The organism is Flavobacterium helocola (assembly GCF_038289885.1).
In the GTDB taxonomy this organism is placed as follows: Bacteria; Bacteroidota; Bacteroidia; order Flavobacteriales; family Flavobacteriaceae; genus Flavobacterium; species Flavobacterium cheniae.
Genome location: NZ_JBBYHT010000002.1, coordinates 173,015 through 230,685 on the forward strand (window position 1 = coordinate 173,015; position 57,671 = coordinate 230,685).

The 57,671-nt window shown below is 32.2% G+C and carries 59 protein-coding genes (2 of these 59 running past the window's edge); 45 read left to right on the forward strand and 14 right to left on the reverse strand.

Translation table 11 applies throughout. The annotated features are described in order from the left end of the window. On the forward strand, positions 1 to 502 hold the 3' portion of the coding sequence (locus AAEO58_RS05735; RefSeq protein ID WP_341682597.1) for a shikimate kinase. Its footprint begins 14 nt before the window's first position; only the last 502 of its 516 coding nucleotides appear in the window; its start codon lies beyond the left edge, outside the window; the stop codon is at positions 500 to 502. On the opposite strand, the gene AAEO58_RS05740 is transcribed toward AAEO58_RS05735, so the two are convergent. Genes AAEO58_RS05740 through AAEO58_RS05750 form a run of 3 tightly spaced genes read right to left on the reverse strand, consistent with a single transcriptional unit; the run spans position 494 to position 1,962 of the window. Continuing rightward, the gene (locus AAEO58_RS05740; RefSeq protein ID WP_341682598.1) at positions 494 to 988 is read right to left on the reverse strand and encodes a phosphoribosyltransferase family protein; all 495 of its coding nucleotides are present in this window, start codon (positions 986 to 988) and stop codon (positions 494 to 496) included. The two genes, AAEO58_RS05735 and AAEO58_RS05740, sit on opposite strands and share 9 nt — an antisense overlap. 9 nt (positions 989 to 997) lie before the next feature. Beyond that, on the reverse strand, positions 998 to 1,564 hold the full coding sequence (locus AAEO58_RS05745; RefSeq protein WP_341682599.1) for a methyltransferase domain-containing protein: 567 nt from the start codon (positions 1,562 to 1,564) through the stop codon (positions 998 to 1,000). Then, positions 1,564 to 1,962, reverse strand: coding sequence for an RNA-binding S4 domain-containing protein (locus AAEO58_RS05750; RefSeq protein ID WP_133607664.1), 399 nt, complete (start codon positions 1,960 to 1,962; stop codon positions 1,564 to 1,566). The genes AAEO58_RS05745 and AAEO58_RS05750 overlap by 1 nt, the downstream gene beginning before the upstream one ends. An 81-nt stretch (positions 1,963 to 2,043) precedes the next feature. On the opposite strand from AAEO58_RS05750, the gene bamM reads away from it, so the two are divergent. Then, on the forward strand, positions 2,044 to 3,069 hold the full coding sequence (bamM, locus tag AAEO58_RS05755; protein WP_341682600.1) for a BamM family beta-barrel-assembly machinery protein: 1,026 nt from the start codon (positions 2,044 to 2,046) through the stop codon (positions 3,067 to 3,069). A 369-nt stretch (positions 3,070 to 3,438) separates the two neighbouring features. Here bamM and AAEO58_RS05760 read toward each other — a convergent pair whose 3' ends face one another. Next, positions 3,439 to 4,149, reverse strand: coding sequence for a DUF4197 domain-containing protein (locus AAEO58_RS05760; protein WP_341682601.1), 711 nt, complete (start codon positions 4,147 to 4,149; stop codon positions 3,439 to 3,441). A gap of 128 nt (positions 4,150 to 4,277) precedes the next feature. On the opposite strand from AAEO58_RS05760, the gene AAEO58_RS05765 reads away from it, so the two are divergent. Further along, positions 4,278 to 7,703, forward strand: a complete 3,426-nt coding sequence (locus AAEO58_RS05765; protein WP_341682602.1) for a methylmalonyl-CoA mutase family protein — start codon at positions 4,278 to 4,280, stop codon at positions 7,701 to 7,703. 137 nt (positions 7,704 to 7,840) lie between these two features. Further along, entirely contained in the window at positions 7,841 to 8,380 is a 540-nt protein-coding gene (locus AAEO58_RS05770; RefSeq protein ID WP_341682603.1) for a transposase, read from the forward strand. Between the two features lie 14 nt (positions 8,381 to 8,394). Here the strand turns inward: AAEO58_RS05770 and AAEO58_RS05775 are convergent, their stop codons facing one another. Both AAEO58_RS05775 and AAEO58_RS05780 read right to left on the reverse strand, forming a co-directional pair. Further along, a complete protein-coding gene (locus AAEO58_RS05775; protein WP_341682604.1) occupies positions 8,395 to 8,769 on the reverse strand; it encodes a YchJ family protein in 375 nt (124 codons plus the stop codon). A 3-nt stretch (positions 8,770 to 8,772) separates the two neighbouring features. Continuing rightward, a complete protein-coding gene (locus AAEO58_RS05780) occupies positions 8,773 to 8,913 on the reverse strand; it encodes a hypothetical protein (protein WP_341682605.1) in 141 nt (46 codons plus the stop codon). Between the two features lie 107 nt (positions 8,914 to 9,020). On the opposite strand from AAEO58_RS05780, the gene AAEO58_RS05785 reads away from it, so the two are divergent. Beyond that, positions 9,021 to 9,539: a hypothetical protein gene (locus tag AAEO58_RS05785; protein WP_341682606.1), complete on the forward strand. Its 519-nt coding sequence runs from the start codon at positions 9,021 to 9,023 to the stop codon at positions 9,537 to 9,539. Between the two features lie 33 nt (positions 9,540 to 9,572). Here AAEO58_RS05785 and AAEO58_RS05790 read toward each other — a convergent pair whose 3' ends face one another. Next, entirely contained in the window at positions 9,573 to 10,142 is a 570-nt protein-coding gene (locus AAEO58_RS05790) for a DUF1543 domain-containing protein (protein ID WP_341682607.1), read from the reverse strand. A gap of 121 nt (positions 10,143 to 10,263) precedes the next feature. Here AAEO58_RS05790 and AAEO58_RS05795 point away from each other — a divergent pair, with 121 nt between their 5' ends. Continuing rightward, positions 10,264 to 12,450 carry a glutamine synthetase III family protein gene (locus tag AAEO58_RS05795; protein ID WP_341682608.1) on the forward strand — a complete coding sequence of 729 codons (2,187 nt, stop codon included), beginning with the start codon at positions 10,264 to 10,266 and terminating at the stop codon, positions 12,448 to 12,450. An 86-nt stretch (positions 12,451 to 12,536) separates the two neighbouring features. On the opposite strand, the gene AAEO58_RS05800 is transcribed toward AAEO58_RS05795, so the two are convergent. Then, positions 12,537 to 12,938 (reverse strand): hypothetical protein, encoded by a 402-nt coding sequence (locus tag AAEO58_RS05800; RefSeq protein WP_341682609.1) that lies wholly within the window; start codon positions 12,936 to 12,938, stop codon positions 12,537 to 12,539. A gap of 38 nt (positions 12,939 to 12,976) precedes the next feature. Continuing rightward, positions 12,977 to 13,468 (reverse strand): hypothetical protein, encoded by a 492-nt coding sequence (locus tag AAEO58_RS05805; protein WP_341682610.1) that lies wholly within the window; start codon positions 13,466 to 13,468, stop codon positions 12,977 to 12,979. A 187-nt stretch (positions 13,469 to 13,655) separates the two neighbouring features. On the opposite strand from AAEO58_RS05805, the gene AAEO58_RS05810 reads away from it, so the two are divergent. From AAEO58_RS05810 to proC, 13 genes are all read left to right on the forward strand, one after another. After that, complete coding sequence (locus AAEO58_RS05810) at positions 13,656 to 14,429, forward strand: OmpA family protein (RefSeq protein WP_341682611.1); 774 nt, start codon at positions 13,656 to 13,658, stop codon at positions 14,427 to 14,429. A 127-nt stretch (positions 14,430 to 14,556) separates the two neighbouring features. Next, a complete protein-coding gene (locus AAEO58_RS05815) occupies positions 14,557 to 15,447 on the forward strand; it encodes an OmpA family protein (protein ID WP_341682612.1) in 891 nt (296 codons plus the stop codon). Between the two features lie 45 nt (positions 15,448 to 15,492). Further along, positions 15,493 to 16,317 (forward strand): OmpA family protein, encoded by an 825-nt coding sequence (locus tag AAEO58_RS05820; RefSeq protein WP_341682613.1) that lies wholly within the window; start codon positions 15,493 to 15,495, stop codon positions 16,315 to 16,317. Next, entirely contained in the window at positions 16,314 to 16,760 is a 447-nt protein-coding gene (locus AAEO58_RS05825; RefSeq protein WP_341682614.1) for a hypothetical protein, read from the forward strand. The genes AAEO58_RS05820 and AAEO58_RS05825 overlap by 4 nt, the downstream gene beginning before the upstream one ends. A gap of 92 nt (positions 16,761 to 16,852) precedes the next feature. Next, positions 16,853 to 18,031 carry an AIR synthase related protein gene (locus AAEO58_RS05830; protein ID WP_341682615.1) on the forward strand — a complete coding sequence of 393 codons (1,179 nt, stop codon included), beginning with the start codon at positions 16,853 to 16,855 and terminating at the stop codon, positions 18,029 to 18,031. Between the two features lie 97 nt (positions 18,032 to 18,128). Next, complete coding sequence (gene guaA / locus AAEO58_RS05835) at positions 18,129 to 19,661, forward strand: glutamine-hydrolyzing GMP synthase (RefSeq protein ID WP_133607626.1); 1,533 nt, start codon at positions 18,129 to 18,131, stop codon at positions 19,659 to 19,661. A 113-nt stretch (positions 19,662 to 19,774) separates the two neighbouring features. Beyond that, a complete protein-coding gene (locus AAEO58_RS05840) occupies positions 19,775 to 21,658 on the forward strand; it encodes a LysM peptidoglycan-binding domain-containing protein (protein ID WP_341682616.1) in 1,884 nt (627 codons plus the stop codon). Further along, positions 21,658 to 22,062 (forward strand): OsmC family protein, encoded by a 405-nt coding sequence (locus AAEO58_RS05845; protein WP_341682617.1) that lies wholly within the window; start codon positions 21,658 to 21,660, stop codon positions 22,060 to 22,062. The genes AAEO58_RS05840 and AAEO58_RS05845 overlap by 1 nt, the downstream gene beginning before the upstream one ends. A gap of 206 nt (positions 22,063 to 22,268) precedes the next feature. After that, positions 22,269 to 22,826, forward strand: a complete 558-nt coding sequence (locus AAEO58_RS05850) for a hypothetical protein (protein ID WP_341682618.1) — start codon at positions 22,269 to 22,271, stop codon at positions 22,824 to 22,826. Continuing rightward, positions 22,826 to 23,056 carry a DUF3820 family protein gene (locus tag AAEO58_RS05855; protein ID WP_133607617.1) on the forward strand — a complete coding sequence of 77 codons (231 nt, stop codon included), beginning with the start codon at positions 22,826 to 22,828 and terminating at the stop codon, positions 23,054 to 23,056. Before AAEO58_RS05850 ends, AAEO58_RS05855 begins: the two co-directional genes overlap by 1 nt. 125 nt (positions 23,057 to 23,181) lie before the next feature. Beyond that, a complete protein-coding gene (locus AAEO58_RS05860) occupies positions 23,182 to 24,795 on the forward strand; it encodes a CTP synthase (RefSeq protein ID WP_111565947.1) in 1,614 nt (537 codons plus the stop codon). A gap of 36 nt (positions 24,796 to 24,831) precedes the next feature. Beyond that, positions 24,832 to 26,718 carry a membrane protein insertase YidC gene (yidC, locus tag AAEO58_RS05865; protein WP_341682619.1) on the forward strand — a complete coding sequence of 629 codons (1,887 nt, stop codon included), beginning with the start codon at positions 24,832 to 24,834 and terminating at the stop codon, positions 26,716 to 26,718. 57 nt (positions 26,719 to 26,775) lie between these two features. Further along, positions 26,776 to 27,576 carry a pyrroline-5-carboxylate reductase gene (proC, locus tag AAEO58_RS05870; protein WP_341682620.1) on the forward strand — a complete coding sequence of 267 codons (801 nt, stop codon included), beginning with the start codon at positions 26,776 to 26,778 and terminating at the stop codon, positions 27,574 to 27,576. A gap of 65 nt (positions 27,577 to 27,641) precedes the next feature. Here the strand turns inward: proC and AAEO58_RS05875 are convergent, their stop codons facing one another. Next, entirely contained in the window at positions 27,642 to 28,574 is a 933-nt protein-coding gene (locus AAEO58_RS05875; RefSeq protein WP_341682621.1) for a fasciclin domain-containing protein, read from the reverse strand. Positions 28,575 to 28,759: 185 nt separating this feature from the next. On the opposite strand from AAEO58_RS05875, the gene AAEO58_RS05880 reads away from it, so the two are divergent. The 6 genes from AAEO58_RS05880 to pafA all read left to right on the forward strand — a co-directional run bounded on the left by AAEO58_RS05880 (position 28,760) and on the right by pafA (position 34,788). Further along, positions 28,760 to 29,524: a toxin-antitoxin system YwqK family antitoxin gene (locus AAEO58_RS05880; protein WP_341682622.1), complete on the forward strand. Its 765-nt coding sequence runs from the start codon at positions 28,760 to 28,762 to the stop codon at positions 29,522 to 29,524. Further along, positions 29,525 to 30,712: a tRNA 2-thiouridine(34) synthase MnmA gene (gene mnmA, locus AAEO58_RS05885; protein ID WP_341682623.1), complete on the forward strand. Its 1,188-nt coding sequence runs from the start codon at positions 29,525 to 29,527 to the stop codon at positions 30,710 to 30,712. 13 nt (positions 30,713 to 30,725) lie between these two features. Then, on the forward strand, positions 30,726 to 31,661 hold the full coding sequence (locus AAEO58_RS05890; RefSeq protein WP_341682624.1) for a calcium/sodium antiporter: 936 nt from the start codon (positions 30,726 to 30,728) through the stop codon (positions 31,659 to 31,661). A 15-nt stretch (positions 31,662 to 31,676) separates the two neighbouring features. Next, the gene (locus AAEO58_RS05895; protein ID WP_341682625.1) at positions 31,677 to 32,621 is read left to right on the forward strand and encodes an NAD(P)H-dependent flavin oxidoreductase; all 945 of its coding nucleotides are present in this window, start codon (positions 31,677 to 31,679) and stop codon (positions 32,619 to 32,621) included. A 12-nt stretch (positions 32,622 to 32,633) separates the two neighbouring features. Then, positions 32,634 to 33,062: a hypothetical protein gene (locus tag AAEO58_RS05900; RefSeq protein WP_341682626.1), complete on the forward strand. Its 429-nt coding sequence runs from the start codon at positions 32,634 to 32,636 to the stop codon at positions 33,060 to 33,062. 112 nt (positions 33,063 to 33,174) lie between these two features. Beyond that, positions 33,175 to 34,788, forward strand: coding sequence for an alkaline phosphatase PafA (gene pafA / locus AAEO58_RS05905; RefSeq protein WP_341682627.1), 1,614 nt, complete (start codon positions 33,175 to 33,177; stop codon positions 34,786 to 34,788). A 54-nt stretch (positions 34,789 to 34,842) separates the two neighbouring features. Here pafA and lysA read toward each other — a convergent pair whose 3' ends face one another. Continuing rightward, positions 34,843 to 36,048, reverse strand: a complete 1,206-nt coding sequence (lysA, locus tag AAEO58_RS05910; RefSeq protein ID WP_341682628.1) for a diaminopimelate decarboxylase — start codon at positions 36,046 to 36,048, stop codon at positions 34,843 to 34,845. Between the two features lie 237 nt (positions 36,049 to 36,285). On the opposite strand from lysA, the gene sucC reads away from it, so the two are divergent. From sucC to priA, 5 genes are all read left to right on the forward strand, one after another. Next, entirely contained in the window at positions 36,286 to 37,479 is a 1,194-nt protein-coding gene (gene sucC / locus AAEO58_RS05915; RefSeq protein ID WP_341682629.1) for an ADP-forming succinate--CoA ligase subunit beta, read from the forward strand. A 122-nt stretch (positions 37,480 to 37,601) separates the two neighbouring features. Further along, the gene (gene nadC, locus AAEO58_RS05920) at positions 37,602 to 38,459 is read left to right on the forward strand and encodes a carboxylating nicotinate-nucleotide diphosphorylase (RefSeq protein ID WP_341682630.1); all 858 of its coding nucleotides are present in this window, start codon (positions 37,602 to 37,604) and stop codon (positions 38,457 to 38,459) included. 3 nt (positions 38,460 to 38,462) lie between these two features. Further along, the gene (locus AAEO58_RS05925; protein ID WP_133607582.1) at positions 38,463 to 39,386 is read left to right on the forward strand and encodes a YihY/virulence factor BrkB family protein; all 924 of its coding nucleotides are present in this window, start codon (positions 38,463 to 38,465) and stop codon (positions 39,384 to 39,386) included. A 20-nt stretch (positions 39,387 to 39,406) separates the two neighbouring features. Then, the gene (locus AAEO58_RS05930; protein WP_341682631.1) at positions 39,407 to 39,970 is read left to right on the forward strand and encodes a chalcone isomerase family protein; all 564 of its coding nucleotides are present in this window, start codon (positions 39,407 to 39,409) and stop codon (positions 39,968 to 39,970) included. Positions 39,971 to 40,086: 116 nt separating this feature from the next. Further along, on the forward strand, positions 40,087 to 42,537 hold the full coding sequence (priA, locus tag AAEO58_RS05935) for a replication restart helicase PriA (protein WP_341682632.1): 2,451 nt from the start codon (positions 40,087 to 40,089) through the stop codon (positions 42,535 to 42,537). Here the strand turns inward: priA and AAEO58_RS05940 are convergent. Further along, positions 42,534 to 43,229: a LytR/AlgR family response regulator transcription factor gene (locus AAEO58_RS05940; protein ID WP_341682633.1), complete on the reverse strand. Its 696-nt coding sequence runs from the start codon at positions 43,227 to 43,229 to the stop codon at positions 42,534 to 42,536. The two genes, priA and AAEO58_RS05940, sit on opposite strands and share 4 nt — an antisense overlap. Positions 43,230 to 43,380: 151 nt before the next feature. On the opposite strand from AAEO58_RS05940, the gene rpsF reads away from it, so the two are divergent. The 7 genes from rpsF to AAEO58_RS05975 all read left to right on the forward strand — a co-directional run bounded on the left by rpsF (position 43,381) and on the right by AAEO58_RS05975 (position 48,457). Next, the gene (gene rpsF, locus AAEO58_RS05945; RefSeq protein ID WP_008253663.1) at positions 43,381 to 43,722 is read left to right on the forward strand and encodes a 30S ribosomal protein S6; all 342 of its coding nucleotides are present in this window, start codon (positions 43,381 to 43,383) and stop codon (positions 43,720 to 43,722) included. 2 nt (positions 43,723 to 43,724) lie between these two features. Next, entirely contained in the window at positions 43,725 to 44,021 is a 297-nt protein-coding gene (gene rpsR, locus AAEO58_RS05950; RefSeq protein ID WP_008253655.1) for a 30S ribosomal protein S18, read from the forward strand. Positions 44,022 to 44,081: 60 nt separating this feature from the next. Further along, positions 44,082 to 44,525 carry a 50S ribosomal protein L9 gene (rplI, locus tag AAEO58_RS05955; protein WP_341682634.1) on the forward strand — a complete coding sequence of 148 codons (444 nt, stop codon included), beginning with the start codon at positions 44,082 to 44,084 and terminating at the stop codon, positions 44,523 to 44,525. Positions 44,526 to 44,598: 73 nt separating this feature from the next. Beyond that, complete coding sequence (locus AAEO58_RS05960) at positions 44,599 to 45,072, forward strand: DUF6495 family protein (RefSeq protein ID WP_341682635.1); 474 nt, start codon at positions 44,599 to 44,601, stop codon at positions 45,070 to 45,072. A gap of 2 nt (positions 45,073 to 45,074) precedes the next feature. Continuing rightward, positions 45,075 to 47,066 (forward strand): NAD-dependent DNA ligase LigA, encoded by a 1,992-nt coding sequence (ligA, locus tag AAEO58_RS05965; RefSeq protein WP_341682636.1) that lies wholly within the window; start codon positions 45,075 to 45,077, stop codon positions 47,064 to 47,066. Then, positions 47,059 to 47,769, forward strand: coding sequence for a hypothetical protein (locus AAEO58_RS05970; protein WP_341682637.1), 711 nt, complete (start codon positions 47,059 to 47,061; stop codon positions 47,767 to 47,769). The genes ligA and AAEO58_RS05970 overlap by 8 nt, the downstream gene beginning before the upstream one ends. After that, on the forward strand, positions 47,744 to 48,457 hold the full coding sequence (locus tag AAEO58_RS05975) for a hypothetical protein (RefSeq protein ID WP_341682638.1): 714 nt from the start codon (positions 47,744 to 47,746) through the stop codon (positions 48,455 to 48,457). The genes AAEO58_RS05970 and AAEO58_RS05975 overlap by 26 nt, the downstream gene beginning before the upstream one ends. Here AAEO58_RS05975 and AAEO58_RS05980 read toward each other — a convergent pair whose 3' ends face one another. Continuing rightward, on the reverse strand, positions 48,458 to 49,372 hold the full coding sequence (locus AAEO58_RS05980; RefSeq protein ID WP_341682639.1) for a bifunctional metallophosphatase/5'-nucleotidase: 915 nt from the start codon (positions 49,370 to 49,372) through the stop codon (positions 48,458 to 48,460). A 9-nt stretch (positions 49,373 to 49,381) separates the two neighbouring features. Beyond that, positions 49,382 to 50,170 (reverse strand): 5'-nucleotidase C-terminal domain-containing protein, encoded by a 789-nt coding sequence (locus AAEO58_RS05985; protein ID WP_341682640.1) that lies wholly within the window; start codon positions 50,168 to 50,170, stop codon positions 49,382 to 49,384. A gap of 45 nt (positions 50,171 to 50,215) precedes the next feature. On the opposite strand from AAEO58_RS05985, the gene AAEO58_RS05990 reads away from it, so the two are divergent. From AAEO58_RS05990 to fabV, 8 genes are all read left to right on the forward strand, one after another. Continuing rightward, positions 50,216 to 50,734, forward strand: coding sequence for a DUF6913 domain-containing protein (locus tag AAEO58_RS05990; RefSeq protein ID WP_341682641.1), 519 nt, complete (start codon positions 50,216 to 50,218; stop codon positions 50,732 to 50,734). A gap of 3 nt (positions 50,735 to 50,737) precedes the next feature. Next, positions 50,738 to 51,616, forward strand: coding sequence for a 4-hydroxy-tetrahydrodipicolinate synthase (gene dapA, locus AAEO58_RS05995; protein ID WP_341682642.1), 879 nt, complete (start codon positions 50,738 to 50,740; stop codon positions 51,614 to 51,616). 97 nt (positions 51,617 to 51,713) lie between these two features. Then, the gene (locus AAEO58_RS06000; protein WP_341682643.1) at positions 51,714 to 52,508 is read left to right on the forward strand and encodes an outer membrane protein assembly factor BamD; all 795 of its coding nucleotides are present in this window, start codon (positions 51,714 to 51,716) and stop codon (positions 52,506 to 52,508) included. A gap of 10 nt (positions 52,509 to 52,518) precedes the next feature. Further along, a complete protein-coding gene (locus AAEO58_RS06005) occupies positions 52,519 to 52,833 on the forward strand; it encodes a DNA-directed RNA polymerase subunit omega (protein ID WP_026726592.1) in 315 nt (104 codons plus the stop codon). A gap of 6 nt (positions 52,834 to 52,839) precedes the next feature. Next, a complete protein-coding gene (gene coaBC, locus AAEO58_RS06010) occupies positions 52,840 to 54,051 on the forward strand; it encodes a bifunctional phosphopantothenoylcysteine decarboxylase/phosphopantothenate--cysteine ligase CoaBC (RefSeq protein ID WP_341682644.1) in 1,212 nt (403 codons plus the stop codon). After that, complete coding sequence (porD, locus tag AAEO58_RS06015) at positions 54,041 to 54,934, forward strand: type IX secretion system protein PorD (RefSeq protein WP_341682645.1); 894 nt, start codon at positions 54,041 to 54,043, stop codon at positions 54,932 to 54,934. The genes coaBC and porD overlap by 11 nt, the downstream gene beginning before the upstream one ends. Before the next feature lie 22 nt (positions 54,935 to 54,956). Then, positions 54,957 to 56,609: a DNA repair protein RecN gene (gene recN, locus AAEO58_RS06020; protein WP_341682646.1), complete on the forward strand. Its 1,653-nt coding sequence runs from the start codon at positions 54,957 to 54,959 to the stop codon at positions 56,607 to 56,609. A 63-nt stretch (positions 56,610 to 56,672) separates the two neighbouring features. Next, positions 56,673 to 57,671, forward strand: partial view of an enoyl-ACP reductase FabV gene (fabV, locus tag AAEO58_RS06025; RefSeq protein WP_341682647.1) — the 5' portion only. The gene runs 192 nt beyond the window's last position; the window shows 999 of its 1,191 coding nt (coding positions 1–999); its start codon is at positions 56,673 to 56,675; its stop codon lies off the right edge, out of view.

A 57,671-nucleotide genomic window follows, 5' to 3' on the forward strand; every position in this document is an offset into this window, starting at 1 on the left:
ATTAGGTTACATGGGTTGTGGTAAGTCGGTAATAGGAGCTTTTTTAGCTGAAAAGCTGCAAATTCCATTCTATGATTTGGACAATGAAATTGAAAAAGTAACTCAAATTTCCATCTCTGAATTGTTTCAAACAAAAGGTGAAATTTATTTTAGAAAAAAGGAAAATGAAGTCTTGAAGACTTTTCTAGATAAAAAAGAAAACTTTATTTTAAGTTTAGGTGGTGGAACACCTTGTTATTTTAATAATCATGAATTGTTGCAACAAGATGACGTTTTTTCAATTTACTTGAAGGCTTCTACGGATACTTTAGTAAATCGATTGATAAACGAAAAAGACAAGCGTCCGTTATTGCACAATCAAGATGAGGTTACTTTGAAAGATTTTATCAATAAGCATCTATTCGACCGAAATTTTTATTACCATCAAGCTACTAAAATAGTAACGGTTGATAATAAGTTGGTAGAGCAAATTGCAAATGAAATAGAAGCTTTATTAGCTTAAATAAGCGTACGAGTTGTTTTCTTCAAAAACGACTTGAATATGCTCTTGTAATGAAGTTGAAAGTGAAATTCCTTTAAAATCTGCTTTTACTGGATATTTTTTATGATTTCTGTCTACTAAAACAGCTGTTTTGAATTTACTTAATGGTACTTCTAAAAAGTGTTTTACTCCATAAATTAAAGTAGTTCCTGTGCTCAGTACATCATCAATTAAAACTAGTGCTTTGTTTTGATATTCGGCTGAAGGGATTGAGGTAGTTACAGGAGATTGTGGATTTTGTTTATTAATTTTAACTTCACAAAGTGTTACTTTTAAATCAGAAATCAAAGCTAATTCTGCCGCTATTTTTTGAGCAAACAGGTAGCCATTGTTGGCAATTCCAGCTAAAATAACTTCTTCTTCATTAACAAAAGTTTCGAAGATTTGGTAAGCAATTCGTTTGGTTTTGTGCGCAATTTCTTTGTGCGTTAAAATAATATTTTCCATGTGTTGTTGTTATTTGACCTCAAAGATAAAAAAGAGTTCTTTATTTTCTCGTGGCTTTATCGAATTATATGAGTGTTCTAGTTTTTTTATTTCAAACTTTGGAGCAAATCGGTTGATATATTCTTCTTTTGAACCTCCAAACGGCGGACCTTCGCTAGTTAATGGAAAATCAAAAAGCAATCCTGCTAATTTTCCTTTTGGATTTAAAATCGAAGCCATTTTTTCAACATATTGAGGTCTCATTTCGGGAGGTAAAGCACAGAAAAATGTTTGCTCTAAAATTAAATCAAATTTGGTTTCTAATGAAAAGAAGTCAGCATGCAATAAATGCGTTGCAAATTCTGGTTTTCTTTTTTTAATATTTTCTAAAGGCGTTTCTGCAATATCAATTACATACACATTTTTAAATCCTTTTTCTATCAAATAGTCAAATTCATAACCATTTCCGGCTCCGGGAATTAGAATTTTAAGATTCTTATTGGTTAATTGGTCAATGTATTCTTTTATTGGAGTAGTAATTTTACCTGCGTCCCAACCCGTTTCTCCTTTTTGATAACGTTCTTCCCAGTAATTCATTATTCAGTTTTATTGATGTCTTCGGTTTCATCACTTTCCCATAAGTAATCGTCGATTTCTCTTCGATCTTTTTTTGTAGGACGACCAGTTCCATTTGCTCTATAATGTTCTTTTGATAATTTTAGTAATTCTAAATGTTCAAAGGCTTCTTTTGGCGTTTCATCTTTTCGGTACATATCGACTAATTTTGCTCCCAACCGATTTTGAGGCATATCTAAAATGGTTAATTTGTAGTTGATTTGGTCTTTGCGAAGCGTGATTTTATCGGTGGGAAAAACCTCTCTTGAAGCCTTCGCCACCTGACCATTAACTGTTATATGTCCTTTTTTTACAGCTTCAGTAGCTATACTTCGGGTCTTATAATACCGTAAACACCATAAAAGTTTATCTATTCGCATAATATAATTCAAAAAACCATGTTAATATTTCTACAAAAATAAATGAAAATTGTATCTTGCGCCCACAAAAAAAGCATAAAAATGAAGAGTTTAATTAAAATAGTATTGATTTTAGGTTTGTTTATTGGTGTTTACTCTTGTCAACAAGATGATAGCTCAACGATTGCACCTCCAAGACCTTACAATGAAGTATATGAAGAGGATATTTTAAAAATAGAAGAATTCTTAGATACACACTATGTAACTATTGATGGTGATTTTAATACTGTTTTTACAAAAATTCCAGATGGCGGATCTCAGGTACCTGTATCGGATATGCCTGAATTAGAATTCAAAGAAGTAAACTTACATGATATAACTTATAAAGTTTATTATTTAAAATTGAGAGAAGGAACAGGGGAAAGTCCTACAAGAGTCGATTCTACACTTGTAGCCTATAAAGGTAATACTATTTTTAAAGGAACTGTGGATGGAAATACCGTTTACAATCAATCAGTTTTTGAAGAGAATGTTAATCCTATTTGGTTTAATTTGGATGGTGTTATCAGAGGATGGGCTGAAATTATTCCTCAATTCAAAATAGGAACTTATAGTTCAAATACTGATGGAACTATATCATTTCAAGATTTTGGAGTTGGGGTTATTTTTATTCCTTCTGGTTTAGCATATTTTAGTGCATCAAGACCCGGTATTATTCCATATTCAAATCTCGTATTTAATTTTAAATTATATAATTTAAAACGTATGGATCACGATAGAGATGGAATTTTATCAATGTATGAATATGGTGATCCTTTGGATGTTGAAAGATTTAAGAAAGACCCTATCGATACAGATGGTGATGGTAGACCTAACTATTTAGATGTTGATGATGATGGTGATGGATTTTTAACTAAAGTAGAAATTAAAAAGCCACTTCCATTATTACCTGGTCAAGGAATTACTTTAAATTATCCATTTGATCCAATTGTTGATAACCCATCTACCCCTTTAGTAGATGAAACAGAGCCAAAAGGTATACCTAGTGCATCTGGAGATGGTACAACTCCAACAAGATTAAGACGACATTTAGATAAAACATCAAAACCGCCTTTTACAACTTATTAAAATAAAAAACCCGATTTTACGAAATCGGGTTTTTTTATATTTGATGAAGAATTCTATTTAAGAGCTATAACTCGAATGGATATTTTTAAAATTGTTGAGTTTGTTTTAAGTTGTTAAGAATACTTTGTGAAAAATTTCATTTGCAATCAATAGTATAAGGAGAAATATTTTATAAATAAAAAAAACTCCGATTTACATCGGAGTGATTTATACTAAACTAACCCTAACTAAATGAGATTTTTATTCTTATTACGTTGCAAATATCCGATGAATTTTTGAATTGTAATGTTAAGGTTATGTTATTCTTATGTTATTGATTACTAAAATTTTACGAAAACGTTTTTTCTGTAAAAAATGAATTACAAAAGATTACTTTTTGTCTTGTAAAGCAAATACTTTCTTTAACAAATCAGAACTCCTCGCATTTAAATTTGTACGAATTTCTTTCTCTTCTACAGCTACCATTTTAAAAACACCTTCCATAGCTTTGTTTGTAGTATAATCGGTTAAATCAGGATTAACTTTTTTAACTAATGGAATGGAATTGTATTTCGTAATGATATTCGTCCATACTTTATCAGCGCCTACTTTTGCAAACGAATTTTTAATCACTGGATTAAATTTAGCATACAAAGCGTTTGAAGTTGTGTTTTGTAAATAAGTTGTTGCTGAACTTTCATTACCCATCAAAATGTTTTTGGCATCATTAAAAGTCATTTGTTTTACTGCATCTACAAAAATAGGTGTTGCTTCTTTTACAGCGTCTTCTGCAGCTCTGTTTAATACTTTTAAACCTTCATCTGCTAAGCTACTCATCCCTATTTGACGTAATTTTTTATCTACCACTTGCAGTTCTTCTGGTAATAAAATTTTTACCGCTTGATTTTTGAAAAAGCCATCAGTTACCGTTAATTTTGTAACTTGTTTGGTAATTCCATTATTTAAAGCTTCTTTCAATCCACTACCAATTTCTGCCTGACTCAAAATACCTGTTCCTTGTGGTAATTGATCAATAACTTGTTGCATTTCGGCACAACTAAACAAACTAAACGCTACTAAACTAAATACTATTTTTTTCATGTTTTTATATTTTGCTAACTAATTTACAAAGATAGTGCCAATTTTCAACACAATTTATTCTAAAATTTGAATGAAATAAAATTATTAAATTCGTAAATTGCACCCTTTAAAACGAATAAAAATTACATATGGAACTACAAACTCCTTATATTCCTAAAAATAAAGTAAGAATTGTGACCGCAGCGTCACTTTTTGATGGACACGATGCAGCCATTAATATCATGCGTAGAATTATTCAAGCTACGGGTGTTGAGGTAATTCACCTTGGACATGATAGAAGTGTGGAAGAAGTAGTAAATACAGCTATTCAGGAAGATGCTAATGCAATTGCAATGACGTCTTACCAAGGAGGCCATAACGAATATTTCAAATACATGTACGATTTGCTTAAAGAAAAAGGAGCAGGTCACATCAAAATATTTGGTGGAGGTGGAGGAGTAATCTTACCTTCTGAAATCTCAGAATTACACGAATATGGAATCGAAAGAATTTATTCACCAGACGACGGTCGTGCTATGGGATTACAAGGTATGATTAACGATTTAGTTCAACGTTCAGATTATCCAATTGGTGATAAATTAACGGGAGAATTATCGCATATTGAAGAGAAAAACCCAACTGCAATTGCACGATTAATTTCTGCAGCTGAGAATTTTCCAGAAATCGCAAAATCGGTTTTTGACGAAATTCATCAAAAGAATGAAACGTCAAAAATCCCAGTATTAGGAATCACAGGAACGGGTGGTGCTGGAAAATCATCGTTAGTCGATGAATTAGTGCGTCGTTTCTTAATCGATTTCCCAGAAAAAACTATCGGATTAATTTCGGTTGACCCATCAAAACGTAAAACAGGCGGTGCTTTGTTAGGTGATAGAATTCGTATGAATGCGATTAACAATTCACGCGTTTACATGCGTTCGTTAGCTACTCGTCAATCTAATTTGGCTTTATCAAAATATGTGGCTGAAGCGATTGAAGTATTGAAAGCAGCTAAATACGATATCATTATTTTAGAAACTTCAGGAATTGGTCAATCGGATACTGAAATTATGGACCATTCTGATGTTTCGTTATATGTAATGACACCAGAATTTGGAGCAGCAACTCAGTTAGAAAAAATCGATATGTTAGATTTTGCTGATTTAGTAGCATTAAACAAATTCGACAAACGTGGCGCTTTAGATGCGATTCGTGATGTGAAAAAACAATACCAACGCAATCATAATTTATGGGATGTAGATACCGATAAGATGCCTATTTTTGGAACTATCGCTTCGCAATTCAACGACCCAGGAATGAATACGCTTTACAAATCTATCATGGATAAGATTGTAGCGAAAACAGGAGCTGATTTAAAATCGACTTTTGAAATTACCCGTGAAATGAGTGAGAAGATTTTCGTAATTCCGCCTCACAGAACACGTTATTTATCTGAAATTGCAGAAAACAATAGAAAATACGACGAAACAGCACTTTCTCAAGTAGAAGTAGCTCAAAAATTATACGGAATTTTCAAAACTGTTGAATCGGTTAATGGGAATCTTCCGCAATTAGATAAAGCAGGAATTGTTGAAAGTTCTTTAAAAACTACTGCTGATAACAAAGATTTCGTTTCGTTATTAACTAAAGAATTCGACAGAGTAAAAATGAACCTTGACCCATACAATTGGGAAATCATTTTAACTTGGGATGAAAAAGTAAACAAATACAAAAATCCGGTTTATAGTTTTAAAGTTCGTGATAAAGAAATCAAAATTGCAACGCATACCGAATCGTTATCGCATTCTCAAATTCCAAAAGTAGCTTTACCAAAATACCAAGCTTGGGGCGATATCTTAAAATGGAATTTACAAGAAAACGTACCAGGAGAATTCCCATTCGCATCAGGATTATATCCATTCAAACGCGAAGGAGAAGACCCAAGTAGAATGTTTGCCGGTGAAGGTGGGCCAGAAAGAACGAACAAACGTTTTCATTATGTTTCTGCGGGATTACCTGCAAAACGTTTGTCAACCGCTTTTGACTCGGTAACTTTATATGGAAATGATCCACACGTTCGACCAGATATTTATGGAAAAATTGGAAATGCGGGAGTTTCAATTTGCTGTTTAGACGATGCGAAAAAATTATATTCAGGTTTCGATTTAAGTCATCCGTTAACTTCGGTTTCGATGACAATAAATGGTCCAGCTCCCATGTTGTTAGGATTTTTCATGAATGCGGCCATTGATCAAAACTGTGAAAAATACATCATTGAAAACGGTTTACAAGATGAAGTTGAAGCTAAAATCAATGAAATTTACAAGAAAAAAGGAGTAGAGCGTCCAAGATATCAAGGTGCTTTACCAGAAGGAAATAATGGCTTAGGTTTAATGCTTTTAGGAGTTACAGGTGACCAAGTTTTACCTTTAGATATATATCAAGATATTAAAGTTAAAACATTAGCTCAAGTTCGTGGAACGGTTCAAGCGGATATTTTAAAAGAAGATCAAGCGCAAAATACTTGTATTTTCTCTACGGAATTTGCTTTACGTTTGATGGGCGACGTTCAAGAATATTTTATCAAACAGAATGTTCGTAACTTTTATTCGGTTTCGATTTCAGGATATCATATTGCGGAAGCAGGAGCAAATCCAATTACGCAGTTAGCCTTCACGTTGGCAAATGGTTTCACTTATGTAGAATACTATTTAAGTAGAGGAATGAACATTAACGATTTCGGTCCGAATTTATCATTCTTCTTCTCAAACGGAATTGATCCAGAATATGCAGTAATCGGTCGTGTAGCACGTAAAATTTGGGCAAAAGCCTTGAAAAATAAATACGGAGCCAACGAAAGAGCACAAATGTTGAAATACCACATTCAAACATCGGGTCGTTCGTTACACGCGCAAGAGATTGATTTTAATGATATTCGTACGACTTTACAAGCGTTGTATGCGATTTACGATAACTGTAATTCATTGCATACGAATGCTTACGACGAAGCGATTACAACACCAACAGAAGAATCAGTGCGTAGAGCCATGGCAATTCAGTTGATTATTAATAAAGAATTAGGTTTAGCGAAAAACGAAAACCCAATTCAAGGTTCGTTCATTATTGAAGAATTAACTGATTTAGTAGAAGATGCGGTTTTACAAGAATTCGACAGAATCACAGAACGTGGTGGTGTTTTAGGAGCAATGGAAACCATGTACCAAAGAAGTAAAATCCAAGAAGAATCATTGTATTACGAAACCTTGAAACACACAGGAGAATTCCCAATTATTGGTGTAAATACGTTCTTGAGTTCAAAAGGTTCGCCAACAGTTATTCCTGCTGAGGTTATTCGTGCAACGGAAGAAGAAAAACAATATCAAATTGATATGTTAACCGATTTGCATAAAACAAGTGCAGAAAAAGTAGCCGAACACATCAATATTTTACAAGAAGCAGCGATTAAGAACCAAAACATTTTCGAAAAATTAATGGATGCAACCAAAGTTTGTTCGTTAGGGCAAATTACCAGCGCATTGTTTGAGGTTGGAGGACAATACCGAAGAAATATGTAATATTTCAAAAAAATATATTCTGTAGAGACAAGGCATTGCCTTGTCTCTTTTTTTTGAATTCATCCAAAAAAATAAAAATCATTTCCATTTCCAAAAATATTTTCATTATTTCGCATAACGATATAACATTCAACGCCATGCAAAATAAATTTAAAAACAAATACCGCATATCTTCTGCGCGTTTACAAACCTGGGATTACGCGAACAATGGAGCCTATTTTATCACCATCTGCACCCAAAACCGACACCATTTTTTTGGACATATTCAAAATCAAGAAATACAATTATCTGAAATAGGTAAATTTGCAGAACAATATTGGTACGAAATACCCAATCATTTTCCAATGGTTGAATTAGGGAATTTTGTGGTGATGCCAAATCATGTTCATGGGATTTTGATTATTGATAAAATGAATGATGAACCATTCGTAGAGACAAGGCAATGTCTTGTCTCTACCATCAAAACCAATACAATCATAGGTTCGTCACGATTTCAAAATCAGGGAAAAAATACCATTTCATCGATTGTAGGTTCGTATAAATCAATTGTAACCAAAATGTCACGACAAATAAACCCCAATTTCGGTTGGCAATCCCGATTCCATGATCATATCATTCGCAATTCGAAATCATTTGAAAATATTCAGAATTATATTGAACAAAATCCTTTAAAATGAGATGATGATAGATTTTATTCAAATGTACCATCCACATAAAACCATTGATCGTTTTCTATTTTAAAATTAGAATGTTCGTAGTGCACTTGAGCCTTTAAATTTTCGTCTAAAAAATACGCTTTGAAGGTAACTGTGTTTTCTGTTGAGGTTAAAACTTCTAATTTTAGCCATTTGTTAGCTTGACTCCATGTTAAAATATCACTTTTATTATGAAGTTTGCGTTTTGAAATATGTGTAGTGTTTACCAAATAATCGGCGGCGCCTGTTGCAAATGCACTGTAACGCGAGCGCATCAATGCTTCTGCATTGGGAGCATTTTTGATACCTTTTATATAAGGTTCACAACAATCTTGAAAGGAACCTGAATTCCCGCAGTAGCAGCCCGACATAAATTACGATTTAGTTTCGTTGAATTTTCGTTGAATTTCTTTTAATTTTTCGGCACGAGCATTCTTTTTAGCTTTTTCTTTCGCTTGCTCTTTATGTAATTTATCGTTGTGTGCTTTAATATTTTTTGGATTGTTTCTTCCCATTTTTATGGTCTTTTTAGAGGTTTCAAAGATACTAATTTAAATGGTATAAAAGTTTGGCACAACAATTGGTTATATTTACATAGTAAATAATTTAAAACTTAAAGATTATGAAGAAAATTACTTTATTGATAGCTTTTATCGGGATGATAACACTACAAAGTTGCACAGTTAATGAAGAACAAGATAATGTTGATAATGATACTATTGCTGAGGTTTTTGAATTGAGAAATGTCAATTTTAGTTATAATAGTTCAACAGGTGGATACTTTATTTACAGAAATTTAAATCCTCAAATTTACGCTTCTGATAATATTTTAATTTACAGGATGTCTGATGTAATAGATTCTAATACTCCAGTTTGGCAATTGATTCCTCGTACACTTTATTTAAGTGGTGGAGATGAACTAGATTATGATTATGATTTTAGTAGAGAGGATTTTACTATTTATGCAGATGGAACTTATAACTTATCAGAAACTCCAGAATTTATTTTTAATCAAACTTTTAGAATTGTGATTATTCCTGGATTTTTTTCAAACAGAAGTGGTGTGCAAGTCGATTTTAATGATTATAATGCGGTAATTCAAACTTACGGAATTAATCCTGCAAGTATAAAGAGAATATAAACGAAAAGAGCTATCCAATACGATAGCTCTTTTTTATTCTGAAATTTTATTAATCTTTAAATAACCAATGTGTTTTTCATCCTCTGAAATCTCATTGGTTTTTGTTATTTTCAAACGAAACTGCGATTTGAATTTATCTGAAAGAATATCTTCAATATTATGGATGTCATCTATATCAACCCCGTATTGATCATCAATATGAGATTCACCTCCTTTTTTTGCTATGCTGCAATGTTTGTAAAAAGTGGTTTGCTTGGCTTTTCTAATGGCTTTTCCTTTAGTCTTAGCTACAACTAAAGATTTATAATGATATTCTTCAAATTCGCCTTCTTTATAACCGCCCAAATTCAAAAAGAATAATTGCTCTTCTTGTTCTGGTTTTTCTTCTTTTGAAACCACTTCAATTGTAAAACCATCAACACAAGTTACTTTTTGCCAAGCATCAATGTGAATTTTTCCTTTCGCTTCTGGCCAGAAAGCTTTCATGTCGGCAACTAGTTCTTTCAAGCTGGTTCCGATTCCAAAAAAGATATCATGTTGTTCCGTAAAACGCCCTTTTGGTGTGCAACCCAACATAACCATATATAAATTTGCTGTTTTCATATCACAAATGTAATAAAAAATATTTTTACCCCTAAAAAAATAGGGGTATTTGCAAAATTATTTAAAAAAGTTATATATTTGCATAACTTTTCAAGGGTATAACTTTAAACACACACAACTTATGTCAACATTTCGTTTTCAAGCTTTAAGAAAGGCAACCGACAGAAAACCTGTTCATGTAGAAGAATTGGATAGAAAGTCAGCTATTTTTGGTAGTAATGTTTTTGGCGATAAAGCCATGCGACAATTTTTAACATCAGAAGCTTACAAAGCTGTTAAAGCAGCGGCTGATGGTGTAAAAATCGACCGAAAAATTGCCGATTATATTGCTTTGGGTATGAAAGAGTGGGCATTATCTAAAGGAGTAACTCATTATACGCATTGGTTCCAACCATTAACTGGAACCACTGCGGAAAAGCATGATGCTTTCTTCGAAACATTTCCCGATGGAAGTGATCCAGTAGAGCATTTTGGTGGAAGTCAATTAGTACAACAAGAACCAGATGCTTCTTCTTTTCCAAATGGAGGAATTCGTAATACATTTGAAGCAAGAGGTTATACGGCTTGGGATCCAACATCACCAGCGTTTATTTTCGGAACTACATTATGTATTCCAACGGTTTTCGTTTCGTATACGGGAGAAGCTTTAGATAACAAAACGCCTTTATTAAGAGCATTACATGCTATCGATTCAGCTGCAATCGACGTAGCAAAATATTTTGATAAAAACGTAAAAAGAGTAACACCAACTTTAGGTTGGGAACAAGAATATTTCTTAGTTGATACTGCTTTAGCCAATTCAAGACCGGATTTATTAGCAACAGGAAGAACGTTGTTAGGTCACACAGCGGCAAAAGGGCAACAATTAGACGACCATTATTTTGGTTCAATTCCTACACGAGTTTTAACGTATATGCGTGATTTGGAAAACCAATGTATGTTATTAGGAATTCCAGTTAAAACACGTCATAACGAAGTAGCGCCTAACCAATTTGAGTTAGCACCAATCTTCGAAGAAACGAATTTAGCGGTTGACCACAATTCATTATTAATGGATGTAATGCAAAAAGTGGCTGAACGTCACGATTTTAAAGTATTATTCCACGAAAAACCATTCAAAGGAGTTAATGGTTCTGGTAAACATAACAACTGGTCATTAGCTACTGATACTGGAATCAACTTATTATCTCCAGGAAAAACACCAATGAGCAACTTACAATTCTTGACTTTCTTTATCAATACGATTAAAGCGGTTCATGATTATGAAGAATTGTTAAGAGCGTCAATTGCATCGGCAAGTAACGACCACCGTTTAGGAGCTAATGAAGCACCACCAGCAATTATTTCGGTTTTCATCGGACAACAATTGACTAAAGTATTGGCTGAATTAGAAGGAGTTTCTCAAGGGAAATTATCGCCAGAAGAAAAAACAGATTTAAAATTAAACGTAGTAGGGAAATTACCAGACGTTTTATTAGATAATACCGATAGAAATAGAACTTCGCCATTTGCTTTCACAGGAAACAAATTTGAGTTTAGAGCCGTTGGTTCTTCTGCAAACTGCGCGGTTTCTATGACGACTTTAAATACAATTGTGGCAAAACAATTAAAAGATTTCAAAATTGAAGTAGATGCTTTAATCGAGAAAAAAGATTTAAAGAAAGACGAAGCGATTTTCAATGTATTGAGAGAATATATCAAGCAAACAAAAGCTATCCTTTTTGAAGGCGATGGTTATAGCGATGCATGGGAAAAAGAAGCTAAAAAACGTGGCTTAAGCAATCACAAAACAACACCAAAAGCGTTAAAAGCAAAAGTTTCTCAAAAAGCAATTGATTTGTTTGGTGAAATGGGTGTAATGAACCATGTTGAGGTTGAATCGCGTTACGAAATTGAATTGGAAGAATACGTGAAAAAAATCCAAATTGAAGGTCGTGTTTTAGGTGATATTGCTCGTAATCATGTGGTTCCAACGGCTATTCGTTACCAAAATGTGTTGATTGAAAACGTAAAAGGATTAAAAGAAATCTTCGGAAAAGACTTCGAAAAAATTGCAAAAGAGCAAATTTCGTTAATCAAAGAAATTTCAGAACACATCGAAGGCATCAATACGAAAGTAGAAAAAATGACCGAAGAACGTAAAAAAGCAAACGCCTTAACCAGCACAGAAAAAATGGCAGACGCGTATTGCGATAAAGTAAAACCATACTTCGAAGAAATTCGTTACCACGCTGACAAATTAGAATTGTTAGTAGACGACGAACTTTGGACATTAACAAAATACAGAGAATTGTTATTTACGAAGTAACTAAAAATAGAAATCCCAATCGAAAGATTGGGATTTTTTTATAGATTGTGTGTATGGATTATGATTTTATGCTGACTAGTTTGCTTTTAATCATCACAATTTTCAAAGTAATATGGAAGTGAATTATACGAGTGGATTCGTCTTTTATTTTTTCCAGGAATTCCTGATGATGTTAAGATTTTTTTATTTTCATTTCCGAATACCTTTGTAAAATATTCAAAAAAGATTTCCTCATCGTTATCTATTAACTTGTCTATTTTATTATTTGATTGATGAGAAAATTTTATTAAATTTTTTTCAATGCAATTTACGGTAATATTGTTTTTTGTTACTACCATTAACGTATCTACATTATTGCTATAACTTAATAATTTATGATTCGTTAATTTTTCTATTTTAATTAATTTATAGCTGTAGTTGTTATCAGTAAAACGACTTTTACAAGAAACTAAGAGAAATAGTATAATTAAAAAGAGATAATTTTTCATGAATTAGTTAAATTCTATATTAAAGTATATTGTAATTCCTAAAAATAATTTAAATATATAAAAGTCAATGCGAAATTTAGTACTGAGAATACGCTTAATGTAAACTCAGTTAATGGGTGATTTTTGTACACGTAACAAATTGTAACCAATAAAGTTAAAATTGAAAAAACCAAAACATATGAATCTAGTAAAAACGATAGATTAACTTTTTTTATTTTTCCATTTTCTTTGAACTCAAATAATTTTACTTTATTTAAAAATTTTGTTTCAGTAATTTTTATTATTTCACCTCTTTGAATATTTACCTGTGGGACAATTCCAATTTTGTATTTTTTACCACTTTTGCAAGATAAATAATTATGAATTTCATATCTGCTTCCTCCAGTAGAAGTTGTTCCATATTGATTTTTTACAATGTAAAATTTTTCTAATTCTTCTGATATTGGGTTCGAATTAGTTATTAAATCACCATAAAGTAAACCCAGGAAGATTAGATTTAGGAATGCTAAAATATAATGTGGTTTTTTCATAATGTTTGGTAAGAATCAAGTGTACATTGTATACATGTCAAAAGGAATCATACAAAGCTACCCAAATTTGGGTGTATATGTCTAACAAGTATCAGATTTATTCTTTTTCAAAAATATAAAAAAAAGTGTACAAAAACTACAGTAATTCTGCTATTTTTACTATTTTCGGTAAACTAAAACCTACCTAATGAAAAAAATACTTTTTCTGTTTTTATTGATGAGTTCCATTTCTTTTGGGCAATCTAAATTTACGGTGTATTTTGATACGGATTCGTACCAATTACAACTTTCTGAATTAAACAGATTAGATAATTTTTTAAAAAACAGAGATTTAAAATTTACTAAGCTTATTGGGTATTGCGATTATCGTGCATCAAATGGTTACAACGATACTTTGGCGTTCAATAGAGCTAAATTTGTATCGCATATTATCGAAAAAGTTACCAACCAAAAGCAAATCGAAATCGAAAGTAAAGGAGAAAATTTCGAGCAAAATTCCGATTTGAAATTAAATCGAAAAGTAGAGATTTTCTATGAAGAATTGGTAATAGAAAAAACACTTCCAAAAGACGATAAAAAGGATTTATCTCAACAAGTTTCAACGGCAAAAGTAGGCGATAAGTTGGTATTGAAAAACTTACATTTTTACAATCGTTCTGGAATTTTTGTGCCTGAATCGCGTCCCATTTTAGAGGAATTATTAAAAATCATGTTGGCTAATCCTAATTTGAAAATCGAAATTCAAGGTCATATTTGTTGTCAAATTGGAACTGATGTAGAAGATACGGCAAAAGTTAGAGCTTTAGCAGTTTATAATTATTTGATTAACAACGGAATTAATAAAAATCGATTGAGTTATAAAAGTTTTGGAAGTTCAAAACCCATTCACATTATTCCCGAAAATAACGAAGATGAACGAAATGAAAATAGAAGAGTAGAAATTCAAATTGTTGCCAATTAATAGATAAAATGATTTGTTTTTAAGTATTTGTAAATGAAATTGTTATGTGAATTTGAAAAGTTCTTTTTAATAATAAGTTTTTTTAATACGTTTTATTTTTTATATTCGTTACATTAAAATACCCCAAATGAAATACGTATTACTGCTGTTTGGATTCTTACTTTCAGCACAAGAAAAGGCGAGTTTTTATTTTGATTTTGATCAAGATACGTTTAACCCAAAGCAAAACGAATTGTTTATGACTTGGTTGAACAAAGACGAAAACCGCGAAATTCTAGTAATTAATGGGTATTGCGATTGGTACGGAACCTTTGATTATAACGATACTTTAGCTTACAAACGAATTCATACGGTTCAAGAGCAATTAAAAACAAAGGTAAATTCTTCCATTTTTTTTAGCGAAAATTTAAAAATTAAAGGTTTTGGAGAGCGAGTTCAAACCAGAAAAGAAAGACGCTACAATAGAAGAGTTGATGTTTTTTATACGGTTATCCCTAAAAAAGCAGTGCTGAAAGAAGTAGTTTATGATGATCCAGTTGTTTACACAGGACAAGTAATAAATAAAGACCCTGAAGTAATTGAAAAGAAAGAAATACTTCAAGTTCCTGATACAGATGATTTAATTGACCCTGTTGGACTTTACAAAAATCCGTATGCAACGGCAAAAGTAGGTGATAAGTTAGTCATGAATAATTTGTATTTTTATGATCGTTCTGGTATTTTCGTTCCCGAATCGTTGCCTGTAATGGAAGAATTATTAGAATTCATGATTACGCATCCAAAAGTAAAAATCGAAATTCAAGGTCATATTTGTTGTCAGCTAGGCGAAGATCCAGAAGATATTGCATTAGTTAGAGCTATTGCGGTTCATAACTTTTTAGTGGCTAATGATATTGATGATAGTAGATTGCTTTACAAAAGTTTTGGAAGCACTCAGCCTATCCATAAAATCCCTGAAAGAAACGAAAAGGAACGAAATGAAAATCGTCGCGTAGAAATTCTTATCTTAGAGAATTAATTTTGGCATAGTTTTTCGTCCTTGATCATTTAAAATTTACACTTCATGAAATTTCTATATTCTGTTATATTGTTCGTTCTGTTTCAACTAACCTTTGCTCAGGAACAAGTTGTTTTTTATTTCGACAATAATAAGTTCGAATTAAACAAAGTAGAAGCAGCTAAACTTCAGAAATGGATTTCAGAAAATACAACTTCAAAAATTTTATCCATTACAGGTTCAACTGATGAAGTAGGAAGTACTGGTTTTAACGATACTTTATCTCAAAAACGAGTAAGTCATGTTTTTAACCAAATTAAAGGAAAAGTAAACATCAGACCTGATTTTAAAAGTATTTCTCTTGGCGAAAAAGGAGCAACTTCTACAAGTAAAGCCGAAAACAGAAAAGCCATCATTCATTATTTATTGGAAAAAGATTTAGATAAAGAAGATGAAGTGTTGGGAATCAAAGAAGTTGAGCCAGAAGTAATAATTCCAGATGATGCGCCATTAGCTGAAAAAGTAAAGTTGGCAAAAGTGGGGACGAAAATCACATTGAAAAACATCAATTTCTACCAAAATACCTTCGCAACCATGCCCGAATCACAAGGAACGTTGTACGATTTGTTGTTTGTAATGCAAAATAATCCTGAGTTAATTATCGAAATTCAAGGTCACATTTGTTGTATTGATAAAGATTATCGAAATTTGTCTACCGATAGAGCAAAACAAATTAAACGTTTTCTCGTTTATAATGGTATTCAGGAATATCGTGTAAAAACAAAAGGGTTTGGAGTTTCACAACCCATACATCCTATTCCCGAAGCAACGCCTGAACAAGCAGCAGCAAATCGAAGAGTCGAAATTGAAATTTTAAGTAAAAAACGATGAAAAAAATAATAGGTTTATTTTTAATAATAATAACGGTTTCATTAGTTAGTTGTAATGATAAGTGTGATGAAGGAAATCAGCCTACGCCAGCTTCTTTTTTTGTTGAAATCATAGATGAAACTACTGGCGAAAATGTGTTTGAAAACGAAACCTATACAGCACAACAGATAATTATTCAAGATTTAGAGGAAGCAGCTATTCCGTATGAGTTTATTGAAAATTTAAATGTAATCCAGATATTTCCACCGGTTTCAAATGCAACAGGAAATTCGTTTGCTATCAAGTTGAACAACGAAACAACTTTACAAATGGATCAAATTGATGTAAATTATGATGTTTCATCTATTGTTGGAGAATGTTTTACCACTTTTAAAATTGAAAATATTTTGTTTCCAAACAACGATTCGGAATTAGTTGAAGCTGTTTTTGTGGTTAAAATTTAAAGGTTTTTTACAAGGAAATTTTCTAATTGTTAAATTTCTGAAATCTAAATTAAAAAACTATCTTTGCGCCACAACAACAACACACTACATTCATGAGTTCTGATACGAGCAAACGCTACAATTTAAGAGGAGTTTCGGCTTCTAAAGAAGATGTGCACCAAGCTATCAAAAACATCGACAAAGGCTTATTTCCACAAGCATTTTGTAAAATCATCCCAGATTATTTAACAAACGACGACCAATATTGCATCATTATGCATGCTGATGGCGCAGGAACAAAATCTTCCTTAGCCTATATGTATTGGAAAGAAACTGGAGATATTTCGGTATGGAAAGGAATTGCTCAAGATGCCTTAATCATGAATATTGATGATTTATTATGTGTCGGAGCAACCGATAATATTTTACTTTCATCAACTATCGGGAGAAACAAAAATCTAATTCCAGGTGAAGTTATTTCAGCTATCATCAACGGAACAGAAGAATTAATTTCAGATTTAAAAAGTCACGGAGTTACCATTCATTCAACCGGTGGAGAAACTGCAGATGTAGGCGATTTAGTTCGTACCATCATCGTAGATTCAACAGTTACAGCTCGAATGAAACGTACGGATGTAATTGATAACGCAAATATTCAAGCTGGAGATGTTATTGTAGGATTGGCTTCTTTCGGACAAGCTACTTACGAAAAGGAATATAACGGCGGAATGGGAAGCAATGGTTTAACTTCGGCTCGTCATGATGTTTTTGCAAAATATTTGGCAGAAAAATATCCAGAAAGTTTTGATGCTTCAGTTCCAAACGACTTAGTGTATTCAGGTCAAACCAAATTAACGGATGCAGTCGAAAATAGTCCAATTGACGCTGGTAAATTAGTGCTTTCTCCAACGAGAACATACGCTCCTGTGATCAAAAAGATTTTATCAAAATACAATTCAAATCAAATTCACGGAATGGTACATTGTAGTGGAGGAGCGCAAACAAAAGTGCTTCACTTTGTAGACAACGTTCACGTGATTAAAGATAATTTATTTCCAGTGCCACCATTATTTAAACTGATTCAAGAAAATTCTAAAACGGATTGGAAAGAAATGTACCAAGTATTCAACTGTGGTCACAGAATAGAAGTATACGTTCCTGCAGAATTAGCACAAGACATTATAGAAATTTCGAAATCCTTTAACATCGACGCACAAATCGTAGGAAGAGTGGAGAAATCAGATAGTAAGAAATTAACAATTACATCCGAATACGGAACGTTTGAATATTAAAATATTTGTTTCAAGTTTCAAGTTGTTTTTGTTTCAAGTTGAACAGAAATAACTTGAAACTTGGAACCTGAAACAAAAAACACACAACAACAATAAAATGCAACACAACGTATTAATTTTAGATTTCGGTTCGCAATACACCCAATTAATTGCCCGAAGAGTAAGAGAATTAAATATTTTCTGCGAGATTTTTCCATTCGATAAAATTCCAGCAGATTTATCATCATACAAAGCAGTAATCTTAGGAGGAAGCCCATGTTCGGTTCGTTCAGAAGAAGCCCTTCATCCTGATTTATCTCAAATTAGAGGTAAAATGCCATTGTTAGCAGTTTGTTACGGAGCACAATATTTAGCCCATTTTTCAGGTGGAGAAGTAGCTGCTTCAAACACAAGAGAATACGGAAGAGCGAATCTTTCGTACATTAAAGAAAATGAAGTGTTTTTAGAAGGTGTTTCTGAAAATAGTCAAGTTTGGATGAGTCATTCGGATTCTATCAAACAATTGCCAACAAACGGAGTTAAGATTGCCAGCACAAAAGATGTAGAAAACGCAGCTTATAAAATTGAAGGCGAAACTACTTATGCAATTCAATTTCACCCAGAAGTATACCATTCAACAGATGGAAAACAAATGTTGGAAAACTTCTTGGTAAAAATCGCTCAAGTACCTCAAAATTTCACACCTAACGCTTTCGTAGAAGAAGTGGTTGCTGAAATGAAAGCTAAAATCGGAAACGATAAAGTAGTTTTAGGACTTTCGGGTGGTGTAGATTCAACAGTAGCAGCGGTTTTATTAAATAAAGCAATTGGAGAAAATTTATATTGTATTTTCGTAAATAACGGATTATTACGTAAAAACGAATTCCAAAATGTACTAAATCAGTACAAAGGAATGGGCTTAAATGTAAAAGGAGTTGATGCTTCGGCACGCTTTTTGGATGCGTTAGCTGGGTTAGATGATCCAGAAGCAAAACGTAAAGCCATTGGAAAAGCGTTCATTGAAGTTTTTGATGATGAAGCACACCAATTAACCGATGTAAAATGGTTAGGTCAAGGTACGATTTATCCGGATGTTATTGAATCAGTTTCAGCAACGGGTGGACCTTCAGCAACGATTAAATCGCATCATAATGTAGGTGGATTGCCTGATTTTATGAAATTGCAAGTGGTTGAACCTTTACGAATGTTATTCAAAGATGAGGTTCGTAGAGTAGGAAGAAGTTTAGGAATCGACGAAGAATTATTAGGTCGTCATCCGTTCCCTGGACCAGGATTAGCGATTCGTATTTTAGGTGATATTACGCCAGAAAAAGTAGCTATTTTGCAAGAAGTAGATGCGGTTTTCATCAACGGATTAAAAGAACACGGATTGTACGATAAAGTATGGCAAGCAGGAGCAATCTTGTTACCAGTAAATAGCGTTGGAGTAATGGGCGATGAGCGTACATACGAAAAAGTTGTTGCTTTACGTGCAGTAGAATCGACAGACGGAATGACTGCGGATTGGGTACATTTACCGTATGAGTTTTTAATGAAAATTTCTAATGAAATTATAAATAACGTTAGAGGTGTAAACCGAGTGGTGTATGACATCAGTTCGAAACCACCAGCAACGATTGAATGGGAATAAAATAAATTTTTCAAATTCAACATATAAATTTCAATAGCAATTATTTTTATTCTATTTTTACGATACAAATTGCTATTGAAATTTTTGTTTAGTATTGTTTTTAAATTATGATTATGATAAAAAGAGTTGTTTTTCTTTTCAGTTTAATTTTTCTTTTTGCGTTACCACTTCAGTCTCAGATTAAACATGTGGTAGCCAAAGGAGAAACCGTTTTTCAAATCGCAAAAAAATATGAGGTTACGCCTTTTGATATTTACCGATTAAACCCAGATGCGAAAAATGGCGTTCAAGAAAATACTACTTTATTAATTCCAAAAGGAACCACGGGAAAAGCCATTACGCATTTGGTAGGAGAAAAAGAAACGCTTTTTGGAATCTCCAAAAAATATAATGTTTCCGTTTCTGACATCGAAACTTGGAACAAAGTTGCTTTGCAAAATGGTTTGAAAATTGGTCAAGAAATATTCGTTTCAAAACCATCAGCGGCAGATATTAATGCTAGTCAGGCGACTTTTTTTAAGCCAAAAGCAACAACAAATGCAACTACTCACTTAGTAGAGGCTAAAGAAACTAAGTATGGTATTGCTACAAGATACGGCTTAACTGTTACTGAATTAGAACAACTAAATCCACAAATTGTAGGCGGATTGAATGTTGGGCAAACCTTAATTTTAAAACCAGGAGTTCAGGTTAAAAAACCTTCTAATGTAACTTTGGTTGAATATGAAGTGCAACCTAAAGAAACACTTTACAGTCTTTCAAAAAAATTCGATATTGCTCAAGGTGATTTAATTACGCTAAATCCTGATTTACAAGATGGATTAAAAATCGGAATGCTTTTAAAAGTGCCTTCAAACGGAACTGTTATCACAAAAGCAAAAGATTCTGTTTTAGTAGCTAAAAACAAAGTGAATTTATTAGCTACGGTTGATAAATCGAAACAAAGAAACATGGTTTTGTTGTTACCATTCAATATCAATAAAATTGAAACAGATTCGGTTAAAACCAAAACGGAGCAGTTAAAAACGAATAAATTCTTAAACCTTACTTTAGATTTTTACGCAGGAGTGCTTATGGCTATTGATTCGGCTAAAGTGTTAGGATTGCCTGTGAATATTAAGGTTTATGACGTAGAAAGCACTAAGTATTCATCAAATGTAGCGTCTATCATTTCTAAAAATGATTTTGAAAATGTAGATGCTGTTGTTGGGCCATTTCAAAACTCAATTGTTGAAACAACGGCACAATTGCTAACAAAATATAATACTCCGGTAATTTCACCACTTTCTAAAGAGCGTGGATTGCCATTACCAAATTTATATTATACGGTTCCAGCAGAAGATCGTTTACGTGCTTCGATGTTTGATTATTTTAAATCGAAAAACGGAAATGTGGTAGCGATTATTAGTGCTAAAAAAACAACTTCGAAAGATTTTATAACAGCGAATCATCCAGAAGTTAAGCATGCTTTATTTAATGATAAAGGAGCTTTAGATGTGGCGCTTTTAAAAACACAATTGGTTAAAGGGCAAAAGAATTTTGTTCTTATGGAAATTGAAAAAGCAAGTACAATTATAAGTATTACCAATATTTTAAAAGGATTGCAAAAAGAATACGATATTCAATTGGCGGTTTTTGAATTGTATGATGCGTTGAATTTTGAGGAAATTCCAATGAAGAATTTAACGGATTTAAAAATGTTATTTCCATCAGCAACTAAAGTAGCTGAAACGCCAGAAGAAAAGATTTTTGAAAAACAATTTAAGAAAATTAACAATATTTATCCAAACGCTGCAGCTAAAAAAGGTTTTGATGTGACGTTTGATGCGATGTTGCGTATTTGCCAACCAGAAGGATTTGTAAAATCGGCAGCAACAACCAAAACAGAATACATTGAAAACGCATTTGATTACAATTCTAGTAACGGATTAATTTCAAATAATGCAACGTATTTATTGTACTACGACAACGATCTAACAATTAAACAAGCACAATAATGGCAACTTCAAAAGTGACTTACTTAGGTGATTTACGCACCTCTTCGATACATTTACAATCGGGTTCAGAAATTATTTCGGATGCTCCACTTGATAACAACGGAAAAGGAGAAGCATTCTCACCAACCGACACTGTTGCCAACGGATTAGCAAGTTGCATGTTCACCGTTATGGGAATCAAAGCTCGTGATTTAGAAGTAGATTTTTCAGGTTCTACCGCAGAAGTAACCAAAATTATGGGAACCGAACCAAGAAGAATCACTGAAATTCACGTAACTTTCCATTTCTCTATCCATCCCGACGAAAAAACAAAAACTATCCTAGAAAGAACGGCTATGACTTGCCCAGTTTTTTATAGTTTACATCCAGATATTAAAAAGGAAATTGTTTTTAATTGGAAGTAGTTTAATAGAATTTTATCCACAATCTTGTCATTCCGAAGGAATCTCTTTTAATTCAACCTTATTTCAATGAAGTTTTTGATTATTTCGTTTTTTTTCTTGCTTTTCTCATGTAAAAATGTAATTAGTAATGAAAATGATATTGATTCAAAAAAAATGATGAAAATTTAAAAACTCAATTAAAAGAAATTAAAAGTGATACTCTTATAGTGAATAACTTAAAATTTGTTATAAAGCAGTTTAAAGAGGAAAATTTTGATTTTTCTTTGATTATTTTAAATGGTAAGTTTGATACTATATATAAGCACAATGATTTTATTAATGAATATAAAATTTCTGACTTTAACAATGATGGATTTCAAGATATTGTATTAGATTATATTACCAATGTGCCAGGTATTGTTGATGTTTTACTTTTTGATTTGCCTAATGGAAAATTTCAAATAATTGAAGAATTGGGAAATTATGCTAGTCCAATAAAAATTAAGAATTCAGAATGTTATTATTCATATGAAAGAGCTGGATGCGCTGATTATAATTGGGAAAGCGATTTGTTTTACTTATCAGATTATAAATGTGTTAAAGTTGGAAATATATCTGGGAAAGGTTGTGGTTATGAAAAAAGAAATGGAATTTTTATAAGTAAAATAGTAAATAATGAAGAAGTCGAAATCAATTGGATAAAACGTGATTCAGGTTATTACGAAGATAAATGGGAATTCATTGAAAATTATTGGACTAAAAATCATTTGAAATTCACGAAGTAATGACCAACCAAGAACTTCTCGTAAAACTCGCTCATACCAAAATGCCATTTGGTAAATACGAAGGCTATTACTTAATCGACCTTCCGGAGTATTATGTGGTTTGGTATGCAAATAAAGGTTTTCCAAAGGGACAATTAGGCGAACAATTAAAATTGGTCCACGAACTCAAGCTAAACGGCTTAGAAGAACTCGTTCGAAACATCCGCAGAAACTTTCCAAAACAAAAATAAATTGTTTACAATTTAATTACAAAATTGATACATCGACTAATTGGCACATTGACTAATTAGTGTTATCTTTGCACGATTTTATTACAGATAAAAGATATTTATCGCAACAACACAACAACAATACAATGAACCAAACTAAGTACATTTTTGTTACCGGAGGTGTGACTTCTTCTTTAGGAAAAGGAATTATCGCAGCTTCGTTAGCCAAATTATTGCAAGCCAGAGGATATCGAACGACCATTCAAAAGTTTGATCCATACATCAACGTGGATCCAGGAACATTAAATCCTTACGAACACGGAGAATGTTATGTAACAGACGATGGAGCAGAAACGGATTTGGATTTAGGTCACTATGAGCGTTTTTTAAACGTTCCAACTTCTCAAGCGAACAACGTAACTACAGGAAGAGTCTATCTTTCAGTTATTGAAAAAGAGCGTAGAGGAGAATTTTTAGGAAAAACGGTTCAGGTAGTACCTCATATCACAAACGAAATCAAGGAACGAATGCAGTTGCTTGGAAAATCGGGTGATTTTGATATTGTAATTACTGAGATTGGTGGAACTGTTGGAGATATTGAATCATTACCTTATATCGAGTCAGTACGTCAATTGATTTGGGAATTAGGTGAAAATAATGGAATCGTAATTCATTTAACGCTAGTGCCTTATTTGGCTGCTGCCGGAGAATTAAAAACGAAACCAACACAACATTCGGTGAAAACTTTAATGGAAAGCGGAATCAAAGCTGATATTTTAGTTTGTAGAACGGAACATGAAATTTCGCAAGATTTACGTCAAAAATTAGCGTTGTTTTGTAATGTGAAAAAAGAAGCGGTAATTCAATCTATCGATGCATCAACTATTTATGAAGTTCCAAATTTAATGTTGGAAGAAGGATTGGATAGAGTAGCTTTGAAAAAATTAGATTTACCAGAAAAAAATACACCAGATTTAACCAACTGGAACGAGTTTTTATTTAGATTGAAAAATCCAAAGCACGAAGTAAACATTGGTTTGGTTGGAAAATATGTGGAATTGCAAGATTCGTACAAATCGATTTTAGAAGCGTTTATTCATGCTGGAGCAGCAAATGAGACAAAAGTAAATGTTATTTCTATTCATTCTGAGTATTTAGATGCCAATTCGGCAGAAAGTCAGTTGAAAGATTTAGATGGTATACTTGTTGCACCAGGTTTTGGCGGTCGTGGAATTGAAGGTAAAATAGATACCGTTCGTTATGCAAGAGAAAATAATATTCCGTTTTTCGGAATTTGTTTGGGAATGCAAATGGCTGTAATTGAATATTCGCGCAATGTTTTAGGTTACGCTGATGCGAATTCAACTGAAATGAATGAAAATACTACTCATCCAGTAATTAACTTAATGGAAGAGCAAAAAAATATTGAAAACAAAGGAGGAACTATGCGTTTAGGCGCATGGAAATGTAGCATAAAAGAAAATACGTTGGCACAAAAAATCTATGGTAAAACTGAGATTATGGAGCGCCACCGTCATCGTTACGAATTCAATGGTGCGTATTTAAACGAATTAGAGAAAGCAGGGTTAGTAGCTTCGGGAGTAAATCCAGATACGAAGTTGGTAGAAATTGTTGAAATTCCTACACATCCTTTCTTTATCGGCGTTCAATACCATCCTGAATATAAAAGTACAGTCGCAAATCCACACCCACTTTTTGTGAGTTTTGTAGCCGCAGCTGTACAACACAAGAATAAATAAACTGTTCAATTAAGAACACTGAACACTAATAAGTAGATGGAAGAAAAAAAATTAGACCTTAATTCGATTATCGGATTTGTATTGATTTCTGGAATTTTGATTTGGATGTTATATTCAAATGCTCCAACACCAGAAGAACAAAAGGAAAAAGAGAAAAAAGAGCAATTAGACAAACAAGCCAAAGAAGTTAAAACTGAAACTTCTACCGTTGCCGCAACTCCAGTAGCAGATTCTACTAAAAATGCTGCAGCTCAAGCACAATTAGGTTCGTTTGGATATTCTGCAACACTTCCATCGGCTACAGATGCTGTCACCGAAATCAAAAATGAAGTTTTATCGCTGAAAATTTCTAATAAAGGTGGATATATCGTTGATGCAACTGTTTTAGGATTTGATCAATTTGAGAAAAATTCAGAAAAAGCGGTTCAAATCATCAAAGATAAAAACGCTTCTTTAGATATTGCTTTAAATACAACAGATAACAGAACGTTGCATACAAAAGACATGTATTTTGAACCTAAGTTAACTACTGAAGGTAAAAATAAAGTTTTAACGTTGCAATTAAAAGCGGGTCCAGATCAGTTTTTAGAATACCGTTATGTGTTGAAACCTAACGAATATATGTTAGATTTTGCTATCCGTTCTCAAGGTTTGGAAAAAGTAGTAAATACTTCAAAACCATTAGATTTAGAATGGCAATTAAAATCTTATAGAAACGAGAAAAGTGTTTCGTATGAAAATCGTTATACTGAGTTGGTTTTCGAATATGAAGATGGAAAAGACGATTATTTAAACGCTGCCAAAGATTCAGAAGATGAAGCAAATGAAGTTTCTTATATCGCTTTCAAACAGCATTTATTTACTTCTATTTTATTAACAGATACGAAATTTAAAACAGCTAAATTTAAGTCAGATAATTTAGTTGATGATGAAAAAGTAGATACAGTTTTTACTAAAAACTTCACAGCTCAAGTTCCTTTAGAATTTAAAAATGGCGCTTTAAACTATAATATGAATTGGTATTATGGTCCGGCGAAATATGAAATTTTAAATGGTTACGAGAAAAATTTAGACGAAATTTTACCTTTAGGTTGGGGAATTTTCGGATGGATTAACCGTTATATTTTTATCCCAGTTTTCGGATTTATTTCAGCGTTAGGTGTTGGTTACGGAATTGCGATTGTTTTATTCACGATTTTAGTTCGTATTGTAATGTCGCCAGTAACATACAAGTCTTATTTGTCACAAGCAAAAATGAAGGTTTTACGTCCTGAAATTACAGAATTGAATGAAAAATTCAAGGACAATCCAATGAAGAAACAACAAGAAACAATGAAATTGTATTCTAAAGCAGGTGTAAATCCTATGGCAGGATGTTTACCAGCCTTGATGCAAATGCCTATTTTCTATGCGTTGTTTCAGTTCTTCCCATCGATGTTCGATTTAAGACAAAAATCTTTCCTTTGGGCTGACGATTTATCTTCATACGATAGCATTTATCAATTGCCTTTCCATATTCCATTTTATGGAAGTCATGTGAGTTTATTCCCAATTTTGGCGTCTATTGCTATTTTCTTCTATATGAAAATGACAACTGGAGACCAAGCTATGAGTACACCACCGCAAGAAGGTATGCCAGATATGGGTAAAATCATGAAAATCATGATTTATATTTCGCCTGTAATGATGTTATTCTTCTTTAACAATTATGCATCTGGATTGAGTTTGTATTACTTCATCTCTAACTTAATTACTATTGGAATTATGTTAGTAATCAAAAATTATATTGTAGATGAAGCTAAAATTCATGCTAAAATTCAAGATAATAAGACCAAAGAGAAAAAGGAAAGTAAATTCCAAAGAAAAATGCGCGAAATGATGGAGCAAGCAGAAGCTCAAAAAGCCGCACAAAAGAAAAAATAAGTTTATCTTAATACAAACCCTGTCTGCAAACGACAGGGTTTCTTTTTTATAATAGTAATGAAAATAGCGATTATCGGATTTGGTAATATGGGACAAACCTATGCCAATAGTTTTATGAGTTCTGGATTTGTAGGAGCTTCAGATATTTTAATTTTGAACAAAGTAGCAGTTGAAGAAAAGTATTCCTTCGGAATCGATTCTGCAAATTTTTACACTCAACCTAATCCCAATATATTCGAATCCGATATTTTGATTTTAGCGGTTAAGCCACAAGATTTCAAACAATTAGCTTCTGAAATAAAAGCTTTCTTAAATCCAGAACATGTCATTTTATCAGTAATGGCTGGGATTTCAATTGATGCTATGCAAAAGGAATTGGGTGTTTCTAAAATTGTACGATCAATGCCAAACATACCAACACAAATAGGCGAGGGAATGACCGTTTTTTGTGCTTCAAACGCAGTAGATAGAAAAGAACTTTTCATCGTTCAGAATTTAATTAACACTACAGGAAAATCAATTTTTATTGAAAGAGAAGAAATGCTAAATGCGGCTACAGCGGTTTCAGGTAGTGGACCAGCTTATGTGTTTTATTTTATGCAAGCCATGATTGAATCGGCAATTAGATTAGGTTTTTCACCATCTGAAGCAGAGTTTTTGGTGAGCCAAACATTTTCTGGTTCTGTTCAATTACAAAATAGAAGTAAACTATCAAACGAAGCTTGGATTCAACGAGTTGCTTCAAAAGGAGGAACAACCGAAGCGGCTTTGTTAGTGTTTAATAAAAATGAGCTTCAAGAAATTGTTATAGAAGGAATAGAAGCTGCAAATGCAAGAGCATTAGAATTAGGTTCATAAAAAAACGCTTTCCATTGGAAAGCGTTTTTTGTTCATAGCAATTTTATTAAAAACAAACTTATTTTTTATAAATTTGGTAATAATACTTGACTTACAGCATGTATTACTCCGTTTGAAGCTTGAACATCAGTAAGAACAATACTTGTGTTTCTCATTTGCTCATCTCTAATAGTAGTTCCAGTAATTGTGAATGTACCTGTTTCAAGTGTTGTAATTGATCCAGTAGGAATAGCATTTGATAATACATTAGCACCACCAACAACGTGATAAGTTAATACAGCAGTTCTTTGAGACGAAGATAAAGTACCATATAAATTCAAGGTTGCAGTATCAAAAGCGCTATCTAGTGGGGCAAAAACGGTAAATGGAGCAGGAGCGTCTGAGCTTGAAAGCGTTGAAACTAAATTTTGCTGACTTAACAAGCTAACTAAAGTAGAAAAGTTTGGGTTAGCAACTGCGTGAGTAACTACTGTTGGTAATCCAATTACATCATCAACAACATGTACAACTCCGTTATTGCAATTAATATCGAAAGCTGTAACGTTAGCTACACCATTAATTCTAACACCATCGTCTGTTACGTTTATAAACATACTTAAAGTGTTTGTTGCAGAAGCACTTCCTTTACCTAAAGTTTTAACATATCCAGTACTTACATCTGATGAAGGTACTCTGGCATTTAAAACATGATTTAATAACACTTCTTTCAAAAGTGGAGTTGGTACAGCTTCTAAATCAGCAAAACCATTCGCTGATAGGAACTCAGCAAAAGCTGTATTAGTTGGTGCAAAAACTGTAAAAGTTCCGCCTTGGTTTAAAGTTTCTACTAATTCAGCTTTTTCCAAAGCAGCATATAAATTAGTAAACTCAGGATTTTTTGAAAAGAATTCAGATAATGAACCATTCTGAATTGTAGAATCATCTTCTGAACAAGAAAACATTAACGTTGATGTTATAACAAGTAACGTTAATTTGATTAATTTTGCATAGTTTTTCATAGTATGTTTATTTTTGTTTAAACAAATGTATGAAAGATTAAACAAATAAAAAAAATATAACTAGTGATTAACCATCACATTTAACGGATATTTATTTTTTGTTTAATCAGTATTTGGTCTAATATTTGATTTTTCAATATTTAATGTATGATTACTAATTAATAAATTAAACAACACTTAATATAATGAAACAAATTTCTGTAATTTTTGTAATTTTAATCTCAATTTTAGGCTTTAGTCAAGATAAAATCAATCAATTAGACGATAAAGGTAACCGCCATGGTTTATGGAGAGGAACTCATAAAGAATCGAATCGTGTTAGATATGAAGGTACTTTTAGTCATGGTAAAGAAACGGGTGTTTTTAAATATTTTGATGATACAAAGGCAGGAACAGTTATAGCTACAAGAGATTTTTCAAAAGGAGATGGCTCTTGTTATGCTAATTTTTTTGATCAAAAAGGGAATAAAGTAAGTGAAGGTGCTTTAGTGAACAAGCTTCCTGAAGGAGAATGGAAATATTATCATTTTGAATCAAAACAATTAATGTCGCAAGAATTTTATAAAGGTGGTAAATTAGAAGGAATTCGAAAAGTATTCTACAAAGACGGAACTGTTGCTGAAGAAACTAATTACAAAGTAGGAATCAAAATTGGAAAATCAAAGACATATTCTGAAAAAGGGCAATTATTAGAGTCTCTTATATATAAGAATGGACAATATGACGGTGTTGCTTCTTATTACGATGGAATGGGAAATAAAATGTATGAAGGAAATTACGTAAACGGAAAACGTGTTGGAACTTGGAAGTTTTTCGAAAAAAACAAAGTTATAAAGGAAGTAAAAGCTTCTAAATTCGGACAAGAATTAATAAAATACGAGCAAAGAAATGCCAAAGAAGCATCTAAAACGCTAGAACAATTAAAACAAGAAAAAGGAGGACAAGAATAAATGAAAAGAGTTGTAGTAGGACTTTCGGGTGGAGTAGATTCGAGTGTTGCCGCATATTTATTAAAAGAACAAGGATATGAAGTTATTGGGCTATTCATGAAGAATTGGCACGATGATTCTGTAACTATTTCAAATGAATGTCCATGGTTAGAAGATAGTAATGATGCGTTGTTAGTAGCTGAAAAATTAGGAATTCCATTTCAAACCGTTGATTTATCCGAACAATACAAAGAGAAAATCGTTGATTATATGTTTAACGAATACGAAAAAGGAAGAACTCCAAATCCTGACGTATTGTGTAACCGAGAAATCAAATTTGATGTTTTTATGAAAATTGCTATGTCTTTAGGTGCCGATTATGTAGCAACTGGACATTATTGCCGTAAAGGGACGATTGAAAAAGACGGAAAAGAAATTTACCAATTATTAGCAGGTAAAGATGGCAATAAAGATCAATCGTATTTTCTTTGTCAATTATCACAAGAGCAACTTTCAAAAGCGTTATTTCCTATTGGCGAATTAACAAAACCAGAAGTTCGTGAAATTGCATCCAAATTAGATTTAATTACCGCCGAAAAGAAAGATTCGCAAGGACTTTGTTTTATAGGGAAAGTGCGCTTACCTGAATTTTTACAACAAAAATTACAGCCAAAAGAAGGAGTAATTATTGAAATTCCAGCAGAAGCCGAAATATATCATCAAGAAAAACCACAATTCAATTCAGAAGAAGAAGCTTTTGCTTTTGAATCGAGAAGAATTGATTATCTAAAAGTACCTGGCAAAGTTATGGGTAAGCATCAAGGCGCTCATTATTTTACAAAAGGCCAACGCAAAGGTTTAAATGTAGGTGGAACCAAAGAGCCTTTATTCATCATAGAAACTGATGTAGAGAAAAATATTGTGTATACTGGTCAAGGAAATCAACATCCTGGATTATTCAAAAAAGCATTGTTTATTGCAAATGAAGAGATTCATTGGATTAGAGAAGATTTAGCTTTAAAAGAAGGAGAAAAAATGGAAGTAGTGGCAAGAATTCGTTACCGTCAACCTTTACAAAAAGCAACTTTGAATCAATTTAAAGACGGAATGTATGTGGTTTTTGAAAGTCCGCAATCCGCAATCACTGAAGGACAATTTGTTGCTTGGCATTTGAATGATGAAATTTTAGGTAGCGGTGTAATAGCTTAAATTTTAATTATAGATGAATTTTTTATACATTATTGTTGGATTAGGATTATTAGTTTTTGGAGCTGATTGGCTTTTAAAGGCATCTGTAGGTTTTTCTTTAAAGTTAAAAATTTCTAAAATCATAATTGGATTAACAGTTGTATCTATTGCTACTTCGGCTCCTGAACTCATTGTAAGTGTAAAAGCTGCATTACAAGGGTTTTCAAATATAGCTGTAGGAAATGTTATAGGTTCAAACATTGGAAACGTAGGATTAATTCTTGGAATTGTTTTATTAATTAATTCTATTAAGGTGAGTCCTACATTTTATACCTTAGATTGGCCAGTTAAAATAATTGCATCTTTTTTATTAGCTTTCTTTCTATGGTTTGATAATAGTATAAGTAGAACTGAAGGATTTATCTTTTTAATTTTATTTATTTTGTTTCTGGTGTATCTTATAAAAATTAATAAAAATATTACAGTAGAATTACCAAATGAAACAACTAAAGAACAAACGTTATTAAAACTATTTTTATTTTTGTTTTTTGGAGGAGCTGCTCTCTGGTTGGGATCTGAATTATTAGTCAAAGGAGCCGTAAATGTAGCCAAAAATTTTGGAGTTAGTGATCGAATTATTGCAATTACAGTTGTTTCAATGGGAACAAGTATACCAGAATTAACATCTTCAGTTATAGCAGCATTAAAAAAAGAATCAGATATTGCAATTGGCAATGTAATAGGTTCGAATATTTTTAATATATTGGGTGTTTTAGGAATATCAGCCATTATAAGTCCAATTAACAATATTGATCAAAAAATGATATCTCACGATTTAATTTGGATGTTAGGATTTGCGGTTGCTTTAATGCCGTTAGTTCTGTTTACTCGACGTAGTAGCCTTTTTTTTAAAGAAGGTGTTTTGCTAATTTTAGCTTACTCCGTTTTTGTTTATACTTCTTTTTCTTAAAATATATTTTTACTCATGAATAAAATTACCCAACTCTTCAATATAAAATACCCAATTATCCAAGGCGGGATGATTTGGAATAGTGGTTATAAACTGGCAAGTGCAGTAAGTAACGCTGGTGGTTTAGGATTAATTGGTGCTGGTTCTATGTATCCAGAAGTGTTAAGAGAACACATTCAAAAATGTAAAAAGGCAACCGATAAACCTTTTGGAGTAAATGTTCCAATGTTATATCCAAACATTGAAGAAATTATGCAAATTCTGAAAGAAGAAGGCGTTAAAATCGTTTTTACTTCGGCAGGAAATCCAAAAACTTGGACACCATTTCTAAAAGAAAATGGCATAACAGTTGTGCATGTTGTAAGTAGTTCTAAATTCGCAATAAAAGCACAAGAAGCAGGAGTAGATGCTGTGGTTGCAGAAGGTTTTGAAGCCGGCGGACACAACGGAAGAGAGGAAACCACAACGTTAACCTTAATTCCAATGGTGCGTGAACAAATTTCAATTCCATTAATTGCTGCTGGAGGAATAGCAACAGGTAGAGGAATGTTAGCCGCTATGACTTTAGGTGCCGATGGCGTTCAAATGGGAAGCCGTTTTGCTGCTTCAACCGAAAGTTCTGCACATGATGAATTCAAAAGAACGATTGTGGAAACCGGAGAAGGCGATACACAATTAACTTTGAAAGAATTAGCTCCTGTTCGACTAATCAAAAATAAATTCTATAATGATGTTCAGGAATTATATGCTAAATGTCCATCAAAAGAAGATTTAGTAGAATTATTAGGAAAAAGAAGAGCAAAAAGAGGTATGTTTGAAGGCGATTTAGTCGAAGGTGAATTGGAAATTGGTCAAATTGCGGGATTGATTCATGATATTTTACCTGTTGAAACTATTGTTGATAATATCATTACCGAATTTAACATTGCTAAAAAAGAGGTAACTACCTTTGAATTTTAATATAACAACGAAATGAAGAGTTTAAAATACATACTATTGTTTTTGTTTTTTGCATCGGCTACATCTTATGCTCAAAAATTTAATTTCAAAACTTCTGGATATATGGTAAGCCAGAAAGACAAAAAAGGAAATTGGGGAGAATGGTCAAAATTACAAAAATCAGAAATGACGGTGCTTTTGGACATGGAAAGTCACAGAATTGTGGTTTATTCAGAAATACTTCAGTTGTTTTCTATTATGAAATATGGTAATCAAGAAACAATTGGAGATGATGATGTAGTAAAATTTAATTGTGTGGATAACAATGGAGTAGAATGCGTTTTGGCTATTTACACTAGAAAAAAACAAGGAGGCAGAAATCAATTGTATATCACTTATGAAGATATGATTATTGCTTACAATATGACAGTTCTTGAAGATAAGCCTACAAAGAAGAAATAATTATAAACTATATTTAAAATGACTTTTTATTGAACACAATAGAAAGTCATTTTTTTATTTATTAACATTCCATTTACATCAAAAACGTACTTTTGTATAAAATAGTTTTAAAATGAAAAAAGCTTTAGCCGTATCTGCATTAATTGTTTCTTCGCTACTTTCAGCACAAGAAAAACCTAAGTTAGTAGTAGGAATTGTAGTAGACCAAATGAAAATGGAATACTTATATCGTTTTTCAAACGACTTTTCCGAAAATGGTTTCAAGCGATTAATGAAAGAAGGTTACACGTTTCATAACACGCATTACAATTACATGCCAACTTACACTGCTCCTGGACACGCTTCTATCTATACAGGAACAACGCCAGCGGTTCACGGAATTGTAGGTAACGAGTGGTTCAATAAAGCTACTGGAAAAGAAATGTATTGTACCGATGATGAAACGGTTTCAACTATTGGAGATGATTCCAAAAAAGAAGGGAAAATGTCGCCTAAAAACTTACAAAGCTCTACCATTACAGATGAATTGAAATTATCAACCAATTTCAAAGGAAAAGTTATCGGAATCAGTATCAAAGATAGAGGTGCTATTTTGCCTGCGGGACATTTTGCGGATTGGGCTTTTTGGTACAGTAAAACCGGAGCGTTTATTTCGAGTACGTATTACGGAGAAAAACTTCCAGATTGGGCAACGCAATTCAATTCAGAAAAACATTATTTGAAATACGTAAATAAAGGTTGGGATTTATTAAAACCAAAAGAAACCTACAACGAAAGCTTAACCGATAACAATCCATACGAAGGAAAATTGTATAAAAAAGCGCCGTTTATGCCATACAATTTGCAAGATATGTATGATGCTAATGATGCTGGAATTCTACGTTCAACACCTTTTGGAAATAATTTATTAGCCGATTTTGCTAAAAAAGCCATCGAAAGCGAGAATTTAGGAAAAGACAACATCACTGATTTCTTAGCTGTAAGTTTCTCTTCAACAGATTATATCGGACACGTTTTAGGTCCGCGATCGATTGAATTACAGGACACGTATTTGCGTTTGGACGAAACGATTGCCGATTTTTTAACTTACCTAGACAAAACGGTTGGGAAAGGAAATTACTTGGTTTTCTTAACGGCTGATCATGCTGGAGCTGAGAATGTAACGTATTTAAAAGACAATAAATACAAAGTGGATAACATCAATTATAAAAACATTCAAAAAGAGTTGAAGGAATTTTCAGAAACTACTTTTGGAGAAAATTTAGTATCGGATTATTCCAATTATAATGTGTTTTTCGATAAAGTAAAAGTAAAAGCAAAAGGCTTGAATTTACAAGAAGTAAAGCAAACTTTCAAAGATTATTTACACAAACAAGATTACATCAAGCGTGTTTACACCGAAGAAGAAATTACCAACGGAAATCCAAGTGATTACTATTTAGACTTCATCACAAAAGGCTACGACCCAACACAAAACGGGGAACTTATCATGATTTTTAAACCAGGTTATGTAGAATATTCTTCAACCGGAACAACACATGGTTCGCCTTATTCTTATGACACTCATGTTCCCTTAATTTTCTTTGGTTGGAACATAAAAAAAGGACAAACGCACGATAGAAAAGAAATCACACAAATTGCTCCAACTGTTACCCAAATGTTAAAAATTACCATGCCAAATAGTTCTGATGGTAAGGTGTTGTTGGAGGTTTTAAACTCAAAATAAATCAAAAAGCCCGAATTAATTACTAATCCGGGCTTTTCTTTTTTAACCAAAAAACTAAATTTCAATCATCACTTGATTTCTCAAAATATCATCAAACGTTTCACGTTCTCTGATTAAGTGACCTTTTCCGTCTTTCCATAGTACTTCGGCTGGTTTTAGTCGTGAGTTGTAGTTAGATGCCATTGAAAAGCAATATGCGCCTGCGTTTCGGAAACACAAAATATCACCTTCGTGAATTTCTGTAATTCTTCGGTTGCTAGCAAAAGTGTCGGTTTCACAGATATAACCTACTACCGAATAGTAACGTTCTTTTCCTTTAGGATTAGAAATATTTTCAATATGATGTTGTGCTCCATATAACATCGGACGAATCAAATGGTTGAATCCTGAGTCAATTCCTGCAAAAACAGTTGAGGTAGTTTGTTTTACTACGTTTACTTTCGCTAAGAAATAACCGGCTTCACTTACCAAGAATTTTCCAGGCTCAAAAGCTAAAGTCAATGGACGACCATATTCTTTTTCGAAAGCTAAAAAGCGTTTCGTTAATTTTCTTCCAAATTCTTCTACATTCGTTTCAATATCTCCTTTTTTATAAGGCACTTTAAATCCACTTCCAAAATCGATAAAATCTAATGCTGGGAAATTTTTAGCGGTTTCAAATAAGATTTCAGCCGCATATAAAAATACTTCTACATCCAAAATATCCGAACCCGTATGCATGTGAATTCCGTTGATGTGCATTTTCGTATTTTCAATAATTCTCAAAATATGAGGCAATTGATGAATCGAAATTCCAAACTTACTATCAATATGCCCTACCGAAATATTTGCATTTCCGCCTGCCATAACATGTGGGTTTATTCGAATACAAACAGGAACATTTGGATGTTTTGTGCCAAATTGCTCTAATATCGATAAATTATCAATGTTGATTTGAACACCAAGTTGCGCTACTTCTTCGATTTCTTCCATCGAAACGCCATTTGGAGTGTAAATAATGTCTTTTAGTTCAACACCTGCATGTAATCCCAATTGCACTTCTTGTAAAGAAACAGTATCCAATCCAGAACCCAAACTTTTTAAGTATTTCAAAACAGAAACATTCGATAAAGCTTTAACTGCATAGTGCACCTTAAAACGTTCTACTTTACTAAATGCATTTTGTAATCGGTTGTATTGAAAGGCAATTTTTTCAGCATCATAAACGTATAACGGACTTCCAAATTCTGCTGCTAATTGTTGTAATACTTCAGGTTTCATTTTTGATTTAATTTGATGCAAAAGTAATTCAATAATTAAAATACGCAATTTTTAAAACAATTATTAACAAAATATAACAAAATGTTTAATTTGTAACATTTGCATTTTTTTGAAGTTGCAGTTTTAATAGGATTATGTATATCAAATTCCCAAATTAAACGAAAAAAAGTTAGTCCATTAAAAATTACTTTGCTATTTTTGTGGCACTTTTTTAAACAAGATAAACGCATAACAATTATGAACATACACGAATATCAGGGTAAAGAAATCCTAGCTAGTTATGGAGTACGTGTTCAACGTGGTATTGTTGCTAACAATCCAGTTGAGGCGGTAGCTGCAGCAAAACAATTAACTGCTGAAACAGGTACAAGTTGGTACGTAGTAAAAGCACAAATCCATGCTGGAGGTAGAGGAAAAGGTGGAGGAGTTAAGTTAGCTAAAAACTTAGACCAAGTAACTGAAATTTCTGAACAAATCATCGGAATGCAGTTAATTACACCACAAACTCCACCAGAAGGTAAAACGGTTCACAAAGTATTAATTGCTGAGGACGTTTATTATCCTGGTGAAAGCGAAACATCTGAATTCTATGTTTCTGTATTATTAAACAGAGCTACTGGTCGTAACATGATTATGTATTCTACTGAAGGTGGAATGGATATCGAAGAAGTTGCTGAGCACACACCACATTTAATTTTCACAGAAGAAATTGATCCTGCTTACGGATTGCAAGGTTTCCAAGCTAGAAAAATTGCTTTCAATTTAGGTTTATCTGGTGATGCTTTTAAAGAAATGGTGAAATTTATCGATGCTTTATACAAAGCGTATATCGGTTCTGATTCTTCAATGTTTGAAATCAATCCGGTATTAAAAACATCTGATAACAAAATCTTAGCAGTTGATGCTAAAGTAAATATCGACGATAACGCTTTATTCAGACAAGCAAAATATGCTGAAATGAGAGACGTTAGAGAAGAAAACCCAATCGAAGTAGAAGCTAAAGAAGTAGGATTAAACTACGTTGATTTAGATGGAACTGTTGGTTGTATGGTAAACGGAGCTGGTTTAGCAATGGCTACTATGGACTTAATTAAGTATGCAGGTTTTGAGCCAGCTAACTTCTTAGACGTAGGTGGTACTGCTGATGCAAAACGTGTTGAAACGGCTTTCCGTATCATCTTAAAAGATCCAAACGTAAAAGCTATTTTGATTAACATTTTTGGTGGAATCGTTCGTTGTGACCGTGTTGCTCAAGGTGTTGTAGATGCTTACAAAAACATGGGTGACGCTATTACAGTGCCAATCATCGTTCGTTTACAAGGAACAAACGCAGAAATTGCTAAAGAATTAATCGATAATTCAGGTATGCCAATTTTATCTGCAGTTCAATTCCAAGAAGCAGCTGACCAAGTTAAAGCAGCTTTATCTTAATCGAATTTTAAATTCAATCATAAAGAAACTCTCAGATTTATCTGGGAGTTTTTTGTTTTTACAGGCTCAATATTTTTTAAACTTCAAAGGATTTCTTACATTAGCAATTCAATTTACAAACCATGATTTCAGAAGTGCAATTTCAAAAAGAATTAGAGTTAATTATTAGTAATGCCATTCGTGAAGATGTTGGAGATGGCGATCATAGTTCACTTGCATGTATTCCAGCTTCAGCTCAAGGAAAAGCGAAGTTATTAGTTAAAGATGAGGGAATTATTGCAGGTGTTGAATTTGCTAAAATGATTTTTCATTATGTAGATAAAGACATGAAAGTGGAAACCTTTATCAATGATGGAGAAAGAGTAAAACATGGCGATGTTGTTTTTCACGTTTCTGGAAGTTCGCAATCTATTTTAAAAGCGGAGCGTTTAGTTCTGAACTCTATGCAACGTATGAGTGCCATCGCAACGAAAACCAAAATGTTTGTCGATTTATTAGAAGGAACAAATACTAAAGTTTTAGATACAAGAAAAACCACACCAGGAATTCGTGCCATAGAAAAATGGGCGGTGAAAATTGGTGGTGGCGAAAATCATCGTTTCGCATTATACGATATGATTATGTTGAAAGACAATCACAACGATTTTGCTGGAGGAATTCCGGAAGCGATTGCTAAAACAAAGCAATATTTGATTGATAATAATAAAGATTTAAAAATCATTGTTGAAGCCAGAAATTTAGACGAAGTACAACAAATTTTAGATGCTGGCGGCGTTTACCGAATTTTATTAGATAATTTCGATTACGAAACGACTAAGAAAGCAGTAGCTATGATTGGAGATCAAAGTTTGACAGAATCTTCAGGAAACATCAATGAAAAAACCATTCGCAATTATGCAGAATGTGGTGTGAATTATATTTCTTCTGGTGCATTAACGCATTCAGTTTATAATATGGATTTAAGTTTAAAAGCAATATAAATTATGTCCGAAGAAATAGAAAATAAACTCAATAAAATTCCTGTTGTAAAGCAATTGGTTGCAATTACCAAAGCCATAAAGCTAAAAACTTTAGAAGGCTTGTCACTTTATGATATTTTGGAACTTTATGTTTTGGGAATTTTCAAAGGCGCTTTTTCATACAGAGCCAGTTCTATTGCGTTTAGTTTCTTTATGGCGTTATTTCCTTTTGCTTTATTTATTCTGAATTTAATTCCGTTTATTCCGTTAGAGAATTTTCAAGCCGATTTTTTAGAGTTTGTAGAAGAAGGTGTTCCGCCTAATACTTATGACGCTATTGAAGCTATTTTGAGAGATATTATGGAAACCAGTCATCAAGGCTTACTTTCATCAGGTTTTATTTTGTCCATTTTATTGATGACCAATGGTATTAATGCTATTTTGGGCGGATTTGAAATGTCGGCTCACATTACTATTACTAGAGGTTTTTTTAGACAATATTTTATTTCTTTAGCCATTTCTTTGGTGTTGTCGATGATTTTATTAATTACAGTTGCGGCTATCGTTATTGCTGAGGTAATGATTCAAAAGATCAATATTAGAGGTTATGTTGCAGATGTTTCAGTGATTGAATGGAGTAGATATGGATTCATACTTTTAATGATTTTAATCACAACTTCAATATTATATAAGTTTGGAGCAAAAGAAACTTCAAGCATTGCATTTATAAGCTATGGTGCGGTTTTTACCACCATTTTAATTGTGATTTCCTCTTATATTTTTGGAATATATGTAACTAAATTTGCTAAGTATAATGAGTTGTATGGTTCAATTGGTACACTTCTTGTATTAATGTTTTACATCTGGATAAATTGCATGGTTTTGTTACTAGGTTTCGAATTAAATGCAACTATTTCAAAATTGAAAAGAAAAAATTTATATATTTAACCAAACTAAAAAAATAAATTATGAGAAAACAAGTTATTACATTTTTAATGTTGATTGCAACTGTATTTACTGTTAATGCACAAAAAACTGTAGCAGGAGTTAAGGTAGATGCTAAAATGAATTTAGAAGGTCAATCTTTAGTATTAAATGGAGCTGGAACTCGTGTTAAAATGTTTATGGACATGTATGTGGGAGCTTTGTACTTAGAGAAAAAGAGTTCAAATGCATCTGAAGTAATGAACAGTAAAGAAGGAGCTTCTATCAAATTAAACATCGTTTCAGGTCTAATTACTTCTGAAAAAATGGTTTCGGCTATTAATGAAGGTTTTGAAAATGCAACTGGTAAAAAAACAGCACCATTAAAAGCTAAAATTGACAAATTCAAAGGTTTCTTTAAAGAAGAAATTAAAAAAGGTGATGTTTTCATTATTATCAATGTGCCAAACGAAGGAGTTGTTGTTTACAAAAACGGAGTTAAAAAAGGAAGCATCGATGGACATGATTTCAAAAAAGCTTTATTCGGAATTTGGTTATGCGACAAACCAGCTGATAAAGACTTAAAAGACGAAATGTTAGGGAAATAATTCTAACTAAAAATATAAATCAAGCGTTCTCAATCGAGGACGCTTTTTTTATTGTAGTTGTTCATCTTTTCTCTTTTTTCTTTTCTCTATTCTCTTTTTCCAACTATATTTGTTCTATGCTGTATTTTATCGAAGTCGTTTTACCATTAGCTGTTTCTAAAACCTTTACTTATCAGGTTTCGGAAGCGGAATTTCACTACATTCAAATTGGAATGCGAGTGGCAGTTCCATTCGGTAAAACCAAGATTTATACCGCATTAGTTTTAGATAAGAACAACACACCACCTCAATTATACGAAGCCAAAGAAATTCATCAAATTTTAGATGAAAAACCTGTTGTGAATCTTCATCAAATCGAGCATTGGAAATGGATTGCTTCTTATTATATGTGTTCGCTTGGTGAAGTTTTTAGAAGTGCATTACCTTCGGGTTATATATTGGAAAGTGAAACGATTATTTCAGCAAGAGAAAATGCGGAAATAGATTCGGATGATTTAAAGGATGATGAATATCTAATCTTAGAAGCTTTAAAAAGTCAATCTTCGATTACGGTTCAAGATGTGATTAAAATTTTGGGTAAGAAAACGGTTTTTCCTATCATAAATCGATTGTTAGCAAAAGGAGCTTTGGTGTTGCAAGAAGAAATTTCAGAACAATACAAACCCAAGTTGATTCGCTATATCAAATTGCATGAATCTTTTTTACAACAAGAACAATTAGCTGAATTATTAGAAATGCTGTCCAAAGCCAAAAAACAACGCGAATTGGTTTTGCATTATTTTCAATTACAAGCTCGTGAAAAAGCACCAATTTCCGTAAAAAAACTTATCGAAACCTCCGGAAGTTCTACAGCTATTGTAAAGTCACTAGTTGATAAAACGATTTTCGAAGAATATTACATTGCGCAAGATAGAGTTGCTTTCGACAAAGAAGATGATAGTCAATTTACATTAAGTGAAGCGCAACAAACAGCTTTTGATAGTATTCAAGAAAATTTCAAAACCTTTGATGTGAATTTATTACACGGCGTTACAGCTTCAGGTAAAACCGAAATTTACATCAAACTATTAGAGCAATATATTAAGGAAGGAAAGCAAGTTTTGTTTTTATTGCCAGAAATTGCCTTAACCACTCAATTAGTGCAAAGATTAACAGCTTATTTCGGAAATGAAGTTGCCGTTTTTCATTCAAAATATACAAATAACGAACGCATTGAAGTTTGGAATCAAGTCTTAGAAAATTCACCTAAAGCCAAAGTGGTTATTGGTGTTCGAAGTGCTTTGTTTCTTCCATTTTCAAATCTAGGGTGTATTATTGTAGATGAAGAACACGAACAAACATTCAAACAAAACGATCCAGCACCAAGATATCATGCTCGAGATTCAGCTATAGTTCTAGCTAAGCAACACGGAGCAAAAGTAGTTTTAGGAAGTGCTACTCCATCTTTGGAAACCTATTATAATGTGCAAACCAATAAATACGGTTTAACCGAATTGAAAGTGCGCTATGGAAACGTTGTTTTGCCTGAAATTCAATTGGTCGATTTAAAGGATAAGTATTTCAGAAAGAAAATGTCGGGACATTTTTCAGATGAATTATTAGAAGAAATTACCGAAACGTTATCAAAAGGCGAACAAGTCATTTTATTTCAAAATCGCAGAGGATTTTCGCCTTATGTGGAATGTATGACGTGTGGTCATGTGCCGCATTGTCCAAGTTGCGATGTGAGTTTAACATATTATAAATTCAAAAACCAATTGCGTTGTCATTATTGCGGTCACTCGATTGCAAATCCATCGCATTGCCATAGTTGTCAATCGGTTGATGTTACTTCAAAAGGTTTCGGAACCGAACAAATTGAAATGGAATTGAAAACCCTTTTTCCAGAAAAGAATATCGGAAGAATGGATCAAGATACGACTCGAGGAAAATTTGGATTTGAAAAAATAATCGATTCTTTCAAAAATAGAGAAATCGATGTTTTGGTGGGAACGCAAATGCTAGCCAAAGGTTTAGATTTTGACAATGTAACTTTAGTTGGAATTTTAAATGCCGATAATTTATTAAACCAACCGAATTTCAGAGCCTACGAAAGAGCGTATCAAATGATGATGCAAGTTTCGGGTAGGGCAGGACGTTCAGAGAAAAAAGGAAAAGTGGTTATTCAAACCTATAATCCATATCATAATACCATCCAGCAAGTTTTGGGTAACGATTATATGGGAATGTATAAAGAGCAAATTTACGAACGCCAGAATTTCAAATATCCTCCTTTCTTTAGATTAGTGAAACTTACTTTGAAACATCGCGATTTTGACAAATTGAAAGAAGGTTCAATGTGGTTCTATAATGTGTTGTCTCAAAATTTAGATATGCCAGTTTTGGGTCCGGAAGAGCCAGCTATAAATAGAATTCGAAATGAATACATTCGAACTATTATGGTTAAAATCCCTGTTCAGAAACATTTGGGAAATACCAAAAAAAATATTGCGAAAGTGCTCATGAGTTTTGAAGCAGTTCCGCAATATCGTTCTATTAAGGTAAAAGTTGATGTCGACGTTTATTAAGCGTTTTCGATTGCTTTTACAATTTCTTCTTTCTTATTACGACTCAAAGGAATTTTCGTAGTTCCAATTTCAGCAAACTTACTATTGAATTTTTCCACTCGGTCTAAATTGATAATATACGATTTGTGTACTCGAATGAATTTACCTTCTGGAAGTTCTTTTTCAAAACCTTTCATAGTTGATAATACTAAATGACTTTCGTTATCAGTAACAACTTTGATATAATCACCATATGCTTCAATCCATTTAATTTTAGAAACATACACTTTTAGTTTCTTTAAATTACTTTTTATTACGATACTATCGCCATGTTCTTCATGGTTTTCGTAACGTAATGCGTGAAGTTCAGTGGCTTTTTTTACCGCTTTATTGAAGCGTTCTTTAGAAATTGGTTTTTGAAGGAAATCAGTTGCTTCATAATCAAAAGCTTTCACTGCGTAGTCAGCTTTTGAAGTAATGAATATAATTTGTGGTTTAGTTTTTAGTCCGTCTAATAAGTCGAAACCGTTGATTAACGGCATTTCGATGTCTAAGAAGATCAAATCAATTGTGTTGTTGTTGATACAATTCTTGGCCTCAAGAGCATTGGCGAAATCTCCTACTAAGTTTAATAATGTTGATTCGTTAACTAATTTGGTGATGGTAATTCTTTGAATAGCACTATCATCTACAACGATACAATTCAACTTCATGGGCATATATTTTTTATAGTTTGTTAAAAGTAGAATAATTATTACAACTACACAAGTTTTTTTATGTAAAAATTAATAATTAGTTATGCTTGTAATTTCAAATAAAAGTATTATTTTTGCACCCAATTTTATAACAATAAATATAAAGATTATGAATCATTATGAAACTGTTTTCATCTTGAATCCCGTTTTATCTGAACAACAGGTAAAGGAAACAGTAAGCAAGTTTGAAGATTTTCTTACTTCTAAAGGGTCTGAGATGGTATCGAAAGAAGATTGGGGCTTAAAAAAATTAGCTTACGAAATTCAACACAAGAAAAGTGGATTTTACCACTTATTCGAATTCAAAGCGCCAGCTGAAATTATTATTGCATTTGAAACTGAATTCCGTCGTGACGAGCGTGTTATGCGTTTCTTAACTGTGTCTTTAGACAAACATGCAATTTCTTGGGCAGAAAGAAGAAGAGTTAAATTAAAAGCTAAATCAAACTAATCATGTCTACATTAGAGCAATCTGCAAAAGGTAAAAAAGACGGAGATATCAGATATCTTACGCCTTTAAACATAGATACAAACAAAACTAAAAAGTATTGTCGTTTCAAAAAATCAGGTATCAAATATATCGATTATAAAGACGCAGACTTTTTATTGAAATTTGTTAACGAGCAAGGTAAAATTTTACCAAGACGTTTAACAGGTACTTCATTAAAATACCAAAGAAAAGTTTCTGTAGCTGTTAAAAGAGCTCGTCACTTAGCTTTAATGCCATACGTGGCCGATTTATTAAAATAATATCAACTAAGTTGTTGGTTTCCGTTAAGGAACCTAACTTCTAATTAAAAGGACAACAACATGGAACTTATCTTAAAACAAGACGTTCAAAATTTAGGATTTAAAGATGATGTAGTAACTGTGAAAAACGGATACGGACGTAACTTCTTAATCCCTCAAGGTGCTGCTATTTTAGCTACTCCTTCAGCTAAAAAAGTTTTAGCTGAAAACTTAAAGCAAAAAGCACACAAAGAAGCTAAAATCGTTGCAGATGCAAAATCTTTAGCTGAGGCTTTAAAAGCTTTAGAAATTAAAATTACTGCTAAAGCAGGTGGTGATAAATTGTTTGGTTCAGTTACTAGCGCTAACATTGTTGAAGCATTAGAAGCTAACGGTCATTCAATTGAGAAAAAATTCATAACTAGCGGTGTAGTAAAACGTGTAGGTAAATATACTGCAAGCGTAAGATTACACAGAGATGTTATCGTTGAATTACCATACGAAATCGTAGGTGAAAAAGCATAATTTTTCTTAAAATATAAATTAGCTCCGATTTTATCGGGGCTTTTTTTTTATCTTTACTTTATAAAATTACTACATGAAGTACGCAAGATTAACCAAAGAGCAATTAGAAGAATTACATCCAGAATTCATTACTTTTTTAGCAACACAATCTATTGATAAAAAGGAATGGGATGAAATTAAACAAAATAAACCACAAATTGCCGAACAAGAAATCGATGTTTTTTCCGATATGATTTGGGAAAAAGCACTGACTAATGTAACTCACATTGATCATTTTTCTAAAAATTATATTTTTCTTTTTAAATGTATGCAAGATGCGGTTTTTTCTTTCGTAATTAAAACCAATAATCCTCAAATTGATTTTGTTTCTGCCGATGGAATTCATTGGTTATCCGAAAATTTATTTTCGGATGATGTGGAAATTACAAGAGGTAAAAAAGACTTGTCAGAAAACAGAAATGAATCATTGTTTGAAATCATCAAACAAGGCGGAATCATCAGCAAAGGAGAATTGTTTACCAAATTAGACAGCTTAATCAATCAGTAAATATGAGCGTTTTAGATACTATTAAAAATTTAAGAGACGAATTAAATCAGCATAATTACAATTATTATGTGTTGGATAAACCCACCATTTCTGATTTTGAATTTGACCAAAAACTAAAACAATTACAAGATTTAGAAGCGCAACATCCCGATTTTTTTGATGAAAATTCGCCTACGCAACGAGTAGGAGGAATGGTGACCAAAAATTTCGAAACCATAAAACACGAATATCGCATGTATTCGTTGGATAATTCCTATTCAATCGAAGATTTACAAGATTGGGAAACCCGAATTCAAAAGGTTTTAGGCGATGTTTCTTTAGAGTATACTTGCGAATTAAAATACGATGGTGCATCAATTAGTATTACTTATGAAAATGGTCGTTTAGTGCGAGCTGTAACACGTGGCGATGGTTTTCAAGGCGATGATGTAACCAATAATATCAAAACCATTAAGGCAGTTCCTATTCATTTAAAAGGTGATTTTCCTGAGAAATTTGACATTCGTGGAGAAATCATTCTTCCATTTGCCGGATTCGAAAAAATGAATCAAGAATTGATTGAAATTGGCGAAACTCCTTATTCAAATCCAAGAAATACAGCTTCAGGAAGTTTAAAGTTACAAGACAGTGCTGAAGTAGCGAAACGTCCATTAGATTGTTTGTTGTACTTCGTAATTGGAAATAATTTACCATTTAAAACCCAATTTGAAGGTTTGCAAAAAGCAAGAGATTGGGGATTTAAAGTGCCAACACAATCTAAATTAGCTAAAAATTTAAACGAAGTTTTCGAATATATCAATTATTGGGACAAACATCGTCATGATTTACCTTATGAGACAGATGGTGTGGTAATTAAAGTTAATAATTTACAGCATCAAGACGAGTTAGGTTATACTGCAAAATCACCACGTTGGGCAATGGCTTATAAGTTTAAAGCCGAACAAGTAACTACGAAATTAAATTCGATTTCTTACCAAGTTGGGCGTACAGGTGCTATAACTCCGGTTGCGAATTTAGAACCAGTTCAATTGGCGGGAACGATTGTAAAACGAGCTTCTTTACACAACGCTGACCAAATTGAAAAATTAGATATTAGAATTGGTGATGAAGTTTTTGTAGAAAAAGGAGGCGAAATTATTCCGAAAATTATAGCGGTTGCTCAAAGAGGAAATCAAGCGGAACCAACAAAATACATCACGCAATGTCCAGAGTGTCAAACAGAATTGGTTAGAAGTGAAGGAGAAGCGAATCATTTTTGTCCAAATTTCTATGGCTGTCCACCTCAGATTATTGGAAGAATTCAGCATTTTATCACCCGAAAAGCCATGGATATTGATGGTTTGGGAGGAGAAACTGTTGCTTTGTTGTTCAATGCGGGTTTGGTTACCAATTATGCCGATTTGTATGAACTAAAAAAAGAGCAAATCATTCCGTTAGAACGAATGGCAGAAAAATCTGCTGAGAATTTAATTAACGGAATTGAAAAATCGAAAACCATTCCTTTTGAACGTGTTTTATATGCGTTAGGAATTCGATATGTGGGAGAAACTGTTGCGAAAAAGTTAGCCAAACATTACAAATCAATTGATGCTATAGCTCAAGCGAGTATCATGGATTTGATTTTAGTTGATGAGATTGGCGATAAAATTGCACAGAGTGTTGTGCAATTCTTTGAAAATCAAGAAAATATTCGTATTATTGATAGGCTTAAAAGTTTTGGAGTTCAATTAGAGTCTGGGGAAGAAGATGTTTTACTTTCTGAAAAGTTGAAAGGAAAGACCTTTGTAGTTTCAGGAGTTTTTGAAATTTACTCAAGAGACGAACTCAAAAAAGCGATTGAAGATAACGGCGGAAAAGTAGGGAGTTCTATTTCATCAAAAACCGATTATGTAATTGCTGGAGATAACATGGGGCCTTCAAAACTAGAAAAAGCGAATCAATTAAAAATTGCAATAATTTCGGAAACCGATTTCAAACATATGATAGATGGTTAAAGTAAATTCGGCTTTAATACTTTATTTTACTGCATTTGTTCTTTACATGATTGCAGTGCTAATAGGTAGTGATAATTTGGAACTTTTTAGTAAACCAATTATTATTCCGTCGATTTATTATTTCTATTATATTTCCGTAAGAGGGAAAATTAACTATTTGTTTTCTTTCTCTGTTTGGTCTTTTTTTATTGGTGAAATTCTGCATTTGATTAGTCGTGAGGATTTTAATATATCGGGACTTATCTTTCTTTTAATCCCTTATTTTATTATTTTATATTTTATTATCCAAGATTTAATTTATTACTTAAAAAAACAGAAGATTAAACTTAATACATTTTCGTTTTATATTATTTTAATGCTCTTAATTTATCTTTTCTTTAATGTGTTATTGATGATGATAGAGGAAAGTAGTTTTGACTTTTTTATTTATGCGTTATATGGTATATTGTTGTTATTGATGGGGATTTTAGTTTTTGTGATGCAAATAAATTATGCAAATAGAACAATATTGTTTTCTGCATTAATGGTGGCATGCTTTATTGTGTCTGATTTGTTTTTTGTTTTTTACAAGAAATTTCCTGATTTACTTGCATTGAAAATGATAAATGTTACTACACAAGAGCTTTCGTTCTTTTGTTACATAAGTTATTTTATTTATAGAACTAAATTTAAGCTTTATGGTAAGAGAGATGTTCAAAACTGAAAAAGATATTGATGCTAAAGCAAGTGCAGCATTATATGTTTACTTTATAGCGTATTTGTTTTATTTGTTTTTCTTTAGAATTTACGATGATTTAGATATTGCTTTGATATTTAAACCTATTATAGTACCAAGTATAGCTTTTGCTTATTTTTTTATTACAAAGTCTACAAAAATATACCTTAATTTGTTTTTGTTTTTAGTGATTTTCTTAGCAGATAATTTAATTTTATTAGAAGAAAAAGATATTAAGGTTTTTTCAACTTATTTGTATTTAATTGCTATTGCAATTTTGTTTAGTTACGTAGTAACTGATTCTAAACTCTTTAAAAGAAACCAATTTTTACAGAATAATTTCAAGTATTTTATTATTTCTTACTTAGTTTTAGTGATACTTTACAAAGTAGCCAGCATGACTTTAAATATTGAATTTAAAGAGTTTTTTGTGGTTATAGGTTATATTGTAATGTTCTTAATGGTTTTGATTTTAAGTATTTACAATGCTTTGCGATTTAAGTCTATTGCATCACGGTTTTTATTGTTAACAATACTTTGTCTCTTTTTCTCAGATGTTTTTATAGCATTGAACAAGTATTACAGTAAGAATGACTTGTTTATTTACATTTCTTGTATCATCGAAATCCCAACCTATTATTTTCTTCTGAAGTATTTATTGCACAGAGAAAAGTAATTACACAATGATATTCTTTGTTTGATTGTGATGCAATTTATCGTTAGATAAGTAGAAGTCAATTCGTCCTAAGTTTATACCAAAACAACCTACTTGATTAATTAAAACTTCTTTTCCTTCGCTATTTTTTTCAATTACAGGTTTGTCTAAAAAAGTATGGGTGTGACCTCCAATAATCAAATCAATGTTTTTAGTCTTTTGAGCCAATAGAATATCACTTGGTTTCTCCGGTTCGTCTTTGTACTTGAATCCTAAGTGTGATAAGCAAATCACCAAATCACATTTCTTTTCTTCTTTTAGAATTCGGGTCATGTCTTGCGCTACTTCAATTGGATTGTTGTATATGGTTTCTTTATAAAGTTTCTTGTCAACAAGTCCGTCCAATTGAACTCCTAATCCGAAAATCCCAATCTTAATTCCATCTTTAATGATGATTTTGTATGGTTTAACTATATCATTCAAAACCGTATTTTTAAAATCATAATTAGCCGATACAAAATCGAATTTCGCATGCGGTAATTGGGCATAAAAACCATCAATTCCATTGTCAAAATCGTGATTTCCCATCGTAGCAACATCGTATTGCATCATACTCATTAGTTTGAATTCCAATTCGCCACCATAATAATTGAAGTACGGAGTTCCTTGAAAAATATCACCAGCATCTAATAAAAGCACATTTTTTTCTTCTTTTCTAATGCTTTCAATAATTGCAGCTCTTCTGGCAGCACCACCCATGTTTGGATTTTTTGGATGATCAATAGGAAAAGGATCAATATGACTGTGCGTATCATTCGTATGTAAAATGGTAATTTTCTTGGTTTCTAATGTAGAAAAACTACTTAAACTCACACCTGATAAGCCAAGTAAAGCCGAACTCGCAGCTGTTTTTTGGATAAAATCTCTTCTCTTCATAGCTAAGTATTATTCTAAAATTATTTTTTCATTTGTAATGTTCGGAATCGTATCTACTTTTTTGAAATAATCAATCATCATATTTCTAAGCTTGTATTCCATGTCAAATTTGATTTTACTTTCTTTAAAAAACGTCATATTATCGCCTCCATTCGCTAAATAATCAGAAGTTCCCACATAATAAATTCGATTTTCATCCAAAGGTTGATTGTTGATTTCAATCTTATTTATCTTTAAAGTTGACTTATCAATGTAAATTTTCATTCCGTATAAAGGATGTGGCTTCTTTTCTTTAATGATGTATTCGGCTAAGGTTTTAATTTCTTTTCCGGTAAGTCCCACAACGATTAAACTATTTTCAAAAGGCATTACTTCAAAAGCTGTTCTTGTAGTAACATCTCCTTTAGGAATAACCGCTCTTATGCCGCCGTGATTAAGTAAACAAACATCAATAGTTTTATTTTCTCTTTTTTGAAAAACTGGATTTCCAAGTTCAAAAGTAATTTCGGCTAATAAGTTTCCAATATTCGATTGCCAAGTTCCTTTGCTTTTGTCTTGTGTTTCAGGACAGTATGCTAAAACGCTATTTAAATCTTTGTTGATGTTATCACTGTAAGGTTTCACGTAATTTACAATGGCTTCGTTTTCCCCTTTTTCATTGGTAACACCTATTTTTTTTCCTTCAATTTTAGTGGTTTGATAGGAAGAAGTTGATTTACAGGATATAATAAGATTAAATGTTAATAATATAACAAAAAATCGAAAATATATTGTATTCTTTTTTACATTTACCAGCATAACAAAAGCTTAAATTTTTAATTTTGTCGAATAGGTAAAAATACTATGTTTTATAATATTATAAAGAACTTTTTTCTTAAAAAAAATGTTACTAAAAAGTTAGCAACTCAAAATTCGTCTGGATCAAACGATAAAGTGTTGACGGTTGGAATTTTAGTTGATGAAACTTATTTCTCAGAAACAGCTGAATTAGTTAAAAGAATAGCTTCGCAAGGAATTGATGGTAGCAATATTTCGATATTAGTTTATAAAGATAAAATCAAGAAAAAAGAAGAAATTAACGAGCCTTTTTTATCCTTAAAGAATATTTCACTTTCTGGCGAAATCAATAAAAAAGAAGTCAATGATTTTATAGAAACTCCTTTCGACTTGTTAGTGAATTATTATGATGTGAATAAAAGCGGACTTTTGTTGTTGTCAACCAAATCAAAAGCTAAATTTAAAGTAGGCTTTGATACAGTTGATAAAAGAGTCAATCATTTTATCATAAAAACACTTGTTGAAAATTATAATGAGTTTGTTTTAGAACTGTTTAAGTATTTGAAAATTTTAAATAAAATATAAAAAATGCAATCATTTATTGGTACAGGTGTTGCTTTAGTTACGCCATTTAAAAAAGATTTTTCGGTTGATGTTGAAGCGTTGGCTAGAATTGTAAATCATGTTGTTGAAGGTGGAGTAGAGTATTTGGTAGTTTTAGGAACTACAGCAGAATCAGCTACGTTATCGCAAGATGAAAAAGAATTGGTTATCGATACTATTATTAAAGCCAATGCAGGAAGATTACCTTTAGTTTTAGGAGTTGGAGGAAACAATACTCATAAAGTAGTTGAAGAATTGAAAACTAGAGATTTTTCTCATTTCTCAGCAATTTTATCAGTTTCTCCATATTATAACAAGCCAACACAAGAAGGTATTTACCAACATTTCAAAGCGGTTGCAGAAGCGTCTCCAATTCCAGTGATTTTATACAATGTACCTGGAAGAACCGCAAGTAACATGTTGCCATCAACAGTAATTAGAATTGCAAATGATTTCAAAAATGTAATCGGAATCAAAGAAGCTGCGGGTGATATTGTACAAGCAATGAAATTAATCCAAACAAAACCAGAAGGATTTTTAGTGATTTCTGGTGATGATATGATTACTTTACCAATGGTTTTAGCTGGTGGAGCAGGAGTTATTTCGGTAATTGGTGAAGGTTTTCCAAAGGAATTCTCAGAAATGGTTCGTTTAGGATTGCAAAGAAAAGTAGACGAAGCTTATAAATTACACTATTTACTATCGGATAGTATCGATATGATTTTTGAGCAAGGAAATCCAGGTGGAATTAAAGAAGTCTTTAAAGCATTAGGTTTGTCTGAAAATACAGTAAGATTACCACTTGTAAATGTAAATGGAGATTTAGCAACAAGATTGCATAATTTTACTCGTAAATTAAGTTAAAAAAAGATTTTTGTAGTAAACAAATAATGTCTAAATTTGCAGTTGCTTTTTTAGGCTTCTAAAGTATTGAATTTTAAGAAAGATTAAATTTAAATAAATGAACAAAGTAGTTAGTTTTCTTTTTATTGCATTTTTATTGATTTCGTGTAGTGAGTATCAAAAGGCTTTAAAATCAGATGATGTTGCAGTAAAAAGTGAAGCAGCAAATAAAATGTATGAAGCTGGAAAGTATGCAAAAGCTATCAGGTTGTACGAGCAAATAGCTCCAGTTTATAAAGGAAAACCAAACGCTGAGCGTATGTTTTATTTTTATTCAATGTCTTTGTATAAATCTAAACAATATTATTTAGCGGGTTATCAATTAGAAAATTTTGTAGCAAGTTACCCTAAAAGTGAAAAAAGAGAAGAAGCCGCTTTTTTTGCAGCTGAATGCTTTTATAAATTATCACCTGAATATAGTTTAGATCAAACAGATACTAACAAAGCATTAGATAAAATGCAACGTTTTATTGATATATATCCTGAATCTCAATTTTTACCTCAAGCAAATGTTTATGTTAAAGAATTAAGAGAAAAACTTGAGAAAAAAGCATTTGAAATCGCTAAGCAGTACAATACAATTTCTGATTTTAAAGGAGCTTTAAAAGCTTTTGAAAATTTCTTAGCGGATTATCCAGGAACACCTTTTAAAGAGCAAGCTTTATTTTACAGATTGGATTCTGCATATAAATTAGCAATTAATAGTGTTGAATCAAAAAAACAAGAACGTTTAACTTATGCTAAGAATACATATTCAAATTTAATTAAGCATAACGCTCAAACAGAATACAAAGATGAAGCTGATAAAATGTTAGCTGAAGTGGAACAAGAATTACAAAAATATACTAAATAAAAAGTAAATCATGGATTTAAAGAAAACAAATGCTCCTGTAAATACTATTACTTACAACAAAAGTAAATTAGAAGAGCCTACTGGAAACATTTATGAAGCGATTACTATCATGGCAAAACGCGCTAATCAAATCAATACTGAAATTAAAAAAGAATTGATTGAAAAATTAGAAGAATTTGCTACTTACAACGATAGTTTAGAAGAAGTTTTTGAAAACAAAGAACAAATCGAAGTTTCAAAATTCTATGAAAAATTACCTAAACCACATGCTTTAGCAGTACAAGAGTGGGAAGAAGGTAAAATCTATTACAGAGAAGCTAAATAAATCAATATGTCTGTTTTAAGCGGTAAAAAAATCTTGCTAGGTGTATCTGGTGGTATAGCTGCTTATAAAACAGCCAACTTGGTTAGACTATTCATAAAAGCAGGTGCACAAGTACAAGTTGTAATGTCGCCTGCTTCTTTGCATTTTGTTACGCCACTAACTTTAGCTACACTTTCTAAAAACCCAGTGTATTCTACTTTTTATAACGAAGAAGAAGCAACTGGAGAATGGAATAATCATGTAGAGTTAGGATTATGGGCAGATTTAATGCTTGTGGCTCCAGCTACAGCCAATACACTTTCCAAAATGGCAAATGGGAATTGCGATAATTTACTTATAGCAACTTACCTCTCTGCTAAATGTCCGGTTTACTTTGCACCTGCAATGGATTTGGATATGTACAAACATCCTTCTACTTTAGATAGTTTTCACAAACTTAAATCGTTTGGAAACATAATAATTCCTGCCGAAAGTGGAGAATTAGCTAGTGGTTTATCTGGTGAAGGAAGAATGGCAGAACCTGAAAATATAGTTACTTTCCTTGAAAATGACTTATTAGAAAAACTACCACTTAAAGGGAAGAAGATATTAATTACGGCTGGTCCAACATATGAAGCAATAGATCCTGTTCGTTTTATTGGAAATCATTCTTCAGGTAAAATGGGATTTGATATCGCAAATGAAGCCGCTAATAAAGGGGCCGAAGTGATTCTAGTATCTGGTCCAACTCATTTGAACGTCCAAAACTCTTCGATTAAATTGATTCGAGTAACATCAGCTCAAGATATGTATGATGCTTGTCATGAATACTACAATAACGTTGATGTCGCTATCACTGCGGCAGCAGTTGCAGATTATCGCCCAAAAAATGTTGCCGACCAGAAAATAAAAAAGAATGAAGCAACGTTCTCTATAGAGTTAGAAAAAACAAAAGATATTTTGGCTTCTCTTGGCGAACAAAAGAAAAAACAGTTTTTGATTGGATTTGCATTGGAAACAGAGAATGAAATTGAACATGCAAAGCAAAAAATCCAGAAAAAAAACTTAGATTTGATTGTTTTAAATTCGTTAAATGATAAAGGTGCAGGTTTTGGTTTACCAACAAACAAAGTGACTTTTATTTCAAAAGACTTTATTGTTGAGCCTAAAGAATTAAAATCAAAAGAAGAAGTAGCTCAGGATATTATTAATAAAGTAATTCAATTTTATGATGCGTAAAGTATTTGTATTAGTAGTTTTCTTGTTTTCTTTAGTGAATTTGTTTTCACAAGAATTGAATGCTACCGTTTCAGTAAATTTTCAACAAGTAGCTAATGGAAATCCTCAATTATTTAAAAATTTAGAAACTCAGGTTAAAGAATTTTTAAACACAACCAAATGGACTACGAAAGAATATACTGATGTAGAAAAAATTGAATGTAATTTTTTTATAAATGTAAACTCATTTGGTTCAAATAATTTTGAGGCTACTCTTCAGGTTCAGTCTTCAAGACCTATTCATAATTCTACTTTATCTTCACCAATTTTAAATATAAATGATAAAAATTTTTCGTTTCGATTTATCGAATTTGAAAATTTAATTTATGATCCAAATACGTTTAACTCAAATTTAGTTTCAGTTTTGGCTTTCTACTCTAATTTAATAATCGGATTAGATCAAGATACTTTTTCGGAATTAGGTGGCTCTGAATATTACCAAATTGCTTCAAATATCGTCAATGTAGCTCAAACAAGTGGATTTAAAGGATGGAATCAATCGGAAGGAAACAATAACAATCGTAATTTTCTAATTTCAGATATTTTATCAAATACTTTTGCTCCATTCAGACAATCGCTTTATCAATACCACAGAATGGGAATGGATTTAATGTCAGATGATGTAAAAAAAGGTAAAGAAGGAGTTGTTAAAGGGATTAATACCTTAGCTGAAGTTCAAAAAATACGTCCAAATGCTTTGTTGACCCGAACTTTTTTTGATGCAAAAACTGATGAAATTGTATCAATTTTTAGTGGTGGACCAAGAGTTAATGTTGCTCCTTTAGTAGAAACTTTAAATAGAATTTCTCCATTAAATTCTCAACAGTGGAGTAAAATTAAATAATACTTCATTTAATATATTATTTATGTTGCTTTCACTATCCATAAAAAATTATGCGTTAATCGAATCGCTTGAAACTGATTTTTCCAATCAGTTTTCTGTTATTACAGGAGAAACTGGAGCAGGAAAATCAATTCTTTTAGGTGCTTTAGGCTTGGTTTTAGGTAATAGAGCCGATTTGACTTCATTGAAAGATAAAGAACAAAAATGCATTATTGAAGCACAATTTGCTATTTCTAACTATAATCTTCAATCTTTTTTTGATGAAAATGATATGGATTATGAAGATAAGACAATCATTAGAAGAGAAATTTTACCTTCAGGAAAATCGCGTGCTTTTGTAAATGATAGTCCCGTAAATCTTCAGGAATTGCAGGAATTGGGGGCTATGTTATTGGATATTCATTCCCAACATCAAACTAGAGAATTAACCGAAGAAAATTACCAGATTGATATTTTAGATGCTGTTGCTAATAATGGAAATAATGTAATTGCTTATAAAAATGCTTTATCTGATTTCAAATCGACTCAAAAAGAGTTGAAGCAATTGATTACAGAAAAAGAAGCTTTGGTTAAGGAATATGAATACAATTCGTATTTGTTAAACGAACTTTTAGCAGCCAATTTAGTTGATGGTGAACAAGAAGAGTTAGAACAAGAATTGGAACAATTAAGTAATGTTGAGTTCATAAAAGAAAATTTTGAACGAATTTTAGCTATTGCCAATGAAGAGCAAGTTGGAGCAATAATGAATTTGAAAGAAATTAAAGTTTCACTTCAAAAAATAGCTACTTTTTCAACTCAATATGCGCAATTGCAAGAAAGATTGACAAGCAGTTTGTTGGAAATTGAAGACATTGTTTCAGAATGTGAACAAAATAACGAAAAGATTTTAGCCGATCCAGAACGATTAGAATTAGTCAATACGAAATTACAATCTATCTATAATTTACAGAAGAAACACCAAGTGCAAACTGTTGCTGAATTATTGGTAATTCAAAATGAATTGGATGCAAAGGTTATTCGTGTTGATGATTTAGATGGCGCTATTCAAAAATTACAGACAGAATTAAATAGTCAACAAGCCAAAGTTGATGAATTAGCAAATACTGTTTTTGAAAACAGAAAGAAAACGGCTCCAATCTTAATTGAAAAAATCAAAGCGATTTTATCTCAATTAGGAATGGTAGAAGCCAATTTTCAAATTGAAATTAATCACACTGATTCTTATTATCCAAAAGGAAAAGACGAAGTAATTTTGCTATTTTCAGCAAACAAAGGAACTAGTTTTGGATTACTAAAAAAAGTAGCTTCAGGTGGAGAAATGTCTCGTATCATGTTGGCTATAAAAGCCATTTTAGCCAATTATTCTAAACTTCCTACCATCATTTTTGATGAGATAGATACAGGAGTTTCTGGTGAAATCGCAATTAAAATGGGAGAAATTATGAAAGAAATGAGTACTACGATGCAAGTATTTGCAATTACTCATTTACCACAAATTGCGGCTAAAGGAAGTTCACACTATAAAGTATCCAAACGAAATCAAGGCGATACTACGATTTCAGAATTAAATCTGTTAACCTCAGAAGAAAGAATTCAACAAATAGCCGAAATGTTATCAGGGAAAGATATAACCGATTCAGCTTTACAACATGCAAAAGCTTTGCTTAATTAATTTTTTAAAGTACTTTTGTTATAGAAATAAAACAACAACAAACCAATATAAAAAAAGAATAAGATGATTATAGAACCAAGAATGCGAGGATTTATTTGTTTAACAGCCCATCCAAAAGGTTGTGAGCAAAATGTAAAAAATCAAATTGAATATGTAAAATCTAAAGGAAAAATAAACGGACCTAAAAGAGTATTAGTTATTGGTGCTTCTACTGGATTTGGTTTAGCTTCAAGAATTACAAGTGCATTTGGTTCTGATGCTGCTACAATTGGTGTGTTTTTTGAAAAAGCTCCATCTGAAGGTAAAACAGCTTCTCCAGGTTGGTACAATTCTGCAGCATTTGAAGTAGAGGCTGAAAAAGCAGGATTGTATGCTAAAAGTATTAATGGTGATGCATTCTCAAATGAAGTAAAACAACAAACAATCGATATGATTAAAGCTGATTTAGGTCAGATTGATTTAATCATTTATAGTTTGGCATCTCCAGTGCGTCAACATCCGGTTACAGGTGTTTTACACCGTTCTACTTTAAAACCTATTGGAAGTACTTTTACTAATAAAACAGTAGATTTCCACACTGGAAATGTTACGCAAGTTTCAATTGAACCAGCCAATCAAGAAGACATTGATAACACTGTAGTTGTTATGGGTGGAGAAGATTGGGCAATGTGGGTAGATGCAATGAAAAACGCAGGTGTTTTAGCAGAAGGAGCAACTACAATTGCTTATTCTTACATAGGACCTGAAGTTACAGAAGCGGTTTATAGAAAAGGAACTATCGGAAGAGCAAAAGATCATTTAGAAGCTACTGCTTTTGAAATTACTGAGAAATTAAAAGATATTAACGGAAAAGGTTATGTTTCAGTTAATAAAGCATTAGTAACTCAGGCAAGTTCAGCTATTCCTGTAATTCCATTATATATTTCATTATTATATAAAATCATGAAAGCGGAAGGAATACATGAAGGTTGTATCGAACAAATCCAACGTTTATACGCCGATAGATTGTATACAGGAAATGCAGTTCCTACAGATGATAAAGGAAGAATCCGTATCGATGAT

Coding starts and splice junctions, on each gene's coding strand:
- AAEO58_RS05740 (WP_341682598.1), bottom strand. CDS start 988: ATGGAAAATATTATTTTAACGCACAAAGAAATTGCGCACAAAACCAAA.
- AAEO58_RS05745 (WP_341682599.1), bottom strand. CDS start 1,564: ATGAATTACTGGGAAGAACGTTATCAAAAAGGAGAAACGGGTTGGGAC.
- AAEO58_RS05750 (WP_133607664.1), bottom strand. CDS start 1,962: ATGCGAATAGATAAACTTTTATGGTGTTTACGGTATTATAAGACCCGA.
- bamM (WP_341682600.1), top strand. CDS start 2,044: ATGAAGAGTTTAATTAAAATAGTATTGATTTTAGGTTTGTTTATTGGT.
- AAEO58_RS05760 (WP_341682601.1), bottom strand. CDS start 4,149: ATGAAAAAAATAGTATTTAGTTTAGTAGCGTTTAGTTTGTTTAGTTGT.
- AAEO58_RS05765 (WP_341682602.1), top strand. CDS start 4,278: ATGGAACTACAAACTCCTTATATTCCTAAAAATAAAGTAAGAATTGTG.
- AAEO58_RS05770 (WP_341682603.1), top strand. CDS start 7,841: ATGCAAAATAAATTTAAAAACAAATACCGCATATCTTCTGCGCGTTTA.
- AAEO58_RS05775 (WP_341682604.1), bottom strand. CDS start 8,769: ATGTCGGGCTGCTACTGCGGGAATTCAGGTTCCTTTCAAGATTGTTGT.
- AAEO58_RS05780 (WP_341682605.1), bottom strand. CDS start 8,913: ATGGGAAGAAACAATCCAAAAAATATTAAAGCACACAACGATAAATTA.
- AAEO58_RS05785 (WP_341682606.1), top strand. CDS start 9,021: ATGAAGAAAATTACTTTATTGATAGCTTTTATCGGGATGATAACACTA.
- AAEO58_RS05790 (WP_341682607.1), bottom strand. CDS start 10,142: ATGAAAACAGCAAATTTATATATGGTTATGTTGGGTTGCACACCAAAA.
- AAEO58_RS05795 (WP_341682608.1), top strand. CDS start 10,264: ATGTCAACATTTCGTTTTCAAGCTTTAAGAAAGGCAACCGACAGAAAA.
- AAEO58_RS05800 (WP_341682609.1), bottom strand. CDS start 12,938: ATGAAAAATTATCTCTTTTTAATTATACTATTTCTCTTAGTTTCTTGT.
- AAEO58_RS05805 (WP_341682610.1), bottom strand. CDS start 13,468: ATGAAAAAACCACATTATATTTTAGCATTCCTAAATCTAATCTTCCTG.
- AAEO58_RS05810 (WP_341682611.1), top strand. CDS start 13,656: ATGAAAAAAATACTTTTTCTGTTTTTATTGATGAGTTCCATTTCTTTT.
- AAEO58_RS05815 (WP_341682612.1), top strand. CDS start 14,557: ATGAAATACGTATTACTGCTGTTTGGATTCTTACTTTCAGCACAAGAA.
- AAEO58_RS05820 (WP_341682613.1), top strand. CDS start 15,493: ATGAAATTTCTATATTCTGTTATATTGTTCGTTCTGTTTCAACTAACC.
- AAEO58_RS05825 (WP_341682614.1), top strand. CDS start 16,314: ATGAAAAAAATAATAGGTTTATTTTTAATAATAATAACGGTTTCATTA.
- AAEO58_RS05830 (WP_341682615.1), top strand. CDS start 16,853: ATGAGTTCTGATACGAGCAAACGCTACAATTTAAGAGGAGTTTCGGCT.
- guaA (WP_133607626.1), top strand. CDS start 18,129: ATGCAACACAACGTATTAATTTTAGATTTCGGTTCGCAATACACCCAA.
- AAEO58_RS05840 (WP_341682616.1), top strand. CDS start 19,775: ATGATAAAAAGAGTTGTTTTTCTTTTCAGTTTAATTTTTCTTTTTGCG.
- AAEO58_RS05845 (WP_341682617.1), top strand. CDS start 21,658: ATGGCAACTTCAAAAGTGACTTACTTAGGTGATTTACGCACCTCTTCG.
- AAEO58_RS05855 (WP_133607617.1), top strand. CDS start 22,826: ATGACCAACCAAGAACTTCTCGTAAAACTCGCTCATACCAAAATGCCA.
- AAEO58_RS05860 (WP_111565947.1), top strand. CDS start 23,182: ATGAACCAAACTAAGTACATTTTTGTTACCGGAGGTGTGACTTCTTCT.
- yidC (WP_341682619.1), top strand. CDS start 24,832: ATGGAAGAAAAAAAATTAGACCTTAATTCGATTATCGGATTTGTATTG.
- proC (WP_341682620.1), top strand. CDS start 26,776: ATGAAAATAGCGATTATCGGATTTGGTAATATGGGACAAACCTATGCC.
- AAEO58_RS05875 (WP_341682621.1), bottom strand. CDS start 28,574: ATGAAAAACTATGCAAAATTAATCAAATTAACGTTACTTGTTATAACA.
- AAEO58_RS05880 (WP_341682622.1), top strand. CDS start 28,760: ATGAAACAAATTTCTGTAATTTTTGTAATTTTAATCTCAATTTTAGGC.
- mnmA (WP_341682623.1), top strand. CDS start 29,525: ATGAAAAGAGTTGTAGTAGGACTTTCGGGTGGAGTAGATTCGAGTGTT.
- AAEO58_RS05890 (WP_341682624.1), top strand. CDS start 30,726: ATGAATTTTTTATACATTATTGTTGGATTAGGATTATTAGTTTTTGGA.
- AAEO58_RS05895 (WP_341682625.1), top strand. CDS start 31,677: ATGAATAAAATTACCCAACTCTTCAATATAAAATACCCAATTATCCAA.
- AAEO58_RS05900 (WP_341682626.1), top strand. CDS start 32,634: ATGAAGAGTTTAAAATACATACTATTGTTTTTGTTTTTTGCATCGGCT.
- pafA (WP_341682627.1), top strand. CDS start 33,175: ATGAAAAAAGCTTTAGCCGTATCTGCATTAATTGTTTCTTCGCTACTT.
- lysA (WP_341682628.1), bottom strand. CDS start 36,048: ATGAAACCTGAAGTATTACAACAATTAGCAGCAGAATTTGGAAGTCCG.
- sucC (WP_341682629.1), top strand. CDS start 36,286: ATGAACATACACGAATATCAGGGTAAAGAAATCCTAGCTAGTTATGGA.
- nadC (WP_341682630.1), top strand. CDS start 37,602: ATGATTTCAGAAGTGCAATTTCAAAAAGAATTAGAGTTAATTATTAGT.
- AAEO58_RS05925 (WP_133607582.1), top strand. CDS start 38,463: ATGTCCGAAGAAATAGAAAATAAACTCAATAAAATTCCTGTTGTAAAG.
- AAEO58_RS05930 (WP_341682631.1), top strand. CDS start 39,407: ATGAGAAAACAAGTTATTACATTTTTAATGTTGATTGCAACTGTATTT.
- priA (WP_341682632.1), top strand. CDS start 40,087: ATGCTGTATTTTATCGAAGTCGTTTTACCATTAGCTGTTTCTAAAACC.
- AAEO58_RS05940 (WP_341682633.1), bottom strand. CDS start 43,229: ATGAAGTTGAATTGTATCGTTGTAGATGATAGTGCTATTCAAAGAATT.
- rpsF (WP_008253663.1), top strand. CDS start 43,381: ATGAATCATTATGAAACTGTTTTCATCTTGAATCCCGTTTTATCTGAA.
- rpsR (WP_008253655.1), top strand. CDS start 43,725: ATGTCTACATTAGAGCAATCTGCAAAAGGTAAAAAAGACGGAGATATC.
- rplI (WP_341682634.1), top strand. CDS start 44,082: ATGGAACTTATCTTAAAACAAGACGTTCAAAATTTAGGATTTAAAGAT.
- AAEO58_RS05960 (WP_341682635.1), top strand. CDS start 44,599: ATGAAGTACGCAAGATTAACCAAAGAGCAATTAGAAGAATTACATCCA.
- ligA (WP_341682636.1), top strand. CDS start 45,075: ATGAGCGTTTTAGATACTATTAAAAATTTAAGAGACGAATTAAATCAG.
- AAEO58_RS05970 (WP_341682637.1), top strand. CDS start 47,059: ATGGTTAAAGTAAATTCGGCTTTAATACTTTATTTTACTGCATTTGTT.
- AAEO58_RS05975 (WP_341682638.1), top strand. CDS start 47,744: ATGGTAAGAGAGATGTTCAAAACTGAAAAAGATATTGATGCTAAAGCA.
- AAEO58_RS05980 (WP_341682639.1), bottom strand. CDS start 49,372: ATGAAGAGAAGAGATTTTATCCAAAAAACAGCTGCGAGTTCGGCTTTA.
- AAEO58_RS05985 (WP_341682640.1), bottom strand. CDS start 50,170: ATGCTGGTAAATGTAAAAAAGAATACAATATATTTTCGATTTTTTGTT.
- AAEO58_RS05990 (WP_341682641.1), top strand. CDS start 50,216: ATGTTTTATAATATTATAAAGAACTTTTTTCTTAAAAAAAATGTTACT.
- dapA (WP_341682642.1), top strand. CDS start 50,738: ATGCAATCATTTATTGGTACAGGTGTTGCTTTAGTTACGCCATTTAAA.
- AAEO58_RS06000 (WP_341682643.1), top strand. CDS start 51,714: ATGAACAAAGTAGTTAGTTTTCTTTTTATTGCATTTTTATTGATTTCG.
- AAEO58_RS06005 (WP_026726592.1), top strand. CDS start 52,519: ATGGATTTAAAGAAAACAAATGCTCCTGTAAATACTATTACTTACAAC.
- coaBC (WP_341682644.1), top strand. CDS start 52,840: ATGTCTGTTTTAAGCGGTAAAAAAATCTTGCTAGGTGTATCTGGTGGT.
- porD (WP_341682645.1), top strand. CDS start 54,041: ATGATGCGTAAAGTATTTGTATTAGTAGTTTTCTTGTTTTCTTTAGTG.
- recN (WP_341682646.1), top strand. CDS start 54,957: ATGTTGCTTTCACTATCCATAAAAAATTATGCGTTAATCGAATCGCTT.